The sequence below is a fragment of the Frigoribacterium sp. R86507 genome, assembly GCF_044597695.1.
In the GTDB taxonomy this organism is placed as follows: domain Bacteria; phylum Actinomycetota; class Actinomycetes; order Actinomycetales; family Microbacteriaceae; genus Frigoribacterium.
In genome coordinates, this window is the sequence record NZ_CP139002.1 from 786,199 (window position 1) to 843,869 (window position 57,671).

General features: G+C 68.6%; 45 protein-coding genes (2 of these 45 only partly in view). 29 read left to right on the forward strand and 16 right to left on the reverse strand.

Going from position 1 to position 57,671, the window contains the following annotated elements:
- The 3 genes in view from SJY14_RS03915 to SJY14_RS03925 are tightly spaced (each overlapping or abutting the next) and all read right to left on the reverse strand, a layout consistent with a single transcriptional unit that may run on beyond the window.
- Window positions 1-396: the 5' end (the start) of an acyltransferase family protein gene (locus SJY14_RS03915; protein WP_396599833.1), read on the reverse strand. The gene continues 696 nt to the left of window position 1, outside the view; only the first 396 of its 1,092 coding nucleotides appear in the window; it begins with the start codon at window positions 394-396; its stop codon lies beyond the left edge, outside the window.
- Window positions 393-1,424, reverse strand: coding sequence for an acyltransferase family protein (locus tag SJY14_RS03920; RefSeq protein WP_396599834.1), 1,032 nt, complete (start codon window positions 1,422-1,424; stop codon window positions 393-395). Before SJY14_RS03920 ends, SJY14_RS03915 begins: the two co-directional genes overlap by 4 nt.
- Entirely contained in the window at window positions 1,421-2,368 is a 948-nt protein-coding gene (locus tag SJY14_RS03925; protein ID WP_396599835.1) for a glycosyltransferase family 2 protein, read from the reverse strand. The genes SJY14_RS03920 and SJY14_RS03925 overlap by 4 nt, the downstream gene beginning before the upstream one ends.
- Before the next feature lie 76 nt (window positions 2,369-2,444).
- Between SJY14_RS03925 and SJY14_RS03930 the strand changes: the two genes are divergently transcribed.
- Window positions 2,445-3,446: a glycosyltransferase family 2 protein gene (locus SJY14_RS03930; protein WP_396599836.1), complete on the forward strand. Its 1,002-nt coding sequence runs from the start codon at window positions 2,445-2,447 to the stop codon at window positions 3,444-3,446.
- Between the two features lie 2 nt (window positions 3,447-3,448).
- On the opposite strand, the gene SJY14_RS03935 is transcribed toward SJY14_RS03930, so the two are convergent.
- The 3 genes from SJY14_RS03935 to SJY14_RS03945 form a co-directional block, all read right to left on the reverse strand.
- Complete coding sequence (locus tag SJY14_RS03935) at window positions 3,449-4,513, reverse strand: glycosyltransferase (RefSeq protein ID WP_396599837.1); 1,065 nt, start codon at window positions 4,511-4,513, stop codon at window positions 3,449-3,451.
- Entirely contained in the window at window positions 4,510-9,174 is a 4,665-nt protein-coding gene (locus SJY14_RS03940) for a PKD domain-containing protein (protein ID WP_396599838.1), read from the reverse strand. Before SJY14_RS03940 ends, SJY14_RS03935 begins: the two co-directional genes overlap by 4 nt.
- Window positions 9,175-9,345: 171 nt before the next feature.
- A complete protein-coding gene (locus tag SJY14_RS03945; protein WP_071256250.1) occupies window positions 9,346-9,996 on the reverse strand; it encodes a hypothetical protein in 651 nt (216 codons plus the stop codon).
- 165 nt (window positions 9,997-10,161) lie between these two features.
- Between SJY14_RS03945 and SJY14_RS03950 the strand changes: the two genes are divergently transcribed.
- A complete protein-coding gene (locus tag SJY14_RS03950; RefSeq protein ID WP_396599839.1) occupies window positions 10,162-11,724 on the forward strand; it encodes a glycosyltransferase family 39 protein in 1,563 nt (520 codons plus the stop codon).
- On the opposite strand, the gene SJY14_RS03955 is transcribed toward SJY14_RS03950, so the two are convergent.
- The gene (locus SJY14_RS03955) at window positions 11,672-13,021 is read right to left on the reverse strand and encodes a hypothetical protein (protein WP_396599840.1); all 1,350 of its coding nucleotides are present in this window, start codon (window positions 13,019-13,021) and stop codon (window positions 11,672-11,674) included. The genes SJY14_RS03950 and SJY14_RS03955 overlap by 53 nt on opposite strands.
- 252 nt (window positions 13,022-13,273) lie before the next feature.
- Between SJY14_RS03955 and SJY14_RS03960 the strand changes: the two genes are divergently transcribed.
- The 7 genes from SJY14_RS03960 to SJY14_RS03990 all read left to right on the forward strand — a co-directional run bounded on the left by SJY14_RS03960 (window position 13,274) and on the right by SJY14_RS03990 (window position 21,250).
- Complete coding sequence (locus tag SJY14_RS03960; protein ID WP_396599841.1) at window positions 13,274-15,772, forward strand: right-handed parallel beta-helix repeat-containing protein; 2,499 nt, start codon at window positions 13,274-13,276, stop codon at window positions 15,770-15,772.
- 88 nt (window positions 15,773-15,860) lie between these two features.
- Window positions 15,861-16,535 carry a tRNA (adenosine(37)-N6)-threonylcarbamoyltransferase complex dimerization subunit type 1 TsaB gene (gene tsaB, locus SJY14_RS03965; protein WP_071256254.1) on the forward strand — a complete coding sequence of 225 codons (675 nt, stop codon included), beginning with the start codon at window positions 15,861-15,863 and terminating at the stop codon, window positions 16,533-16,535.
- A complete protein-coding gene (gene rimI, locus SJY14_RS03970) occupies window positions 16,532-17,071 on the forward strand; it encodes a ribosomal protein S18-alanine N-acetyltransferase (protein ID WP_396599842.1) in 540 nt (179 codons plus the stop codon). The genes tsaB and rimI overlap by 4 nt, the downstream gene beginning before the upstream one ends.
- Window positions 17,068-18,165: a tRNA (adenosine(37)-N6)-threonylcarbamoyltransferase complex transferase subunit TsaD gene (gene tsaD / locus SJY14_RS03975; protein ID WP_396599843.1), complete on the forward strand. Its 1,098-nt coding sequence runs from the start codon at window positions 17,068-17,070 to the stop codon at window positions 18,163-18,165. The genes rimI and tsaD overlap by 4 nt, the downstream gene beginning before the upstream one ends.
- 119 nt (window positions 18,166-18,284) lie before the next feature.
- Complete coding sequence (locus SJY14_RS03980) at window positions 18,285-18,689, forward strand: DUF4190 domain-containing protein (RefSeq protein ID WP_071256260.1); 405 nt, start codon at window positions 18,285-18,287, stop codon at window positions 18,687-18,689.
- A gap of 176 nt (window positions 18,690-18,865) precedes the next feature.
- Window positions 18,866-19,939: a hypothetical protein gene (locus SJY14_RS03985; RefSeq protein WP_396599844.1), complete on the forward strand. Its 1,074-nt coding sequence runs from the start codon at window positions 18,866-18,868 to the stop codon at window positions 19,937-19,939.
- A 192-nt stretch (window positions 19,940-20,131) separates the two neighbouring features.
- On the forward strand, window positions 20,132-21,250 hold the full coding sequence (locus tag SJY14_RS03990) for an acyltransferase family protein (RefSeq protein WP_396599845.1): 1,119 nt from the start codon (window positions 20,132-20,134) through the stop codon (window positions 21,248-21,250).
- 30 nt (window positions 21,251-21,280) lie between these two features.
- On the opposite strand, the gene SJY14_RS03995 is transcribed toward SJY14_RS03990, so the two are convergent.
- A complete protein-coding gene (locus tag SJY14_RS03995; protein ID WP_071256263.1) occupies window positions 21,281-22,474 on the reverse strand; it encodes a class I SAM-dependent methyltransferase in 1,194 nt (397 codons plus the stop codon).
- A gap of 144 nt (window positions 22,475-22,618) precedes the next feature.
- Between SJY14_RS03995 and groES the strand changes: the two genes are divergently transcribed.
- The 3 genes from groES to SJY14_RS04010 all read left to right on the forward strand — a co-directional run bounded on the left by groES (window position 22,619) and on the right by SJY14_RS04010 (window position 25,577).
- Window positions 22,619-22,915: a co-chaperone GroES gene (gene groES, locus SJY14_RS04000; RefSeq protein ID WP_043595988.1), complete on the forward strand. Its 297-nt coding sequence runs from the start codon at window positions 22,619-22,621 to the stop codon at window positions 22,913-22,915.
- 196 nt (window positions 22,916-23,111) lie between these two features.
- Entirely contained in the window at window positions 23,112-24,092 is a 981-nt protein-coding gene (gene rarD, locus SJY14_RS04005) for an EamA family transporter RarD (protein ID WP_083396360.1), read from the forward strand.
- Between the two features lie 162 nt (window positions 24,093-24,254).
- Window positions 24,255-25,577, forward strand: coding sequence for an ABC transporter substrate-binding protein (locus tag SJY14_RS04010; protein WP_054147415.1), 1,323 nt, complete (start codon window positions 24,255-24,257; stop codon window positions 25,575-25,577).
- Between the two features lie 466 nt (window positions 25,578-26,043).
- On the opposite strand, the gene SJY14_RS04015 is transcribed toward SJY14_RS04010, so the two are convergent.
- The 4 genes from SJY14_RS04015 to SJY14_RS04030 all read right to left on the reverse strand — a co-directional run bounded on the left by SJY14_RS04015 (window position 26,044) and on the right by SJY14_RS04030 (window position 30,357).
- Window positions 26,044-26,766 (reverse strand): ABC transporter ATP-binding protein, encoded by a 723-nt coding sequence (locus SJY14_RS04015; RefSeq protein WP_043595993.1) that lies wholly within the window; start codon window positions 26,764-26,766, stop codon window positions 26,044-26,046.
- An 80-nt stretch (window positions 26,767-26,846) separates the two neighbouring features.
- A complete protein-coding gene (locus SJY14_RS04020; RefSeq protein WP_152970409.1) occupies window positions 26,847-27,962 on the reverse strand; it encodes an ABC transporter ATP-binding protein in 1,116 nt (371 codons plus the stop codon).
- Between the two features lie 43 nt (window positions 27,963-28,005).
- Window positions 28,006-28,989, reverse strand: coding sequence for a branched-chain amino acid ABC transporter permease (locus SJY14_RS04025; protein ID WP_043595990.1), 984 nt, complete (start codon window positions 28,987-28,989; stop codon window positions 28,006-28,008).
- Window positions 28,990-29,001: 12 nt separating this feature from the next.
- Entirely contained in the window at window positions 29,002-30,357 is a 1,356-nt protein-coding gene (locus SJY14_RS04030; protein WP_396599846.1) for a branched-chain amino acid ABC transporter permease, read from the reverse strand.
- A 359-nt stretch (window positions 30,358-30,716) separates the two neighbouring features.
- Between SJY14_RS04030 and guaB the strand changes: the two genes are divergently transcribed.
- From guaB to guaA, 8 genes are all read left to right on the forward strand, one after another.
- Entirely contained in the window at window positions 30,717-32,219 is a 1,503-nt protein-coding gene (gene guaB / locus SJY14_RS04035) for an IMP dehydrogenase (protein ID WP_396599847.1), read from the forward strand.
- A gap of 47 nt (window positions 32,220-32,266) precedes the next feature.
- Complete coding sequence (locus SJY14_RS04040) at window positions 32,267-33,388, forward strand: GuaB3 family IMP dehydrogenase-related protein (RefSeq protein ID WP_054147418.1); 1,122 nt, start codon at window positions 32,267-32,269, stop codon at window positions 33,386-33,388.
- A 61-nt stretch (window positions 33,389-33,449) separates the two neighbouring features.
- Window positions 33,450-35,309: a glycerol-3-phosphate dehydrogenase/oxidase gene (locus tag SJY14_RS04045; RefSeq protein WP_083396420.1), complete on the forward strand. Its 1,860-nt coding sequence runs from the start codon at window positions 33,450-33,452 to the stop codon at window positions 35,307-35,309.
- Between the two features lie 269 nt (window positions 35,310-35,578).
- Entirely contained in the window at window positions 35,579-36,109 is a 531-nt protein-coding gene (locus SJY14_RS04050; protein WP_043595745.1) for a cation:proton antiporter regulatory subunit, read from the forward strand.
- A gap of 4 nt (window positions 36,110-36,113) precedes the next feature.
- Window positions 36,114-37,634 (forward strand): cation:proton antiporter, encoded by a 1,521-nt coding sequence (locus tag SJY14_RS04055; protein ID WP_071256272.1) that lies wholly within the window; start codon window positions 36,114-36,116, stop codon window positions 37,632-37,634.
- 55 nt (window positions 37,635-37,689) lie between these two features.
- Window positions 37,690-38,541 (forward strand): SURF1 family protein, encoded by an 852-nt coding sequence (locus SJY14_RS04060; protein WP_396599848.1) that lies wholly within the window; start codon window positions 37,690-37,692, stop codon window positions 38,539-38,541.
- 99 nt (window positions 38,542-38,640) lie between these two features.
- A complete protein-coding gene (locus tag SJY14_RS04065) occupies window positions 38,641-39,081 on the forward strand; it encodes a DUF3817 domain-containing protein (protein WP_055974930.1) in 441 nt (146 codons plus the stop codon).
- A 92-nt stretch (window positions 39,082-39,173) separates the two neighbouring features.
- The gene (gene guaA / locus SJY14_RS04070) at window positions 39,174-40,727 is read left to right on the forward strand and encodes a glutamine-hydrolyzing GMP synthase (protein ID WP_396600246.1); all 1,554 of its coding nucleotides are present in this window, start codon (window positions 39,174-39,176) and stop codon (window positions 40,725-40,727) included.
- Between the two features lie 457 nt (window positions 40,728-41,184).
- On the opposite strand, the gene SJY14_RS04075 is transcribed toward guaA, so the two are convergent.
- Complete coding sequence (locus SJY14_RS04075) at window positions 41,185-42,021, reverse strand: Bax inhibitor-1/YccA family protein (protein ID WP_396599849.1); 837 nt, start codon at window positions 42,019-42,021, stop codon at window positions 41,185-41,187.
- A gap of 274 nt (window positions 42,022-42,295) precedes the next feature.
- Here SJY14_RS04075 and SJY14_RS04080 point away from each other — a divergent pair, with 274 nt between their 5' ends.
- On the forward strand, window positions 42,296-43,288 hold the full coding sequence (locus tag SJY14_RS04080; RefSeq protein WP_396599850.1) for a glycerophosphodiester phosphodiesterase family protein: 993 nt from the start codon (window positions 42,296-42,298) through the stop codon (window positions 43,286-43,288).
- An 80-nt stretch (window positions 43,289-43,368) separates the two neighbouring features.
- Window positions 43,369-45,789: an ATP-dependent helicase gene (locus tag SJY14_RS04085; protein ID WP_396599851.1), complete on the forward strand. Its 2,421-nt coding sequence runs from the start codon at window positions 43,369-43,371 to the stop codon at window positions 45,787-45,789.
- Here the strand turns inward: SJY14_RS04085 and SJY14_RS04090 are convergent.
- Entirely contained in the window at window positions 45,786-46,613 is an 828-nt protein-coding gene (locus tag SJY14_RS04090; protein ID WP_177174808.1) for an FHA domain-containing protein, read from the reverse strand. The genes SJY14_RS04085 and SJY14_RS04090 overlap by 4 nt on opposite strands.
- A 102-nt stretch (window positions 46,614-46,715) precedes the next feature.
- Here SJY14_RS04090 and SJY14_RS04095 point away from each other — a divergent pair, with 102 nt between their 5' ends.
- The 5 genes from SJY14_RS04095 to SJY14_RS04115 all read left to right on the forward strand — a co-directional run bounded on the left by SJY14_RS04095 (window position 46,716) and on the right by SJY14_RS04115 (window position 50,843).
- On the forward strand, window positions 46,716-47,042 hold the full coding sequence (locus tag SJY14_RS04095) for a hypothetical protein (RefSeq protein ID WP_396599852.1): 327 nt from the start codon (window positions 46,716-46,718) through the stop codon (window positions 47,040-47,042).
- A gap of 451 nt (window positions 47,043-47,493) precedes the next feature.
- A complete protein-coding gene (locus SJY14_RS04100; protein WP_396599853.1) occupies window positions 47,494-47,907 on the forward strand; it encodes a hypothetical protein in 414 nt (137 codons plus the stop codon).
- Between the two features lie 64 nt (window positions 47,908-47,971).
- Complete coding sequence (locus SJY14_RS04105; protein ID WP_396599854.1) at window positions 47,972-48,889, forward strand: hypothetical protein; 918 nt, start codon at window positions 47,972-47,974, stop codon at window positions 48,887-48,889.
- Window positions 48,886-50,169 carry a hypothetical protein gene (locus SJY14_RS04110; RefSeq protein ID WP_396599855.1) on the forward strand — a complete coding sequence of 428 codons (1,284 nt, stop codon included), beginning with the start codon at window positions 48,886-48,888 and terminating at the stop codon, window positions 50,167-50,169. Before SJY14_RS04105 ends, SJY14_RS04110 begins: the two co-directional genes overlap by 4 nt.
- A complete protein-coding gene (locus tag SJY14_RS04115; protein ID WP_396599856.1) occupies window positions 50,166-50,843 on the forward strand; it encodes an ABC transporter ATP-binding protein in 678 nt (225 codons plus the stop codon). The genes SJY14_RS04110 and SJY14_RS04115 overlap by 4 nt, the downstream gene beginning before the upstream one ends.
- A 415-nt stretch (window positions 50,844-51,258) precedes the next feature.
- On the opposite strand, the gene SJY14_RS04120 is transcribed toward SJY14_RS04115, so the two are convergent.
- Window positions 51,259-52,179 carry an HNH endonuclease gene (locus SJY14_RS04120; RefSeq protein ID WP_396599857.1) on the reverse strand — a complete coding sequence of 307 codons (921 nt, stop codon included), beginning with the start codon at window positions 52,177-52,179 and terminating at the stop codon, window positions 51,259-51,261.
- Complete coding sequence (locus SJY14_RS04125; RefSeq protein ID WP_396599858.1) at window positions 52,095-53,630, reverse strand: AAA family ATPase; 1,536 nt, start codon at window positions 53,628-53,630, stop codon at window positions 52,095-52,097. Before SJY14_RS04125 ends, SJY14_RS04120 begins: the two co-directional genes overlap by 85 nt.
- Window positions 53,631-53,900: 270 nt before the next feature.
- Between SJY14_RS04125 and SJY14_RS04130 the strand changes: the two genes are divergently transcribed.
- Window positions 53,901-56,552 (forward strand): restriction endonuclease, encoded by a 2,652-nt coding sequence (locus SJY14_RS04130; protein ID WP_396599859.1) that lies wholly within the window; start codon window positions 53,901-53,903, stop codon window positions 56,550-56,552.
- Window positions 56,553-57,062: 510 nt separating this feature from the next.
- Window positions 57,063-57,671, forward strand: the 5' portion of a protein-coding gene (locus tag SJY14_RS04135) for an SIR2 family protein (RefSeq protein WP_396599860.1). It continues 564 nt past the right edge of the window; only the first 609 of its 1,173 coding nucleotides appear in the window; the start codon lies at window positions 57,063-57,065; its stop codon lies beyond the right edge, outside the window.

Genomic DNA, 57,671 nt, shown 5'->3' on the forward strand with positions numbered 1-57,671 from the left:
GCCGTGGTTGAACAGCGGGATGTTCATCGTGTAGGTCAGGGCGACGCCGATCGTGCGGGGCACGAAGCGACGGGTGTCCGAGACGTCGAGCAGCCCCTCCATCACCACGAGACCGACGAGGACGAACAGAAGGGCCGGGATCAACCGGAAGAACCGGTTGCGGTAGAACCGCCCGTAGCGGATGCGACCGAACCGCCGCACGTCGTCGGCGAGCAGGCCGGTGATGAGGTAACCGCTGAGCGTGAAGAACACGACGACGCCGACGATGCCCGCCCCGCCGAACAGGTCGGGCCACGAGTGCCTCAGCAGCACGAGCAGGATGGCCGCGCCGCGGAGCAGATCGAGTCCCTGGATGCGACGGTGCACCGGGACGGCGGGGAGGGGGGTGGCGGTCATGGCCGTGCTTTCGAGGAGGGGGTCTGTCGTCGTGCCGGCCAGGCGTACAGTCCGGCGACGAGTCGCGACCGGCGCGAGAGTCGCACCATCACCCACGGGGCGGCCAGGCCGGCGACCAGCAAGAGGACGATCATGAGGGTGCCCTGGTGCAGTCCGAGCGCACCGAGGACGTGCACGCCGAGGGTGACGACGATCCAGTGGGTCGTGTAGTACACGATCGAGTCGCGGCCCATGGCGCTCAACCCCCTGCCCACCGGGGTCGACGCGAGACGGCTGCCGAGGGGGACGGCCACGAGGACGAGTCCCACCACGCCGATCGCGGCGACGAGGTCGTAGCGGAGTCCCGGCAGCTGCGTCGACGCGACGGCCGTGCCGAGCGCCGCGACGGCCCCGAGCGCGACGACGACGCGACGCCGGGCGAGGGCTTCGAAGGCGTCCCGGTGGCGCGCCGCCGCGTCGCCCAGGAAGAAGAACGCCAGCAGGAAGGTCACCCGGGTCCAGCCGTCGCCGTCGTGGACGAGCACGCTCACGACGAGCAGCACGGGCACCGCAGCCGAGCGCACCGCCGCCGGGACGACGAGGGCGACGACGTAGAACGCCAACAGGTACGCGAGGTACCAGGTGTAGGTCGTGGGGGAGAGCACCAGCTCGACGAGCCGACCGGGGCCGTAGTTGCCGTCACCGGCCACCGAACTGCCCGCCCACAGGAACACCACGATCACGGTCGTCCACACCAGCCAGGGCCAGCCGATGTGCCTCAGCTTGCCGACCAGGTACGGCCTCGGCGGCTTCTCGAGCGAGCGGGCCAACAACAGGCCCGAGCAGAACATGAGCGTCGGGATGCGGAAGGGTGCCAGGGCGTCGTTCAGCACGACGGCCCACGCGGGCGCGGCCACGGAGTCCACCTTCAGCGCGATCACGACGTGGTAGAAGACGACGAGCAGGACGGCGAGCCCCCTCGTCACGTCGACCCAGTGCAGTCGACCGGGCCTCGGCGGCGCCTGCGTGGTGCCCGCGGCCGCCGTCACGACGGGGCTCCCGGCGCCGCGGCACGGCGCCGCAGCTCGGCCGCCACGATGCGACGCCCCTCGAGCACGGCCCGCAGCCCCACGAGCAGCGTGCCCGGCGACCGCACGAACTGCCGCCGCCCGCCCTGCAGCAGCACCTCCCACGCGATGCGCGGGGTCAGGCGTCGCCACCGGCGCAGGTCGTCGTCCCCGAGGTGCTTCGCTGCGAACAGCAGACGGTTGCGGATGTTGTGGCGGTAGTACCCGGCCGACTTCGCCTGCCCCGACCGGTCCGCCCCGCCGGCGGTCTGCGTGCCGCCCTCGGCGTGGACGACGGTGACGTCGTCGAGCAGCCGCAGCGCGCCTCCTGAACCGACGACGCGGCGCGACAGGTCGACGTCCTCCCAGTACAGGAAGTAGTCGTCGTCGAAGCCGCCGCAACGCTGCCACAGCTCGTCGCTCAGCACGAGGCAGGCGCCGCTCAGCCACTCCTCGACGCGGGCGCCGGGCAGCCGTCGCCGTCGCGACCGGATGCGCCCGTCGTCCAGGTACAGGTCGCTGCCGGCCGACCAGACGCTGCCGTCGGGGCGCAACACGGTCGGCGCGCTCATCGTCAGTGGTTCGGACGAGGAGGCGCGGTGCAGGGCGGCGAGGGCCCGCGCGTCCGCGACGGCGTCCGGGTTGAGCAGCACGTGGTGGCGCGCCCCGGCCTCGCGGGCCCGGGCGACGCCGAGGTTGACCCCGGTGCCGAAGCCCTCGTTGCCGGCGGGTGCCACGAGGTGCCAGCCCTCGGCCGCGGCCAGTTCGGTGACCCGGGCACGCTCCGCCGCACCGGACCAGTTGTCGACGACGACCACGACGAGGCCCTCGGTCACCCGCGAGACGGGTGCGAGGTTCTGCCGCAGCAGGTCGGTCGAGCCGTAGTTGACGACGACCACCGAGAGGCCGGCGAGCGACTCACCCACGGTTCGTCCCCCGTCCACCCGCAGGAGGCGCGGTGGGCGACCCGACGCCGGTCACCGACCTGACATGCTGGGGGCCGTGACGACCGACCCGACCGCCCCGCGCCTCCTGACGATCGCCGTGCTGACCTTCCGCCGGCCGCGTGATCTCGACGCGGTGCTGCCGCTGCTCGTCGAGCAGGCCCGCGGCGTGCGCGGACTCGGCGTCGAGGCGCGCGTGCTCGTGGTCGACAACGACGCGAGCGGGTCGGGGCGCGAGCGTGTCGAGGCGGTCGCGCTCGCCGCGGCCGGCCCGGGTGACGATGCCGAGCCCGTGACGGTGGACTACGTCGTGGAGGCGACCCCGGGCATCGCCTCGGCCCGCAACCGGGCGCTCTCCGAGAGCGGCGACTGCGACCTGCTGGTCTTCATCGACGACGACGAGCGGCCGTCCGAGCAGTGGCTGCACGCGCTGGTCGCCCTGCAGGCCGAGACCGGCGCCGCGGCCGTCGTCGGCCCCGTGCGCAGCGAGTACGAGGTCGAGCCCGAGCCGTTCATCGTCGAGGGACGCTTCTTCGTGCGCCGCCGACTCGCGACCGGCACGTCCGTCGACGTCGCCGCGACCAACAACCTGTTGCTCGACCTCGCCGAGGTGCGCCGCCAGGGGTTGACGTTCGACGTCGCGCTCGGTCAGCTCGGCGGCGAGGACACCCTCTTCACGCGGAGCCTGGTCGCGGGTGGCGGCGCGATCCTGTGGTGCGCCGAGGCGGTCGTCACGGACGTCGTCCCCGCTCACCGGGTCACGCGGCGCTGGGTCGTGCAACGCGCCTACAGCAGCGGCAACGGCTGGAGCCTCACCTCGGTGATGCTGTCCGCGCGAGGGGCCTCGCGACTCGGCACGCGCCTCCGGCTGTCGGCCAAGGGCGGCGTGCGCGTCGTCGGCGGGCTGGGCCGGTACGCGCTCGGCACGGTGTCCCGCCCTCTCGGGCGACGGTCGCTGGGGCAACGCGCTCGCGGCATCCGCACGATGGCCCGGGGCGCCGGCATGGTGGCGGGCGCGTGGGGCGCGGGGTACCGGGAGTACGGCCGCGTCGACGGCTGACCTCACGGGCGGACCCGACGTCCGTCGACGACGCCTCGACCGCGGACGGCCGCGATCGCACGACGGTACGCCGCGACGTGCGCCTCGCCGGCACGGTCCCAGTCGCGGGCCGACAGGTCGGGGCGGGCGTCGTCGTCGAGCTGCGAGGCCGCGTCGAGCGCGTGCTCGACGTCGTCGGGACCGAGGTCGTCGGCGTACTGCCGGACCCAGTCGGCACCGACCTCGTCGGCCAGGCGGGCGTTGACCTCGTTGGCGGGCACGAGCACGGGCCGGCCGAGCGACAGGGCCGTCAGCACACCGCCCGAGTTGTGCATCTCGCGGTAGGGGAGCACGACGAGCTCGGCCCGGCGCACCACGTCGATGAGGGCTTCGTCGTCGAGGAACCGCAGGTCGAGGCTGACCCGGGGATCGTCGGCCGCGAGCTGCTCGAGGCCGTGGGCCAGCTCGGGCGTCGAGGGCTTGCCGGCGGCGTGCAGTCGACGGTCGTCGCCACGCACGCCACGGAAGGCCCGGACGAGGCCGTCGACCCCTTTGTAGCGACGGATGAAGCCGAAGTACGACACCCGGCCGGCCTCGCGGGACGGCCACGGCCAGCGGGCGAACCAGTCGACGTAGTGGCCGTGGGGGATGAGCGCGCCCAGGGCGTCGGGGTGCTCGGGCGTCTCGTCGTTCAGCCGCACCCAGAGCGTGGTGCGTCGCTCGATCCAGCGCAGCAGGACGCGCTCGCGGCGGGAGATGCCGCTCGGCAGCTCGAGGTTGTGCTCGGTGCGGACGATCGGGGTGCGCGTCAGTCGCAGCTTCGTCACCAGGGCGACGGTCAACGCCTGACGCACGAGCGCCTTGAGCGGGCTCTGCCCCGAGACGAGGATCTCGGGCCAGTGCACGTGGAACACGTCGTAACGGCCGAGCAGCGCGCCCTTCCAGTCGAAGGTGCGCACCTCGACCCCGGGCACCGCGCCGACGGCGTCCCGGAGCATCACGAGGTAGGGGTTCGTCGTCGGTCGCGGTCGGGGGAACGACTGCTGGACGACGAGCCTGCTCGGGTGCCCCGGGACGACGCCGGTCACGGCTTGAAGACGCTCAGGTCGTCGAACGAGACCGTCTGCGGGGCGTTGGTGGTGCTGCCCGAGGCGTAGGCGCCGAGGGCGACCCAGCCGGGAGCCTGCAGCCCTGCGTACGTGTCGGTGGCCGACACGGTCCACGCCGTCGGCTCGGTGGCGCCGTCCGCCCAGACCTTGGCGCGGATCGTCGTCGTGCCCGAACCGCTGACCTCGAGGCGCACGTTGATCTTCGCCCCGGGGGCGACCTTCCCTGGCACGAGGGTCTCCGACACGAGGGCGGTGCCCGAGGTCGACCCCTTGAAGGCCGTGAGCGCGACCACGACCGAGCCGTCCGGTCGGTACCGCAGCGCCGCCCGGTACTCGGTGTTCGCGGCGACCTTGCGACCGGTGACGTACACGTAGGTGCCGCCGCCCGTCGCCGCCTTGTCGAGGCTGACGCTCGTCCGCAGATCGTTGTCGATCGAGCTGACACCGGTCAGGGCCATCGAGGTGTTCCAGCCGGCGGCGCCCAGGAACTGGGTGCCGACGCCGTTCGCGACCGAGTACTGCGAGGCCTGGCCCGTGCGCGTCCAGGCGCCGCCGACGTCGGCCGAGCCCCAACCGTTCGTCGCCGAGCGGCCGAAGCCGTCCTGCGCGACCGCCGTGACCACCGGAGGCGCGGTGACCGTCACCGTGGAGGTGCGGGTGCCCGTGGCCCCCTTGTCGTCGGTCACGACGAGGGTCACGGTGTACGTGCCGCCGGTGGCGAAGTCGTGCTTCGCCGTGCTGCCGGTCGCCGTGCCGCCGTCGCCGAAGTCCCAGGCGTAGGCGGAGACGGTGCCGTCCGAGTCGCTCGAGGCGCGTCCGTCGGCGGAGACCGAAAGCTTGTCGGTCGCCGTCGTGAACGATGCCGTGGGGGCCGCGTTGGGGATCGGCGCGACCGTCACGGTGCCCGAGGAGGTGCCGGTGGCTCCCTTGTCGTCGGTCACCGTCAAGGTCACGGTGAACGTGCCGGCAGCGGCATACGTGTGCGAGGCGGTCCTCCCGGTGGCCGTGCCGCCGTCTCCGAAGGTCCAGGCGTAGCCGGCCACGGTCCCGTCGGGGTCGGTCGAGGCCGACGCGTCGGTCGACACCGCCAGACCCGTCGCGGTGCTCGTGAACGACGCCGTGGGGGCGACGTTCGCCGGCGGGGCCGGGGCGACGGTGACCGTGCCGGTGGAGGTGCCGGTGGCACCCTCGCCGTCGGTCACCGTGAGGGTCACGGTGTAGGTGCCGGCCGCGGCGTAGGTGTGGCCGGTGGTCGAGCCGGTGGCTGCGGCCGTGCCGTCACCGAAGTCCCAGCGGTACGACGCGATGCCACCGTCGGCGTCGGCGTCGGACGAGGCCGTTCCGTCGACGGCGACGACGAGGTGGTCCACTGTCGAGGTGAAGGAGGCGGTGGGCGCCGCGTTCACGCGGGGCGCCGTCACCGTCACGGTCGCGGTCGAGGTGCCGACGGCTCCTCGGTCGTCGGTCACGGTCAGCGTGACCGTGTACGTGCCGCCCGCCGCGTAGGTGTGCGAGGGCTTGACCCCCGACGCCGCGGCGCTTCCGTCGCCGAAGTCCCAGGCGTACGAGGCGACCGAGCCGTCGCCGTCGGCCGAGGTGCTGCCGTCGAAGGCGACTCCGAGGCCGGTGGGTGCCGACGAGAAGGTGGCCACGGGAGCCGCGTTCGGCTTGTTCGCGCCGAGCGCGTAGTGCTGCGCGACCGTCGTGGCGTCGAGGGGGCGTGCGTAGACCGCGGCCTCGTCGAGGCTGCCGGCCCAGTATCCCGAGCCCGAGTTCCACGAGCTGTCGCCGCCGAGGCGCCAGTACCCGCGGTAGCCGTCCGACGCGGTGGTCGGGTTCGACCCGACCTGGGCGCCGTCCACGTAGAGCTTCATGCCCTCGGACCCCTGCGTGGCGACCACGTGGTGCCAGCGACCGTCGTTGTAGCTCGCCGTGCTGCTCGCGAGGTTCATCCGGCCGGTCCAGTTGCCGAACTGCAGGCGCCCGTCCTGCTCCATGTAGACGTGACGGTCGTAGTTGCCGCTGTAGCCGGTCTGCTGGTTTCCGAACCCGATCAGCTTGCCACCCGAGGTCGTCGTCGTGTTGAACCAGGTCTCGAGCGTGTAGTTGTTCGGGGTGTCGTACGAGGTGGTGGTGGCCACCCCGGCGTCCTGCCCGTTGAACGTCGCCGACCGGCCGGTGCCGCCGACGGCCGACGGACCACCGGTCGTCAGCCCGCCGGTGGAGACGCCGTTCGTGCCGACCGGAGAGGAGTCGGTTGCGATGCCGGACGAGTCGCCGTCGAGACGGAAGTACGCCTCGGGGTCGTCCTGGAACACCCGGGCGCCGTAGGCATCCGTGGGCGACGTCGGCAGCTTGCTCGTGCGTCCCGAGGCGACCCACTGGCCGTCGACCTGCTGGGGGCTCAGGGCCTTCGGGTACACCGACACGTCGTCGATGTCGCCCTGGAAGTACGGAGCACCGTCCCAGTTGTTGTCGCCACCGATGCGCCAGTAGCCCGTGTAGTCCTGGGCGCTGGTCGTCCCGGCGTCGGTCGCGATCTTCTTGCCGTCGACGTAGAACGACTGACCGGTCGAGCTCAACGTGCCGACCACCTGGTGCCACTGGCCGTCGTTCAGGGCGGTCGGGCTCGTGATGATGCGGCTGGCGTTCGGGTACACGCCGAACGAGACACGGCCCCGGGGGTCCATGTAGAGGTGCCGGTCGTACGAGTTCGAGTTGCCGGTGCGGTTGCTGCCGAAGCCGACGATCTTGCCGCCGGTGGTCGACGTCGTGCGGAACCAGGCCTCGACCGTGAAGGTCTGCGGGCCGGTGATCGCCGACGCCGTCGACGAGAGACCGGTGTCCGTGCCCGAGAAGGTGCTCGCGCCGTCCTGGTCGGACGTGGTCTGACCGGTGGCGCCACGGGTCACGCCGCCCTGCGCCTGCTGGTCGTCGTAGCCGACCCAGTCGTAGACGGTCGAGCCGCTCTTCTCGCCGAGGCGCCAGAGCGACGTGGCGCCGTCCGCGGCGACCTGCTTGGCGTAGGGAGAGACCTTGTCGGCGGTCACCGTGACGTTCACGCCGTCGCCGAGGACGGTGTTGCCCAGGGGATCGGTGGCGCGGATGCGGTAGCCGTGGGTGCTGCCGGGGGCGAGGTCCTTGTCGACGAAGCCGAGGGCGGGGCGCTTCCAGAAGGTCGAGGCCGAGGTGGTCGTGTAGACCGGGTTCGTGAGGTCGCCGTCGCGGTACACCGCGTACGTCAGGTTCGCGTTGTCCTTGTCCCAGTTGGACTGCCAGCTGACGCGGACGGTTCCGGACGACAGCGAGACGAGGTTCGGGGTGAAGAGCGCACCCGACGCCTCGGGGCCCATCTTGTTCGGTGCGATGCTCGACACCGCGAAGCGCACGAGGCCGTTCTGCGCCTTGCCGTTGACGGAGGGGAACTCACCGCCGTACACGACGTACTTGTCGTTCGCGGCGACGCTCCACGGGCCCTGGCTCAGGCCGGTGTAGGTGCCCGTGGCGAAGTCGGGGAACCAGTTGAGGATGCTCGGGGCCGGGGTGCCGGCGAAGTTGTAGTAGCCGTAGGGGTCGTTGCCGACCGTGCCGGTCGCGGAGTCGCTGAAGGCCATCGCGCGCTGGAAGGTCCAGGGATCGGTCTGCGGCTGGCCGCCGATGTTGCCGCAGTAGTGCGGGTGGCCGGCGACGAAGACGGCGGTGCTGTTGGCGGCCACCGAGTAGGTGTCGCCGTGGCAGTCCTCGACCCAGGACAGGTCGCCGTTCCAGTTGGCCTTGAAGGCGCCCTCGAGTCGACCGCCGCCGCCGAAGGTGTAGCCCGAACCGTAGAACCCGTTGGCGGTCGCGCTCAGGCTGTAGATCGCGGCCTGGCCACCACCGTTGCGGATGACGTCGTTGGCCTGCAGGGGCAGGTTGGCTCCGGTCGACGAGTCGACCATGGCGAGGCCGTAGCCCGGCTGGGCCGACCCGTTGACCGATCCGAACGAACCGCCCAGGACGATCTTCGACCCGTCGGGGCTGGTCACGAGGCCGAGCACGTCGCCGTTCGCGATCTGGGGAGCCCAGGGCAGGTTGGTGCCGTTCGAGGCGGTGACCGCCGCGGCCTTCACTCGGGTGTCCTTGCCCACGCTCGAGAACGCTCCGGCGAAGTAGACGTTCGGACCCACGGCGGCGATGGCGTTGACCGACGCGTTCGTGCCCGGGTTCCAGCCGCTGATGACGGCACCCGTGGTCGGGTCGAGGGCGGCCAGTCGGTACTTGTTGGCACCGTTGACCTTGGTGAACGCGCCGCCGATGTAGATGCGCTTGCCGTCCGGAGAGGCCGCGATCGCCTTCACCTGCTGGTCGATGACGGGCGCGAAGGTCGTCGAGAGCGCACCGGTCGTGATGTCGTAGGCGAGGAGGTAGCTGCGCGGCACCTCGTTGACGCCCGCGGGGGAACCCGCCGGGCGCGCCTTCGTGAACTTGCCGGCGGCGTAGACGGTGTTGCCCACGATGACCTGAGAGAAGACCGAGCCGTCGATCTGGGGTGCCGGCAGCGCGTCGGCCGTGACGGTCGCCGGGGTCGACGGCGACGTCGGGTCGGCGGGGGCGGAGTCGGCCGCAGCGGGCTGCACTCCGACCAGGACGGACAGGAGCACAGCAGACGCAGCGACTATCGCGGGCAGGCGAAGGCGCGACGAGACAGATCTTCCCATGGGGAGGCCTCATTCGGGTCGGGTAGGCGACATCGGCATTCGGGTACCGATGGCTTGACGACTATAAGGTCCCCCCAAGGGGGGACAATGGCCCCCGTTGTGGGTACAGGGGTTCTACGAGGTCGATCCCTCGAAGACGACGACGGGCACGTCGACGGCGTAGTCGAAGGTCAGCCGCAGGTCGTCCTGCGCGTCGGCGGGCACGGCGAACACGAAGACGCCCGTGGCGGTGGCGCCGGCCGCGACCGAGGCCGGGAACGAAGAAGTCCCGGTCGAGAACGTGTTGGCCGGTGTCCGTCCGGTGCCGTAGGCCAGGTTGACGACGACGGTCGACAGGTCGACGGGGGCCGTCGACGCGTTGTACACCTCCAGCTCGGCGCGGACCGCGGGGCCCGACACCTCTCCGGGCAACGTGGCCTCTCCGTCGACGCCGTCGAGGCTTTTCACCCGGACCGTCACCCCGTCCACGACGGAGGGCGACTCGTCGAGGCCGACGGGTGGTGACTCGGGTGTGTCGGGGCCCGCCGCAGGAGGCGCGGTGTCGGTCGGAGCCGTCGTGCCGCCTTCCGAGGGCGCGGCGGCCGAGGGCGACCCCGACGTCGTCCCGGCGGCGCCCGGCTCGTCGCCTCCGCCCGAGACGGCGGGCACGATGACGAAGGCGACGAGCAGCGCGAGCAGGACCACGACGGCGCCGGCGACGACGACGAGGCGTCGGCGGGATCGGGGGGTGGTCGGCTCGGTGGGCGTCTGGTCGTCCGACGACATGGCGGCTCCTCGTTCGGGTGGGCCCGTCCCGCCGGACGCCGGCGGGGTCCAGGGCCGCTGCTAGCATGCCAGCACTCCGGGCCACCCGCACCCGACCCGTCGGTCCGGTCGCCCTCTCCCTCGCCCGAGGCGACGGCTCGCGGTCGGCCACGCGTGAGGACGGCCATGACGACCACCACCCCGACGACGACCCGCCCGACCGGGTCGCCGGCGTCCTCGCGACGCCCCCGCGCCTCCTCGATCGGCGTCCCGCTCGCGCTCGGTCTGGTCGGCACGGCCGTGGCCCTGGTCGGCTCGTCGACCGTGTCGCTCTGGACCGACGAGGCCGCCACGGTCTCGGCCGCCACCCGGTCGCTGCCCGAGCTCTGGGCCCTGGTGCAGCGCATCGACGCGGTGCACGCCGCCTACTACCTCGTGATGCACCTCTGGACGAGCGTCGCGGGCATCTCGCCGTTCGCCCTCCGGCTGCCGAGCGCGATCGCCGTCGGCGTCTCGGTCGTGGGCGTGCACCGTCTGCTCGTGGTCCTCGGCCGCCCGGACGCGGCCGTGGTGGGGGCGGTCGTGGCGATCGTCCTGCCGCGCATCACCTGGATGGGCATCGAGGCACGGTCGTTCGGGCCGAGCGCGGCCTTCGCCGTGTGGGCGACCGTCCTCCTCGTCGTCGCCCTCCGCCGAGGAGGCGCGGGTCGTTGGGTCGGGTACGCCGCTCTCCTCGGGATCGGGACGGCCCTCAACATCTACGTCGCCCTGCTCGCGGTCGCGCACGCCGTCACGGTCGTCGTCGCCCGGGACGTCACGATCCGTCGTCGTCTCGCCTGGCTCGTCGCGGCGGCGGGAGGGGGCCTCGCGGCGTCGCCGGTGGTGCTGCTCGCGGCGGGGCAACAGGGGCAGCTGGGCGACAACCGGCTGGGCCTGGTCCAGATCGCACGGGGGGTGGTCGTGAACCAGTGGTTCCTCGGGGGGACGCCGACGCGGGTGACGTCGACCGCGTCGCCGACCGAACCCTGGGCGCTCGCCTCGCTGGGGCTCGCCCTGGTCGGGTGGGCCCTGATCGTGCTCGCGGTGGTGGCCGGTCGCCGACGTGACGGGCGCCGGGCCCTGTTCGCGCTCGTGCCCGTCCTCGTCGTTCCGACGGTCGTCGTCGTGGCCTACAGCCTCACCGTCAGCCCGCTCTACAACCCGCGCTACTTCACCTTCGCCGCCCCCGTCTGCGCCGCGCTCGTCGGGCTGGGCGTTCTCGCGCTGCGTCGCCGGGCGGCGCGGGTGGTCGCGGTCGTCGCGGTCGTGCTGCTCTGCGTCCCCGTCTACGCCTCGCAGCGACAGGTGACGGGCAAGAGCGGGACGGACTGGGCCGAGGCCTCGGCGGTGGTCGACCGCGGATCGGCACCGGGAGACGGGGTCTACTTCGCTCCCCTCGACGACGGGACGGCGACGGTCGTCCGGCGGACGACCGACAACGTCGAGGTCACCTACCCCGAGGCCTTCGAGGGGCTCGTCGACGTGACGAGGCGGTCCGACGCACTCGACGAGGACAGCCTGAGGGGCACCTCGTGGCCGCTCGGCTCCGACCGGTCCCGCCTGACCGAGGTCGACCGGCTCTGGGTCGTCGAGCCCGACGACCCGCCGACGGGGCTCGAGGACGACGAGGTCCTGGCCAGGGAGGGGTTCGTCCGGGTCAGCCGGTGGTCGGGCGGGATGACTGCGGTCGAGGAGTGGGCGCGGCCCTGACGTCGTCGGGGACCTCGGACGGCATCCCCGGATCGTCGTCCGTCCGTCGGCGGGCCAGCGGCAGGAACGCGAGGCCGACGGCGAGGATCAGGGTGGTCAGGGCACCGTAGAACGGCGAGAAGAACACGTTCCAGATGCTCTGGACCGAGGCGTAGAGCATGATGCCGCTGGCCGTCCCCTCGGCGATGCGCCGGGCCATGCCGACGGCCAGCACGACGAGCATGAACGCGACGAGGACGAGGCCCGCGACGCCGGACTGCGACCACAGGTTGCCCACGATCGAGTGCAGCTCGAAGTTGCCGCCGAACATGAACCGCTCGACGTAGCCGTTGTTCGGCTGGTAGCCGATGCTGCTCATCCCCTCTTTCGCGACGCGGATGTCCTCGGGCGTCGGGACGGCGCCGGCGCCGAAGCCCCAGGTGTGGTCGCGCATCAGCGCGAGGGTCGCGGCGAGTTCGGGCCGTCCGCCCAGGATCAGCGACCCCGACACGCGCAGCTGCTCGACGCTGCGGGACTGGGCGGCCTGGCCGAGGTAGCCGTCCAGGATGAGTGCTTGGCCGAGCTGGAAGACGGCGAACCCCAGGGCGGCGAGACCGACCAGCACCGCGGGCGCCGACGGCCGACGGTGCGGACGGACGATCGCCATCTGGGCGAAGACGAGGATCGCCGCGAGCAGCAGCAGCCCGAAGGCCGAGCGGAAGTCGTTGAGCGCCGCGACGACGGTGAGCACGAGCAGCGCGGTGAGCTCCCACCGACGGCCCAGTCGGGCGGCCAGCGCCAGGATGATGACCGTCGCGGGCAGGGCGAAGCCGAACTTCCAGGGGTTGCTGGCGAAGAGTGCCGTGGTCGGCGTGAGTTGGAGCGCCAGGCCCACGCCGAAGAAGAGGGTGGCCCACTGCGGCCCCAGGACGTCGCTGGCCCAGAGGAACAACCCGATGCCCAGCAGGGCGCCGACTAGCAGGACCGTCATGGGGACGGCCGACGCGCGGTCGACCTCGTGGTCGACGGCGTTGGCGATGCCGAGCCACACGCCGGCGACGGCGGCGAGCGCGCCGACCGCCATGAACGAGACCCCCCACCGGCGGCGGCGCACGGCACCCCACCAGACGGGCAGCAGCGCCACCGCGACGACGAAGCCGAGCTGGACGCCCTGGGGAAGGGGATAGCGCATCCCGAGGACCACGAGAGCCGCCGCGGCCAGGACGCGCACCCAGGTGCGGGACTCGGACGCCACGAGGGACGGGGTCCAGGACGGGGTGGTCGTCCGGACGCTCGGGTCGAGTCGCGGCTGCGTCATGCGTGAACTCTAGGCGACCCCGCATCCGTCGACGGCACCAGTCCGGGTGCCCCTCGGACGGTTGCCACCCGAGGGGGAGCCACCACGACGGGGGCTGACGGAGGGTTGCGGACTGCGCCTGAATGTAACAAGATCTCGTCTTGTCCTCGGAGCGGGTCCGATCCGCCTCCTCCGATCCGACTTCCGCAAGCCCCCGTCCTGGGGGTGTCGCGACGCGATCATCAGTACTCCACCACGACGAAAGGAGCGCCGATGTCCAGCGCCACCACGCCCCGGCTCGACCCGCCCACCCGCTCACGCGCCGTCGCCGGCGCCCTGGTGACCGCGGTCGCCTGTCTCGCGGCCGTCCTCGTGCCCGCGACCAGCGCCTCCTCGGCTCCGACGACCGTCGCCTCCGACGCCGCCGGCCGCACCATCAGCGGGGGTTGGGGTCCGGCCGACGCCGGTGGGACGTGGACGACATGGTCGAGCCCGACCGCGGCCTTCTCCGTGGCCCGGGGCGTCTCCACCATCTCCGGCCTCGCGCCGGGCGCCTCGGCCACCGCGACCCTCAAGTCGGTGTCCGTGCAGGACGTCGAGGTCCGCGAGCACATCGCCCTGCCCAAGACGGCGGCCTCCCTCTACCAGGGCTGGGAGCTGCGGCGGCAGGCCGACGGGTCCGCCTATCGCGGCCGCCTCGAGCTGGCGGCCTCGGGCAAGGCCGTGCTCGTGGTGACCAAGGTCTGGAAGGGGAAGGAGACCGCGCTCGGTCGCGCGGACCTGCCCTCGACCGTGACGACCGGGTCCACCGTGGCCGTCGCCTTCCGGGCGGTGGGCACGACCACCGTGTCCGTCCAGGGCAAGGCCTGGGTCCGCGGATCGGCCGAGCCCGCGTGGCAGGTGTCGGTGAGCGACTCGGCCGCCGACCGGGTGGCGGCTCCCGGCGCCGTCGGCATCTGGCAGTACGCGAGCACCGGCAACAAGGCCCCCGTCGAGACCAGCTTCGACGACCTCGTCGTCACGAGCTCGCCCCAGACGGCCGTCCCGGCCCCCGAGCCCGTCCCGGTGCCCGCACCGGTCCCGGCGCCCACGACGCCGGCCCCGGTCCCGGCCCCCACCACTCCGGCGCCCACGACGCCGGCCCCGGTCCCCGCGGTCTCGCAGGGCTCGCTCCCGGTCGGTGGCGCGTCCTACGCGGTCCCGGCGGGCGCGGTCGTCGTCTCGCCGAGTGGCAACGACTCGGCGGCGGGCACGCAGGCGGCCCCGCTCCGCACCCTCGCGGCCGCGATCGCGAAGGCTCCCTCGGGGGGGACGGTCGTGCTGCGAGCCGGCTCCTACAACGAGGGCGTCGTCGTCCCGTTCCAGAAGAAGCTGACGATCCAGTCCTTCCCCCGGGAGGCCGTGTGGCTCGACGGTTCCGTGCCGGTCTCGACGTGGCAGCGGTCGGGCTCGGGCTGGAGCACGCCGTGGTCGTTCTTCCCGTCCGCCGACATCGGTGGCTCGGTCGACAACCCCCGCTTCGTCTCGCCCTCGTTCCCCTACGCGGCCCGACCCGACCAGGTCTTCCTCGACGGCGTCCAGCTGACCCAGGTGGCTCCCTCGCAGCTCGCTCCCGGAACCTTCGCGCCCGACCCCGCCGGCGGGCGGGTGCTGATCGGCAGCGACCCCGCCGGTCACGAACTCCGGATCAGCAACAAGCAGCAGGCGATCTGGGTGCAGTCGCCCGACTCGACGGTGCGTGGTCTCGGCATCCGCCGGTACGCGACCCCCAACGCGGACAAGGGCGCGATCCGCTTCGGCAACACCGGTGGCACCGCCGAGAACCTGGTCGTCCAGGACAACGCGATGATCGGCATCAACCTCGAGAACAACGGTGGGCGTCTGCGTCACCTGACGGTCGAGCGCAGCGGCCTGCTCGGCGTCGGCACCAACGCCTCCTACGACCTCGAACTGACCGATTCGGTCGTGCGCCAGAACAACTGGCAGCGCTTCAAGGAGGCGCCCGTGTCGGGCGGCGTCAAGATCACCCGGTCCCGTGGCGTGACGGTCACCAACAACGACATCAGCCGCAACTACAGCTCGGGCCTGTGGCTCGACGAATCGGTGTACGACAGCAAGGTCACCGGCAACACGGTCGACGGCAACGAGTGGACGGGCATCCAGCTCGAGCTCTCGAGCAAGGCCGTCGTGGCGGACAACGTCATCACCGGTGGCAAGGCCGGGCTGCAGATCATGGACACCGACGACGTCCGGGTCTACAACAACTCGATCGGCGGCTTCAGCGAGTTCGGCATCAAGGTCACGCAGGACGAGCGCCGTCAGGCGACCGCCCCGACCGGCCAGGACCGCCGCCGCCCGATCCCCGACCCCACCATGACGTGGGTGACCGGCAAGATCACCATCGCCAACAACGCCTTCGGCAGCGGTGGTCGGTACCAGGTGTTCGTGCTCGACAGCAAGACGAACCGGTCGGCCGACTCGATGGGCATCACCGTCTCGGGAAACGCCTTCAACCAGCGCCGGACCGCGGCCCAGGCCACGCTGGTCGGCTGGGGCGGCGGCGACAACAAGACCGTCACCCGGTTCGACACCGCGGTCGCCCTGTCGGCCAAGAACTCGTCCTGGCGCAACGTCGAGACCCAGCAGGTGCTCGACCTCGGCGGCATGACGAGCCTGCTGACCTCGTCGCTCGGCATCGTGTCGGCCCTGCCGTCCGACATCGCCGCGCTCCTCGGCCAGCCCGGGACGGCGCGACGCATCGGCGCCTTCTGACCGACCCGACGGAGCCCGGCCCCGGCCGGGCTCCGTCACCCGTCAGGAGGCGCGGGTCGGCTTCCCGACACCGCCTACGATTGACCCCGTGATCCTGGCCATCGACACCTCAGCCGGTTCGTCCGTCGCCGTCGTCGACCGTGACGGCGGCGTCCTCGCCGAGCACACGGTCGCCGACACCCGGCGTCACGCCGAGGTGATCGGCCGCCTGATCGACGACGCCCTGCGCGAGGCCGGCGTCGCCCCGGCCGAGCTCTCGGCCGTGGTCGCCGGTCGCGGCCCCGGCCCCTTCACGGGCCTGCGCGTCGGCATCGCCGCCGCCCGCGCCTTCGCCTTCGGCGCCGGCGTGCCGTGCCTGTCGGTCGGCAGCCACGACGCCGTCGCGTTCGAGCGGCTCTCGGCGGTGGCCGGCCGCTCCGTCGGCACCGCCGGCGGGCCCGTCGACGCGCCGCTCGTCGTCGTCACCGACGCCCGCCGCCGCGAGGTGGCGTACAGCTCGTGGTCGGGGCTCGACGACGACGGCCTGCCCGTGCTCGTGGCCGGCCCCGCCCTCGTGAGGCCGGCCGACCTCGACGAGGCGACCGGCGCCTCCTCGTCCTGGCCGCGCACCGACCCCGACGCGACGACGGTCTCGGCGGCCGCCCTGGGCATGCTGGCCGAGCGGCTCTTCGAGCACGGTCGCGCGTTCGCCGACGCCGAGCCGTTGTACTTGCGCGAGCCCGACGTCACCCCGTCGGCCGGTCCCAAGCCGGTCACACGATGAGCGTCCTGCTGCGGACGGCCACCCTCGACGACCTCGACGGCATCATGGCCATCGAGACCTCGACCTTCGCGACCGACGCCTGGTCGCGGGCGAGCATGACGCACGAGCTCACCGCCCCCGGCGGTCGGTACCTGGTCGCCACGGCTGAGGAGGACGACACCACCGTCATCGGTTACGCGGGCATGCTGGCACTGAAGGGGGCCCCCGAGGCCGACATCCAGACCATCGCCGTGCTCGCCGAGCACCAGGGTCAGGGGCTCGGTCGGGCGATGCTGACCCAGCTGCTCACCGAGGCCCGTCAGGGCGGGGTGCGCGAGGTGTTCCTCGAGGTGCGAGCCGACAACCCCGGGGCGCAGCACCTCTACGAGACGCTCGGCTTCGAGCAGATCGCCGTCCGCACGCGCTACTACATGCCCGACGGGGTCGACGCGGTCGTCATGCGACTGAGCGTCCCGCCGGCCGCCACCGAGACCACACCGGGCCCCGTCGAGCCTTTCGGCGACGCGCCCCTCGACGAACAGGACGTCCGCCCGTGACCGTCACCCGCGCCTCCTCGTCCGCCGTCGCCGAGCCGGTCGTCCGCGAGCCCCTCGTGCTCGGCATCGAGACCAGCTGCGACGAGACCGGCATCGGCATCGTGCGCGGCCGCACCCTGCTCGCGAACGTCATCTCGTCCTCGATGGACGAACACGCCCGCTACGGCGGCGTCGTGCCCGAGGTCGCCGCGCGCGCCCACCTCGAGGCACTCGAACCCGCCCTCGCCGCGGCGCTCGCCGAGGCCGGCGTCACGACGGCCGAACTTGACGCGATCGCCGTGACGAGCGGGCCCGGGCTCGCCGGGGCGCTCATGGTCGGCGTCGGCGCGGCCAAGGCCCTCGCCCTGGCGACGGGCAAGCCCCTCTACGCCGTGAACCACCTCGTCGGCCACGTCGGAGCCGATGTGCTGCGCGAGGACGGCAGCGAACTCGAGCTGCCGACCATCGCGCTGCTCGTCTCGGGCGGCCACACCTCGCTGCTGCACGTGCGCGACCTCGTCGACGACGTCGAACTGCTCGGCGAGACCATCGACGACGCCGCGGGCGAGGCCTTCGACAAGGTCGCCCGCCTGCTCGGCCTGCCCTACCCCGGCGGGCCGCAGATCGACCGCGTCGCCGAACGCGGCGACCCCAGGGCCGTCCGCTTCCCGCGGGGGCTGACCCTGCCGAAAGACCTGGCGAAGCACCGGTACGACTTCTCGTTCTCGGGCCTCAAGACGGCCGTCGCCCGGTGGGTCGAACAGCGTCGCAGCGAAGGAGGCGCGGTGCCGGTCGCGGACGTCGCCGCCAGCTTCCGCGAGGCCGTCGCCGACGTCCTGCTCACCAAGGCGCTCGCGGCCTGCGCCGACCGGGGCGTGCCCCGCCTGCTGCTCGGCGGGGGAGTCGTCGCCAACGCCCGCGTGCGCGAGCTCGCGGCCGAACGGTGCGCGGCGGCCGGGGTCGAGCTGCGCGTGCCGCCCCTCTCGCTGTGCACCGACAACGGCGCCATGATCGCGGCGCTCGGCGCCGAACTCGTGTCGCGGGGCCGGGCACCGTCGCCGCTCGACTTCGGGGCCGACTCGACGTTGCCCGTGACGACGGTCCAGGCGGTCTGAACCCCGAGGCGATGCCTAGGAGGCCCGTCCTCGGCCGCAGGCCGACCGTCGCCGATAGCATGGGCGCTCGACCGACCGCGGCCGTCACCGGCCGAACCTCACCAGAAGGACGTCTCCCGATGACCGACCAGAACCCCTCCCCCCACGGCCAGCCCTCGTCGCAGAACCCGTACCAGGGCCAACAGCCGGCTTACCCGGGGCAGCCCTCCGGTGGTCAGCCGGCCTACCAGGGGCAGAACGGCGCTCGCCCCGGTCAGCGCAACACCCTCGCCCTCGTCTCGATGATCCTCGGCATCGCCGGCTTCCTGACCTCGATCACGGCCCTCGGTGCCATCGTCACCGGCCACATGGCGTTGAGCCAGATCAAGAAGCGGGGCGAAGAGGGCCGCGGGATGGCCCTGACGGGTCTCATCCTCGGCTACGTCGTCGTCGCTCTGACGATCATCGGCATCATCCTGCTCGTGGTCGTGTTCGGCGCCATCGCCAGCAACCCCGACCTCTACGACGGCAGCTACAACTCGTAGGTCGTCCTCGCGTCGTCGGGCGTCGCCTCCCAGGGGCCGCTCATCACGACCCTCGCTAGCATGACGGGGTCCGCACCGCGTGGTGCGGGCCCTTTCGTGTCCCGGGACGCGACCGTCACAGGCGTGACCGGCCGTTCCGGCGGCACGACCGACGCACCGCTCGCGAAAGGCAGCTGATGGCCACCGACGACACCACCCCCGAGAAGCCGTCCTCGGCGCCGACCGCGCCCTCGGCGCCGACGCCGCCCGCGGCACCCACCGCGCCTCCCACGCGCCCGTCCGAGGGGGGCGGTGCGGCCACCGCCTCGCCGCCGCTGCCGCCGACCGTCTTCCCGGGGGCCGCGTCCCAGCCGCCCGCCACGCAGCCGCCCGCGTCGTCCCCGTACGCCTCGCAGCCGCCCGCGTCGTCGCCGTACGGCGGGGCCGGGGTGCCTCCGACGGGGTCGGCGCCCTACGGCGCACCCCAGGGGGCTCCGGCGCCGCAGTCCCGCCCGGGGCAGGTCCCGCCGGGTGCGCCCCAGCCGCCCCGGCCGCCCTACGGCCAGCCGGGTGCGCAGCCGCCGGCAGGGTACGGGCAGCAGGGCTACGGTCAGCAGTCCGGGTACGGCCAGCAGTCGGCCTACGGCCAGCCGCCGCAGGGCCCGCAGTCGGGCTACGGCCAGCCGCAGGGCCAGCAGCCTGGCTACGGGCAGCAGTCGGGCTACGGCCAGCAGTCCCAGGGTCAGCAGCCCTCCGGTCAGTCCGGTGCGCCGTACGGTCAGCAGGCGTTCGCCCAGCAGGGCCAGCCGGGTGCGCAGTACGGCCAACAGGGCCAGCCGGGCGCGCAGTACGGCCAACAGGGCCAGCCGGGCGCGCAGTACGGCCAACAGGGCCAGCCGGGCGCGCAGTACGGCCAACAGGGCCAGCCGGGCGCACAGTACGGTCAGCAGCCCTACGGCTCGCCCTACCCGCCGTACGCCTCGGCGGGTGCCGCTCAGCCCCCTCGACTGCTCAGCCTGCTCTCGATGATCGGCTCGATCGCCGGTCTCGTGCTGGCACCCTTCACCTTCGGGCTCTCGATCGTGGCGTCCATCGCGGGCGTCGTGCTCGGTCACCTGGGCATGTCGCGTGAGCGTCACGCCCGCGGGTTCTGGCTCACCGGACTGATCGTGGGCTACGCCGGCGTCGTCCTGATCGTGATCGGCTGGGTGGCCTTCGGTCTCTTCATCGCCGGCTTCTCGTCGAGTTCCGACTACTACGGCGGGTACTGACCCCTCTCGACCGGACGAGGGGCGGCTGCCTCGCCCTGAGGCAGCCGCCCCTCGCCCTGTCGCCCCTCCTCTGCGGGTGAACCCGGGGGCGGAAAGCCGGCACGGGCGAGGTGCCCCGGGGTCGGGACGAGCTATCGTGGCCTGCCACCACCCGAACCGTTCCCCGGCACCCGAATGCGACACGGAGGACCGATGTCCGCGCCTGCCCGCGACCACGCCGCCGTCGACCCTGCCCAGGCCCGGAACCGGGCCGACGTCCTCGGGAACGTCCTCGATCCGCGGCGCAACGCGTACAACCTGATCCGCCTCGTCATGGCATCCGCGGTCGTCATCTGGCACTCCGTCCCCCTCACCGGCCACGACATCGGTTTCGAGCCCGCTCGGCAGCTCGCGTCGCGCCTGCCGGTCGACGTGTTCTTCGCGATCTCGGGCTACCTCATCGTCATGTCGTGGTCGAGGACTCCGCAGGTCGTCGCATTCCTGCGTGCGCGTGTGCTCCGGATCTTCCCGGCGTTCTGGGTGTGTCTCGTGCTCACCGCCGCCGTCTTCGCCCCGGTGTCGCTGCTCATCCGCGGTGTCCCCGCGCCGGACGGTTTCGTGGGCGACGCCGTCTCGTACGTCGTCCGCAACGGCCTCCTGCGCGTGTGGCAGTACGACATCGCGGGCACGCCCCTCGGCACGCCGGTCGAAGGGGCCTGGAACGGTTCCCTCTGGACCCTCGGCTGGGAGTTCGCCTGCTACCTCGGCGTCCTCCTGCTCGGTGTCGTCGGCCTCCTGCGCTCGCGCTGGGCCCTTCCCGCCGCCTACGTCCTCTGCACCGTGGGCGTGGCGGCGAGCACGTACGGCGGCATCCACAACTGGTACCTGACCAACGGGTCGCGCTTCGGCATCGTCTTCGTCGCGGGGGCCCTGGTCTACCGCTGGCGGAACAGCATCCCGGTCCGGCCCTGGCTGCTCGTCCTGGCCGCCGTGATCGTGCTGGCCTCGTCGGCCCTGCCCGACTACGGCCTGGTGGCCGCGCTCCCGCTCGCATACCTCGCGCTCGGCGTCGGCGCGCTCGTCACACACCCGAGGGCGTCGATCCGCACAGACATCTCGTACGGCACCTACATCTACGGTTTCCCGCTCCAGCAGCTGCTCGCGACGGCGGGGGCGGCGGCATGGGGCGTTCCGCTCTTCGCCCTGGTGTCGCTGGCGGCCACCTTCGCCGTGGCCACCCTCAGCTGGCACCTCGTCGAACGGCCGACGATGAAGTTCAAGAGACGCCGACCGGCCGTCGGCCCCACCGATCCCGTCGCGACGGTCGCCTGACCGCAGTCAGCCTCACCGACCCGCCCGGCGTCAGACCAGGCGCTCGCAGAGCAGGGCCGTGTGCCGCCCCGCGACCCGGGTCAGCACGAGGGTCGCCGATCCGGTGCCCTGCAACGAGAGTCGTTTGCGGAACGTCGCGGGATCGACGTCGACCCCGCGCTTCTTGATCTCGAGGCGGCCGATGCCCCGCGCCCGCAGCTCGCGCTTCAGCGTCCGCTCGTCGAGCGGGAAGGTCTCGAGCACGCGGAAACCCTGCGCGAAGGGGGTGTCGACCCGCGCCTCCGTCGTCAGCCAGGCGATGTCGCGACTGATCATGCGGGCGTCGATCGACCGGGCCAGGTCGCCGATCAGGCGCGCCCGGATGACGGCACCGTCGGGCTCGTAGAGGTACTCGCCGAGGTCGCCCGGGTCCACGTCGTCCGAGTCGGCGGCGGCCGTCAGCTCGGACGCCCCGGAGGCGCTGACCACCAGTGCGGACCGGCCCACTCCCGGCCGCGCGAGCGGACCGAACCACACGCCCACCTCGACCACGTCGCGGTCGACCGAGATCCACTGGCACTCGGCGTCGGCCGGCAGCAGCTCGCGGTCGACGCCCGGGCCGAGCTTCACGCCGGTGGGCAGGCGGTCGGCGAAGCCGAAGGCGACGTCGAGGCCGGGGGACCAGTCGGCCGGGTCGGCGAGGCGCTTGGTGGCGGCGTGGCCGGCCGTCCGTCGCGCCGGGTCGAGGAAGACGCCCTCGACGCCCCCGAGGTCGGTGGTCGCGGCGTCCCCCTGCTCGACCCGCGACGACGGCCACGGCGCGAGGTTGTACGAGGCGACGGCCGCGGTGACCTCGTCGCGGTCGACGGCGAGCACGTCGAGGTCGAGCGCGGCGAACGCCAGGGCGTCGCCACCGATGCCGCAGCCGAGGTCGGCCACGCTGCCGATGCCCGCCGCGGCGTAGCGTCCGGCATGGCGCGCGGCGACCGGGAGGCGCGTGGCCTGTTCGAGGCCCGCCTCGGTGAACAGCATGCGGCTCGCGAACTCGCCGAACTTGGCCACCGCGCGGCCACGGAGCCGGGCCTGGGTGAGCACCGCCGACACGAGGGCGGGGGAGTGGCCCTGCTTGCGCAACGCGGCCACCGTGCCGACGACGTCGTCGCCGGAGGCGCCGCCCGTCGGCAGCGAGTCGAGCAGCCGCAGCCCCTCGGGCGAGAGGACTTCGAGCAGCTCGGAGGAATCCATGTCGTCCAGTGTGACGCACGCGGGCCGACGCGTTGGCACTCGGATTGACCGAGTGCCAGTCTCGTCCTACAGTTGTTCTGGCACTCGCCCCCGGCAAGTGCCAGCCCCCATGTTTTCGTAGCACCGAGAAAGAAGAGGTCACCCGTGTCGGTCAGCATCAAGCCGCTCGAAGATCGCATCGTCATTCGTCAGGTCGAAGCCGAGCAGACCACTGCTTCGGGTCTCGTGATCCCCGACACCGCCAAAGAGAAGCCCCAAGAGGGTGAAGTGGTGGCGGTCGGCCCGGGCCGCATCGACGACAACGGCAACCGCGTGCCGCTCGACGTCGCCACCGGCGACAAGGTCATCTACAGCAAGTACGGCGGAACCGAGGTGAAGTACGGCGGAGAAGACCTGCTCGTGCTCTCGGCTCGCGACGTCCTGGCGGTCATCGTCCGCTAGCACCTCGGCACGGCTCCGGCCGTGCTCCGCGACCCCGGTCGCCGTCCCGAAGGCCCCTGCTCCGGCAGGGGCCTTCGTCGTGTCGGCGACGTGGCCGCGAGCGTCCGCTCGTCCCCAGGCGTGATCGTCCGTCGATCGATCCACGGTGGCAGGAGTGGCCGTTCCGGTGGTGGGCGCAGCCACCTAGAGTCTCCTGGTGACCTCGACCCGCGCCTCCTCGTCCCCCTCCGCCCCGACCTCGGGGCTCGGCGTCGCCGGGGCCGGCGGGGCGGGTCTGGCCTACGCCCTGGGGGCCTACGGGCTCTGGGGCGTGCTGCCGGTCTACTTCCTGCTGCTGGCCCCGGCCGGCCCGTTCGAGATCGTCGCCTGGCGGGTGCTGTTCTCGCTCGTCTTCTGTGCGGTGCTGCTCGTCGTGACGGGGGCGCTGCGGTCGTTCCTGGCCCTGCTGCGTCAGCCCCGCGTGGTGGGCACCATGGGGCTGGCGGGGGCGTTCATCGTCGTCAACTGGACGGTCTTCATCTCGGCGACGCTCAGCGGGCACGTGGTCGAGGCGGCGCTCGGCTACTTCATCAACCCGATCGTCACGGTCCTGCTCGGCGTGGTGGTGCTGCGCGAGCGTCTGCGCACGACCCAGTGGGTGGCCGTCGGGCTGAGCGCCGTCGCCGTCCTCGTGATCGCGATCGGGGCGGGCAGGCCGCCGTTCATCTCGCTCGTCCTCGCGTTCTCGTTCGGGCTCTACGGCCTGGTGAAGAAGCAGGTCGGTGGTCGGGTCGACGCGGTCGGCGGGCTCACGCTCGAGACGCTGTGGATCGCACCCTTCGCGGCCGTCACCCTGATCGTGCTGCACGTGACGGGCCTCGGGGGCGGCGTCGTGCTGGGCACCGTGAGCGTCGGGCACACCCTCGCCACGGTCGGCACGGGCGTCATCACGGCCGTGCCGCTGCTGCTCTTCGCCTCGGCGACGCGTCGGCTGCCCCTGACGACCGTGGGGCTGACGCAGTACGTCGCCCCCGTGCTGCAGTTCGTGGTCGGGGTCGTCGTGCTCGGCGAGCACATGTCGACGGCGCGATGGGTCGGCTTCGCCATCGTCTGGGTCGCCTCGATCGTGCTCACCGTCGACATGGTGCGTGCGGGGCGGCGGTCACGTCGTCCGCTCGCGGTGGCGCCGACCGCCTAGAAGCGACCATCCCTCGCAAAGTCACGAATGGCTAACGAAACGTCACTTTGACGTCGAGAACACACGCCAGAAACATTCGACCCCTAGTTTCGGACCAATCGCGGCAGGTTCGACCGCCACCGGTCGGGCTGCACTGCCGCTGTCCACGAAAGGGTTCCACGGATGATCCGATCCAGCACCGCCCTCCGAGCACTGGCTCTCGCCGGCGCAGCCTCCGTGCTGCTCGCTGCCTGTTCGACGGCATCTCCCTCTGACGACGCGTCGTCGTCGTCGTCGGCCAAGGCCGATCCCGCCGCCAAGTGCGAGGTCGGTACGCCCAGCACCGATCCCTTCGCGATCGGCACCATGCTGCCGCTGACCGGAACCCTGGCCTACCTCGGCCCGCCCGCCATCGCGGGGGCGAACCTGGCCATCAGCGACATCAACGCCGCGGGCGGCGTTCTCGACCAGCCCGCCGAGATCTCGACCAGCACCGACTCGGGCGACAGCAACGACATGACCGTGTCGAGCAACGCCGCGACGGAGCTGATCGACGCCAAGGTGCCCGTCGTGCTCGGTGCCGAATCGTCGAGCGTCACGCTCAACGTGGTCGACCAGCTCACCAGCAACTGCATCATCGAGATCTCGCCGGCCAACACGGCGAGCTCGCTCAGCGGCTACTCGTCGTACTACTACCGGACCGCTCCGCCGGACTCGGTCCAGGGTTCGGCACTCGGCCAGCAGATCACGGCCGACGGCAACGCCAACGTCGCGTTCCTCGTCTTCAACGACACCTACGGCACGGGTCTCCGCGACTCGACGCAGAAGTCGATCGAGAGCTCGGGCGGCACCGTCGTCTACGGCGGCACCGGCAAGGGCGAGGAGTTCCCCCCCGGTCAGACCACGTTCTCGTCCGAGGTGTCCGCGGCCATCGCCGCCGAGCCCGACGCGATCGTCATCCTCGCCTTCGACGAGACCAAGTCGATCGTCCCCGAGCTGAAGAGCCAGGGCTGGGACATGAGCAAGGTCTACATGTCCGACGGCAACACGGCCGACTACAGCGCCGACTTCGAGCCCGGCACCCTCGAGGGCGCCAAGGGTACGATCCCCGGTGCCGACGCCAGCGCCGACTTCAAGTCGAAGCTCGTGGCCGGCTACCAGGCGAGCGAGGGCGGCGAACTGGCCGACTTCTCGTACGCGGCCGAGTCGTACGACGCCGTCATCCTGACCGCTCTCGCGGCGCAGGCCGGTGGCGGCACCGACGCCGGGACGATCCAGGCCAACATGGCCGCGGTCTCCGGCGCGAACGGCGGCACCGAGTGCACCACGTACGCGGACTGCAAGACCGCGCTGGACGCCGGTGACGACATCCACTACACCGGCCCCTCGGGCATCGGACCGTTCAACGACAACAACGACCCGTCGTCCGCCTCGATCGGCGTCTACACCTTCGACGCCGACAACAAGCCCGTCTACCAGACCGGCATCGAGGGCAAGGTCGAATAACAGCACCTCGCACCACCCGGGGCCCGGCACGAGTCATCGTGCCGGGCCCTTCGGCGTGCCCAGGAGGCGCGGAGCCGGACCACGGGCAGGTCGCGACGTCCGCGTCCTCCGACACCGCGCCTCCTCGTCCCGGGCCCGCCGGCCTTGGGGCCGCGCTCCCCTCTGCGCCGCGTTCCGTGCACCGCACCGCGTCGAGACCCGGTGTGCTGCACGAAACGCGGTGTGCAAGACGGCATGCCCCGGCACCGCGCCTCCTCGTCCCGGGCCCGCCGGCCTTGGGGCCGCGCTCCCCTCTGCACCGCGTTCCGTGCACCGCACCGCGTCGAGACCGGGTGCGCTGCACGACACGCGGTGCGCAGCCCCGGCGCCCCGCCCTGACGCCCAGCCCCGACGCCCCGCCGGGCGCACGCACGAGGCCCCGACCACGCCAGGGCGTGATCGGGGCCTCAGGGTGCCACCGGGGGCGTCAGGACGCGTCGACGTCCTTCGCGAGGGTGCCGAGGTAGAGCTCGATGACCTTGGGGTCGTCGGCCAGCTCGCGGCCGGTGCCCGAGTAGGCGTTGCGGCCCTGGTCGAGGACGTAGCCGCGGTCGCAGATCTGCAGGCAGCGGCGGGCGTTCTGTTCGACCATGATCACCGAGACGCCGGCCTTGTTGATGCGGCGGGTGCGGATGAACGTCTCGTCCTGGCGCACGGGCGACAGGCCGGCGGACGGCTCGTCGAGCAGCAGCACCTTCGGGTCCATCATCAGGGCCCGGGCCATGGCGACCGACTGGCGCTCGCCGCCCGACAGCGATCCGGCACGCTGGCCGCGACGATCGGCGAGCACCGGGAAGAGGTCGTAGATGACCTCGAGGCGCTCGGCGAACTTCTTGGGCCGCAGGAACATGCCCATCTGCAGGTTCTCCTCGATGGTGAGCGAGGGGAACACGTTGTTGGTCTGCGGGACGAAGCCGACGCCCGCCTCGACCAGCTTGTTGGCCTTGAGGTTCGTGATGTCGGTGCCGCCGAGGGTGACCGATCCCGAGTGGATCTTGACCTGGCCGAAGAGCGCCTTGAGCAGCGTCGACTTGCCGGCGCCGTTCGGGCCGATGATGCCGATCAGCTCGCCGGGGTAGCAGACGAGGTCGCACCCGTTGAGGATGTTGACGCCCGGCAGGTAGCCGGCGACGAGGTCCGTCGCGTTCATGACCGGTTCGACGCCGGCGAACTTCTCGGTGCCCGGGTGCTTGGGGGCGGTGGTGGCACCCGCGCCGTCCTGTGCCGTGCTCATCGCTTGTCTCCGCTCTGCCGTCCGTCGGACAGCTGGTCGTCGGCCGCGTTCGTGGCCTGCGGGGTCGAGGGGTCGGGGTGGCCGGGCAGGTCGCGTCCCGCGACGCCGCCGGTGGACGAGGAGGCGCTGGTCGCCTCGGCCGCGCGGGCCGCGTCCTCGCGCGCCACCTCTTCTTCGAGTTGTTCGAGCGTGGCGTCGTCGAGCAGCGAGTCGTCGCCCAGGTCGGTGTCGTGGTGCGCACCCAGGTAGGCGTCGATGACGGCCTGGTCGTCCATGACCGTGTCGGCCGGGCCCTCGGCCACGATGCGACCCTCGGCCATGACGATCACCCAGTCCGAGATGTGACGGACCATGTGCATGTCGTGCTCGACGAAGAGCACCGTGGTGCCGTCGTCACGCAGGCTCTGGATGTGCCCCAGCAGCGACTGCGTCAGCGCCGGGTTCACGCCGGCCATCGGCTCGTCGAGCATGATCATGGCCGGGTCGCTCATCAGGGCGCGGGCCATCTCGAGCAGCTTGCGCTGGCCGCCCGAGAGGCTGCCGGCGAAGTCGTCCTTCTTCTCGAGCAGCTTGAACCGGGCGAGGAGGTCCTCGGCCTTCGCCTCGATCTCTCGCTCGCGCTTGCGCCAGAGCGGCGCGACGATCGCGACGAAGAAGTTCTCGCCGGGCTGGTCCTTCGCACCGAGCAGCATGTTCTGCATCACCGTGAGCCGCGAGAGCGCCTTGGTCAGCTGGAACGTGCGTACCATGCCCGAGCGGGCGACCTTGGCGGCGCCGACGTTGCCCATGGCCTTGCCCTCGAACACCCACTTCGCGATGCCCGGGCCGCTGCGCTTGAACGCCGTGGGGGCCGACGAGGCCTTGTCGAAGCCGGTCAGCAGGTTGAAGAAGGTCGTCTTGCCGGCGCCGTTGGGGCCGATCAGTGCCGTGATGGCACCGCGCTGCACCTCGACGTGGCCGACGTCGACGGCGGTCATCCCGCCGAAGCGTCGGACGACGTTGTCGACCGTCAGGATCGGGTCCGGCTTGGCCGACCCCGGGGTCCTCTCGACCGTGGTGAGCTTCGAGCGCAGGACGCTGCGGTCGTAGTCGTAGCCCTCGCGGCGGGGCAGCGTGCTGCCGCTCGGGGCCGGTCCGTTGGTGGTGCTCGAGGTGTCAGACACTGAACGCCAACTCCTTCTTCTTTCCGAGGATGCCCTGTGGCCTGAAGATGATCAGCAGCATCAGGGCGATGCCGACGAGGATGTACGAGAACTGCTCGGCCTGCTGGCCGTTCATGATGTTCGACGGGATGAAGTCGCCGGCGAGGGTCCGCACCAGCAGGCGGGTGACGAAGAACAGGATCGCTCCGAGCACCGGGCCGAACACGGTGGCCGCGCCACCGAGCAGCAGGGCCGTCCAGATGAAGAAGGTCATCGACCGTCCCATGCTGTCCGGCTGCACCGAGCTCGGCAGGACGTAGATGATGCCGGCGAGCGACCCCATCAGCGCACCGAGCACGAGGGCCTGCATCTTGTACGAGTAGACGTTCTTGCCGAGGCTGCGCACGGCGTCCTCGTCCTCGCGGATGCCCTTCAGCACGCGGCCCCACGGGCTGCGGCTGAGCAGGAAGACCAGCAGGCTGAGCAGGGCGACGATGCTCCAGCCGGCGATGCGGATCCACCAGCCGTTGACGCCGTTGTTCTCGTAGGTGAACCACAGGATCGTCGTCTGTCCGTCGGGCAGGGGCGACAGGGCGGTGAAGGCCTCGCGGTACGAGGCCCCGGGGATGCCGTTCGAGCCACCCGTCGTGGTCGTCAGGATGCTCGACCGTCCCACGTACCGGATGATCTCGGCCGAACAGATGGTGACGATCGCCAGGTAGTCGCCCCGCAGCTTCAGCGTCGGCACGCCGAGGATGAGCGCGAAGACCAACGAGCAGAGCAGCGCGATGATGACGGCGAGCCCGAGGGGCAGACCGTTGCTGATCGAGATGGCGAAGCCGTAGGCGCCGAGCAGCAGGAACGCCGCCTGGCCCATGTTGATCAGGCCGGTGAAGCCGAAGTGGATGTTCAGGCCGATCGCGGCGATGGCGAAGGCGGCCGTCGTGGGCGCGAGGGCCTCGGCGCTCAGCGCCCGCAGGAGTTCGATGAAGTACATGGTCGTGTCCCCTTAGCCCACTCGTTCTTTTCGCCCGAAGATGCCCTGTGGTCTGAACACGAGGATCAGGATCAGGATCAGCAGCGCCGTCGCGTACTTGAAGTCGCCGGGCAACCAGATGTTGGTCAGCTCGACGATGATGCCGATGATCAGCGAGCCGACCAGGGCGCCGAAGGCCGTGCCCAGGCCGCCCAGGGTGACGGCGGCGAAGATCAGCAGCAGGATCTGTAGACCGGTCATCCAGTTGACGCCGTTGAGCACGAGGCCGAGCATCACGCCCGACAGGCCGGCCAGGCCGGCGGCCAGCGTCCAGACCAGGCGGATGATGCGGTCGACGTCGATGCCCGAGGCCGCGGCGAGGGCCGGGTTGTCCGACACGGCGCGGGTGGCGCGTCCGGTGCGGGTCTTCAGCAGGAACAGTCCCGTGCCGACCAGCACGACCACCGAGATCGCCATCGCGACGTACGACTGGACGGTCAGGGTCACGCCGAGGAAGTCCACGGTGGTCGGGTTGTCGCGGTCGATGCGCACGGTGCCGGCGCCGTAGAAGTACTGGAAGGCGTACTGCAGGGCGATCGAGAGGCCGATGGTCACGATCATCAGCTGCGTGAGGCTGAGTCGGCGTTTCCGCAGCGGTTTCCAGATCGCCAGGTCCTGCAGGTAGCCCGTGGCCGCACAGATCACCGTGCTGAGCACCGCGGCCAGGATCAGCGGCATCCCGATCGAGGTGAACGAGTAGGCCAGCAGACCGCCGAGGGTCACCTGCTCGCCGTGCGAGAAGCTGCTGAGGCCCGTCGTGCCGTAGATCAGCGACAGGCCGATGGCGGCGAGGGCGAGCAGCAGGCCGAGCCGGATGCCCGAGGCGAACTGCTGCGCGAAGCGGTCCCAGTTGAAGCTCGTCGCGGCCGCCTCGCCGCTCGTGGCGCCTTCCTCGGCGGTGAGGGCGAACAGGGCGCTCGCCGTGGCCCCGAGGTTCACGGTCACGGTGCGCTCGGCGTTGTCGGCGTTCACCAGGAACTGGCCGTCGGGCAGGGTGTCCTGGTCGACCGTGACGGTGTAGCTGCCGGCCTCGGTCACCGCGATGCTCCATCGACCGGTGTCGTCGGTGGTCGCGGTCTGCTCGTCGCCGGTCGCGTTCGTCGCGATCACGTCGACGCCCGAGGCGGGCTCCCGCTCGCTGTCGTTGATCGTGCCCTGGATGCAGCCGGTCGTCGCGTCGGTGGTGCAGGCGGCGGCCGCGGCGTGGGCGGCCATCGGGGCGAACGCCCCCATGAAGGTCGCCAGGAGCCCGAGCAGTACGGCTGAGGCCGTCACGATCAGGGACTGCCGCAGCCGTGGCCGCGACGCGATGGTCGTCGAGAGTCTCACAAAACCTCCTGGTGGGAAGCGCCCCGTCGAGATTCGGGCGGTCTCGTTCTGCTCCCGGGGCGTCGTCGTCGCTGACAGTAACTCCGCTGTGTGTCGAGCATGTTTCAGGTGCGAGACGGAGTGGAGTCGGTACAGAATCCCCCATGTCGAGCGAGAATCACGAATCTTCCGTGTGTCGGATCGGTAACGGTGCCGTTCCGTTGCGTCCCCGGGGGCCGCGCCGCGCCTCCTGGTCGTCCGCGAGGGACGCGCCCGACAGGAATGCAGGAGGCGCGGGCTGGGTTAATATCGACTACCGGACTCGACGGCGAACCGGTGCCAACCCACCCACCCTCATCTCGCTCCTTCGAAGGGGACTCATGGACCAGCCGGACCCGTTCGGATTCATCGGACTCACCTACGACGACGTCATGCTGCTTCCGGGCCGCACCGACGTCATCCCGAGCGAGACCGACACCTCGTCGCAGCTCACCAAGCGCATCCGGGTCGCGGTGCCGCTGCTCTCGGCCGCGATGGACACCGTGACCGAGTCGCGCATGGCCATCGCCATGGCGCGCCAGGGCGGCATCGGCATCATCCACCGCAACCTCTCGATCTCCGACCAGGCCGCGCACGTCGACAAGGTCAAGCGCAGCGAGTCGGGCATGATCACCAACCCCGTCACGACGACGCCCGACGCCACGGTGGCCGAGGTCGACGCGCTGTGCGGGCAGTTCCGCGTCTCGGGCCTCCCGGTCGTCGAGGGCGACGGCACGCTGGTCGGCATCATCACCAACCGCGACATGCGCTTCGTCTCGCCGTTCGAGATGTCGACGACGCTCGTCCGCGACGTCATGACGAAGGCCCCGCTGATCACCGCACCCGAGGGCGTCGACCCCGACTCGGCGATCGCCATCTTCGCGCAGCACAAGATCGAGAAGCTGCCCCTGGTCGACGAGGCCGGGCACCTGCGCGGCCTCATCACCGTCAAGGACTTCGACAAGAGCGAGAAGTACCCCGACGCCACGAAGGACGACGAGGGCCGCTTGCGGGTCGGCGCCGCGATCGGCTTCTTCGGCGACGCGTGGGAGCGCGCCGGCGCCCTGCGTGACGCGGGGGTCGACGTGCTCGTGGTCGACACCGCCAACGGCGAGAGCTCGGGCGAACTCGACATGATCCGCCGCATCAAGGCCGACCCGAGCTTCGCGCACATCGACGTGATCGGTGGCAACGTCGCCACGCGCAGCGGTGCCCAGGCGCTGATCGAGGCCGGCGCCGACGCCATCAAGGTCGGCGTGGGGCCGGGGTCCATCTGCACCACCCGCGTCGTCGCGGGCGTGGGCGTGCCCCAGGTCACGGCCGTCTACGAGGCGTCCCTCGCCGCACGCGAGGCCGGCGTCCCGGTCATCGCCGACGGCGGGCTGCAGTACTCGGGCGACATCGCCAAGGCCCTCGTGGCCGGCGCCGACACGGTCATGCTGGGCTCGTTGCTCGCCGGTTGCGACGAGAGCCCGGGCGACCTGGTCTTCGTGGGCGGCAAGCAGTTCAAGAACTACCGCGGCATGGGCTCGCTGGGAGCGATGCAGACCCGCGGCAAGAACACGTCCTACTCGAAGGACCGGTACTTCCAGGCGGACGTGCCGAGCGACGACAAGCTCATCCCCGAGGGCGTCGAGGGCCAGGTGCCCTATCGCGGCGCGCTCAACAACGTCGTGTACCAGCTCAGCGGCGGACTGCGTCAGTCGATGTTCTACGTCGGCGGGCGCACCGTGGCCGAGCTCAAGTCCAAGGGCAAGTTCGTCCGCATCACCGCGGCCGGCCTGAAAGAGAGCCACCCGCACGACCTCCAGATGGTCGTCGAGGCCCCGAACTACCGCCGGTGATGCCGCCGGGCCGGGGGCTCGACCCCCGGCTCCGGTAGGGTGGCACGGTGACTGAGGTAGAGATCGGCGTCTCCAAGCGAGCCCGCCGCGCGTACGCGTTCGACGACATCGCCATCGTTCCGAGCCGGCGTACGCGCGACCCGCGCGACGTCTCGGTCGGCTGGTCCATCGACGCGTTCCAGTTCGAGTCGCCGGTCATCGCCGCGCCCATGGACTCGGTGGTCAGCCCCGCCACGGCCATCCGCATCGGCCAGCTCGGCGGCCTCGGCGTCCTCGACCTCGAGGGCGTCTGGACGCGGTACGACGACCCCGAACAGGTCCTCGCCGAGATCCGTGAGCTCTCCGACGACGACTCGGTCGCCCGCATGCAAGAGATCTACAGCGAGCCGATCAAGCCTGAGCTCGTCCGCGACCGCCTCGCCGAGATCCGGGCAGCCGGGGTCACCGTCGCCGGTGCCCTCAGCCCGCAGCGCACCCAAGACCTGTACCAGACGGTCGTCGACGCCGGCGTCGACCTCTTCGTCATCCGGGGCACGACGGTCAGCGCCGAGCACGTCTCGAAGAGCAGCGAGCCGCTCAACCTCAAGAAGTTCATCTACGAGCTCGACGTCCCCGTCATCGTCGGCGGGGCCTCGACCTACACGGCCGCGCTGCACCTCATGCGCACCGGTGCCGCGGGCGTCCTCGTCGGGTTCGGGGGCGGCGCAGCCAGCACGACCCGCGCCTCCTTGGGCATCCACGCACCCATGGCGAGCGCCGTGGCCGACGTGGCGGGCGCACGCCGCGACTACCTCGACGAGTCGGGCGGACGCTACGTGCACGTCATCGCCGACGGGGGCCTCGGCACCTCGGGCGACCTCGTCAAGGCCATCGCCTGCGGTGCGGACGCCGTCATGCTCGGTGCCGCGCTGGCACGGGCCGACGACGTGCCCGGTGGCGGCTACCACTGGGGCGCCGAGGCGCACCACCCCGAGCTGCCCCGCGGTCGCCGCATGCAGGTCGGCACGATCGGCTCGCTCGAGAAGATCCTCTACGGCCCGGCCACGACGGTCGACGGCACGTCGAACATCATGGGTGCGCTGCGACGCTCGATGGCGACCACGGGTTACAGCGATCTCAAAGAGTTCCAGCGCGTCGAAGTGGTTGTGGCCCCCTACCAGCCTCACTAGCGTTTGATGGGGTGGTCCGGTCGAGAGACCGGGCCGACCGAATCCAACGATGGAGGCTCGCATGGCCAAGTCCGCGTCCGTTTCGCTCTCCACGAAGCTCGGCCCCGACGAACGGGCCGCAGCCGTCGAGGCGTTGAAGACGAAAGAACTCGACATCCTCGTGATCGGGGGTGGCATCGTCGGAGCGGGTTCCGCGCTCGACGCCGTGACCCGCGGGCTGAGCGTCGGCATCGTCGAGGCCCGTGACTGGGGCTCGGGAACGTCGAGTCGCTCGTCGAAGCTCGTTCACGGGGGCATCCGCTACCTCGAGCAACTGAACTTCCGTCTCGTCCGCGAGGCCCTGATCGAGCGAGGCCTGCTGCTGCAGCGTCTCGCGCCGCACCTGGTCAAGCCCGTGCGGTTCCTGTACCCGCTGAGCAAACCGGTCTACGAGCGGTTCTACATCGGCGCCGGCATGGCGCTCTACGACATCTTCAGCTGGACCGGAGGCCGCCCGCCCGGCGTTCCCCACCACCGCCACCTCAGCAAGACGCAGGTGCTGCGCGCCATCCCGAGCCTGTCCAAGGACGCGGTCGTCGGTGGCCTCACCTACTACGACGCCCAGGTCGACGACGCCCGCTACGTCTCGTCGCTGGTACGTACCGCGTCGAGCTACGGCGCCCACGCCGCGAGCCGCATCCGGGTCGAGGGCTTCGTCAAGGTCGGCGAGCGGGTCGTCGGCGTGAAGGCCCACGACTACCAGACCGGCGAGCACTTCGAGATCCGGGCCAAGCAGGTCGTCAACGCGACGGGCGTCTGGACGGACGACACGCAGGCGATGGTCGGCGAGCGGGGTCAGTTCAAGGTGCGCGCGTCGAAGGGCGTGCACCTCGTGGTCCCGCGCGACCGCATCCACTCCGACATGGGCATGATCTTCCGCACCGAGAAGAGCGTCCTCTTCGTGATCCCGTGGGGCCGCCACTGGCTCGTCGGCACGACCGACACCGACTGGGACCTCGACAAGGCCCACCCCGCGGCCACGGCGGCCGACATCGACTACATCCTCGAGCACGTCAACAAGGTCATGGCCGTGCCGCTCACCCGTGCCGACGTCGAGGGCGTCTACGCCGGTCTGCGTCCGCTGCTGGCGGGCGAGTCCGACCAGACGTCGAAGCTGTCGCGTGAGCACATCGTCGCCCACACCGTGCCCGGGCTCGTCGTCGTGGCCGGTGGCAAGTGGACCACCTACCGGGTCATGGCCGAGGACGCCATCGACGAGGCCGTCGCGGCCCTCGACGGTCGCATCCCGTCGAGCACGACCATGGAGATCCCGCTGATCGGCGCCGAGGGGTACCACGCGGCATGGAACAAACGCGGCAAGATCGCCAAGGCCTTCGGCGTGCACAAGGTGCGCATCGAGCACCTGCTCAACCGTTACGGCACGACGACGGACGAGATCCTCGACCTGATCCGCGACGACCCCTCGCTCGCCGAGCCCCTGCCCGGGGCCGACGACTACATCCGGGCCGAGGTCGTCTACGCCGCGAGCCACGAGAGCGCCCTGCACCTCGAAGACGTCCTGGCGCGCCGCACCCGCATCTCGATCGAGGCCTGGGACCGCGGCGAGTCCGCCGCTCCCGTCGCCGCCAAGCTGATGGCCGGCGTGCTCGGCTGGAGCGACGACGAAGCCGAGGCCGAGGTCGCGAACTACCTCAAGCGCGTCGCGGCCGAGCGGGCGAGCCAGCTCGAGCCCGACGACGAGTCGGCCGACCGCGTCCGCCTCGAGGCGCCCGACATCACCTTCGGCTTCGACGAGGACGACATGGTCGTCGCCGGTGCCGACCAGGGAGGCGCGCCCAAGCCGGGCGAGAAGGTCACCGAGCCCGCCGGCACGCCGGGCGACGACACCTCGGCGTCCAGCCCGGGCGGTCGCCAGGGCTGACCCCGCGGTCGCTCGCGCGACCACCTGCAGGAGGCGCGGTGCCGGTTCGTCCGGCACCGCGCCTCCTGCACAGTGGGGCTGAAGGTATCGCGAAGCGATCCGCGACCCCAGCGCCGAGGGAGCCTGCGACCGAGGGTCGGCTTCGGTCGTGCGAGTCGGGAACAACATGCTGCCGGGCGACGTTCTCCCCACCACGAGCAGCCCGGCTGCCGCGGCCGAACCCGCCGCTAGGCTGAGACGACTGCCCCCGAGTCCACTGGAGACGAACCATGGTTGACGTGCGTCGAGTCAAGCTCCCCGGCGTGGGTGTGCTGCACACCTTCATCACCGACGACGGCGGCAAGTGCGGTGTGATCACGCACCGTTCGGGTCACAGCGACCTCATCACGTTCAGCGACGACGTCGACGGCGACCACGTCAAGAAGGTCTCGCTGCGTCTCAGCGAGGACGAGGCCCACACGCTCGCCGAACTCCTCGGCGGCACGCGCATCACCGAGTCGCTGTCGGCCCTCGACCAGATCCCCGGCCTCAGCATCGACTGGTTCACGGTCGACTACGACGACCACATCGCGGGGCAGCCGCTCGGCGACCTCGGCGCCAAGGGCGTCGTCGGCCTCACCGTCGTGGCGGTCGTCCGTGGCGATGCGGCCAACCCGGCGCCGTCGGGCGACTTCAAGGTGTTCCCCGGCGACACGCTCGTCGTGGCCGGGTCGCCCGAGAAGGTCGCCAAGGCGTTCTCGTTCTACCGCACGGGCGAGCTCAAGCACCGCTCGCCGGTCGACGCGCCGCCCGGGGGCTAGGCCGATGCACCTGGGTGAAGAGCTGATCGTCCTCGGCATCCTGCTGCTGATCGCGTACGTGCTCGGCCGCGCCGGCAAGCTGATCGGCCTGCCGTCGATCCCGATCTACATGATCGTCGGCCTGCTGGCCAGCACGAACACGGGGTGGTTCCCGCTCAGCTTCGAGTCCGACAACATCGAGCTGATCGCCATCTTCGGGTTGATCCTGCTGCTGTTCAACCTCGGCCTCGAGTTCGATCAAGACGAGTTCTTCTCGAACGCCGGGCGGTTGATCGTCTCGGGTGGCAGCTACATCGCCATCAACATGGGCGTCGGCCTGATCTTCGGTTTCATGCTCGGCTGGGGCACCCGCGAGGCGCTGATCATCGCGGGCATGACGGCGACGTCGTCGAGCGCGATCGTCACCAAGCTGCTGATCGAGCTGAACCGCCTGGCCAACCGCGAGACGCCGATGATCCTCGGCGTCACGGTCGTCGAAGACATCTTCATCGCGATCTACCTCGCGATCGTCTCGGTCGTGCTCAGCGGCGAGACCGACCCCGGGCCGGTGATCCTCAAGCTCGGCATCGCCTTCGCGTTCCTCGTCGTGATGTTCAGCGTGGCCCGATGGGGCGGCCGCGTCGTGTCGAGGCTCATGCGCACCCGCGACGACGAACTCTTCACCGTGCTCTTCTTCGGCCTGGCCGTGCTCTTCGCCGGCCTCGGCGAGGTGCTCGGCGTGACCGACGCGATCGGCGCCTTCCTCATCGGGCTGATCATCGGGGCGACGAAGTTCCGCAACCGGGTCGAGCAGTTCGCCCTGCCCATGCGCGACGTCTTTGGGGCGTTCTTCTTCCTGAACTTCGGCCTCGGGCTCAACCCTGCCCTTTTCCCGAGCGTGCTCGGCCCGGTGGCCATCGCGGTGGGCATGACGGTGCTGCTCAACGTCGGCGCGGGGCAGTTCGTCGCCTGGCTGAACAAGCTGGGGCCGCAGGCGGGCATCAACACGACGGTCATCCTCGTCAACCGGGGAGAGTTCGCGCTTATCCTGGCGACGCTGTCCGCCGGCGCGGGTCTCGACGAGCGGTTGCAGCCGTTCGCCGGTCTGTACGTGTTGATCATGGCGGTGCTCGGCCCCGTGCTCGCCTCGAACAGCGAGCGCATCGGCTCGGTGCTGCTGCGGTCGCGCAAGAAGGCCGAGCGCGCCGAAGCCGAGGCTCGTCGCCTCGAACGCGAGGCACGCAGCGGTGACGAGATCGCCCTGATGGAGGCCGCGCTCGCCGGTGACGACCTCGAGCAGACCGAGGTCACCGAAGACGACGACGAGCGCGAGACCGAGCGGGTCCGGGCCGTGGCGGCACGAGCCGCCGCAGGGCGGGACGCCGCGGGCCGTCGCGGTGCCGAGGGCGACGACGTCGACGGCACTGACGACGACGACCTGGACGACCTCGACGCGATGGACGCCGACGAGGCCCGGATCTGGGCCGAGCAGGCCGGCCAGCAGAGCGACCAGCGGGCCACGCGCCGTCGCGACCCCGAGTACTGACCCGCGCCCTACCGTCCCAGCGGGTTCGTGGGCGACGGGAGGTACGATCGCCTCCGTGACCCAGACCGAGCAGCGCCCCGCCCTCCTCGGCGTCGACGGCGAGCCGCTGCCCGCGACCATGTGGCACGTCGCCCGCCGGCCCCGGTGGATCGCGCTGCTGGGCCTCGCCTTGGTCGTGGCGGGCATCTTCGCCTGGCTCGGTCACTGGCAGATCGAGCGCAGCGTCGAGAGCGTGCAGGTCGTCAACCCCGAGACCGAGACCAGCAAGGTGTTGTCGTCCGTCGCCACCCCGCAGACGCCCTTCGCCGACTCGCTCGGCGCCCAGCGCGTGTCCGTCACCGGCGAGTTCGACCCCGACGACTTCGCCGTCATCGGTGACCGCGTCAACGGCGGCGAGACCGGCTACTGGCTGATCGGCCGCTTCGTCGACGCCGCCAACGGCGCCTCGCTGCCCGTGGGGCTCGGCTGGTCCGCGACCCGCGAGGGTGCCGAGGCCGCCGAGCCGTCCGTGGCCGCGACCTCGACCGTCACGGTCGAGGGCCGCTACTTCCCGTCCGAGTCGCCGACCGAGAGCGACTTCGAGAGCGGAGCGCAGACCGTCGTCTCGGTGGCCGCCCTGATCAACGAGTGGCCCGGCTTCGACGGCCAGGTCTACGGCGGCTACGTCGTCTCCGACGTCGCGCCCGCCTCGCTGAGCGAGATCGATTCCGCTCCGCCGGCCTCCGACGTGCAGTTCAACTGGCTCAACGTCTTCTACGCGATCGAGTGGGTCGTCTTCGCCGGCTTCGCCGTGTTCCTCTGGTTCCGGCTCGTCCGCGACGCGTTCGAGCGCGAGCACGAAGAAGCCGAGGAGGCGCGGGCCGAGGCGGACGCGCGCGGCGCGACCCAGCCGACCCGCGCCTCCTGACCCCTCGCGTCTCGGCCCCGGCCGGGCGGAGGGTCGGCCTCGTTCGACGTCGACAGGTGCCGTCCTGGCGCATCGACGGGCGCGGCTAGAATCGTGCCCATGCCTCTGAAGCCCCGGCAACGCGACATCCCGAAGATCCCGGGTGCCGTCAGGTTCTACAAGATCTCGGCGTACGTCACCGGCGTGATGCTGCTGCTGCTCATCTTCGAGATGGTGTTCAAGTACACGCCGCTTCAGCTCGAGATGCAGCTCGGCGGTCAGGGCGGGTTCCTCGTTCCGGTCGACTCGACCACCGGCTTCAACCTCTCGACGGCCATCCTCATCGCCCACGGCTGGCTCTACGTCGTCTACCTCTTCGCCGACTTCCGCCTCTGGAGCCTCATGAGGTGGCCGTTCTCGCGGTTCTTCCTCATCGCCCTCGGCGGTGTCGTGCCCCTGCTCTCGTTCTTCGTCGAGAGCCACATGACCAAGCTCGCGACGCGGCAGTACGAAGCCCTGACCGCCGAGACCACCCCCACGACCGAGGGAGCCCCCGCGTGACCGACGCACCCGAGACCGCCGAGGCGTCGGCGACGACCGCCGCCACGGCCCCCGCACCGGCCGAGCGTGCGCCCGAGACCGCCCAGAGCCCTGTGCTCGTGGTCGACTTCGGCGCCCAGTACGCGCAGTTGATCGCCCGCCGCGTGCGCGAGGCCAACGTCTACAGCGAGATCGTGCCGCACACGATCACCGCGGCCGAGATCGCCGAGAAGAACCCCGTGGGCATCGTGCTCAGCGGCGGGCCGTCGAGCGTCTACGAAGAGGGTGCGCCGAGCATCGACGCGGGCATCTTCGACCTCGACATCCCCGTGTTGGGCATCTGCTACGGCTTCCAGGCGATGGCCAAGGCGCTGGGCGGCGAGGTCTCGCAGACCGGCCAGCGCGAGTACGGCGCCACCGACGTCACGCTCGCCGAGGGTGACAGCACGCTGTTGTCGGGCCAGCCGACCTCGCAGACGACGTGGATGAGCCACGGCGACTCGGTGTCGAAGGCCCCCGCGGGCTTCGACGTCCTGGCCTCGAGCGCCTCGACCCCCGTCGCCGCCTTCTCGAGCGACGCCCGCAAGCTCTACGGCGTGCAGTGGCACCCCGAGGTCAAGCACTCGTCGTACGGCCAGGCCGTGCTCGAGAACTTTCTGCACCGTGCCGCCGGCATCCCCGCCGACTGGAACAGCGGCAACGTCATCGCCGAGCAGGTCGCCCGCATCCGCGAGCAGGTCGGTGACGCGCGCGTCATCTGCGGCTTGTCGGGTGGCGTCGACTCGGCCGTCGCCGCCGCGATCGTGCACGAGGCCGTCGGCGACCAGCTGATCTGCGTCTTCGTCGACCACGGTCTGCTGCGGGCCGACGAGCGTCGCCAGGTCGAAGAGGACTACGTCGCCTCCACCGGTGTGCGGCTCGTCACGATCGACGCCGAGCAGCAGTTCCTCGACGCCCTCGCCGGGGTGACCGACCCCGAGCAGAAGCGCAAGATCATCGGCCGCGAGTTCATCCGCAGCTTCGAGGCCGCCGCCGAGGCACTCGTGCTCGAGGCCGCGGCCGAGGGCGACTCGGCCGTGAAGTTCCTCGTGCAGGGCACGCTCTACCCCGACGTCGTCGAGAGCGGTGGCGGCACGGGCACGGCGAACATCAAGAGCCACCACAACGTGGGCGGGCTGCCCGAAGACCTGCAGTTCGAGCTCGTCGAGCCGCTGCGCACCCTGTTCAAGGACGAGGTCCGTGCCATCGGCCGCGAGCTCGGTCTGCCCGAGGTCATCGTCGGTCGCCAGCCGTTCCCCGGCCCCGGGCTCGGCATCCGCATCGTCGGCGAGGTCACGCACGAGCGTCTCGAGCTGCTCCGTGCGGCCGACGCGATCGCGCGTGCCGAGCTGACCGCGGCCGGCCTGGACGACGAGATCTGGCAGTGCCCCGTGGTGCTGCTCGCCGACGTCCGATCGGTGGGTGTGCAGGGCGACGGCCGCACGTACGGACACCCGATCGTGCTGCGTCCGGTGTCGTCGGAGGACGCCATGACGGCCGACTGGACGCGTTTGCCTTACGACGTGCTGGCCCGTATCTCGAACCGCATCACGAACGAGGTCGACGGCGTCAACCGAGTCGTGCTCGACGTCACCTCGAAGCCCCCGGGAACGATCGAATGGGAGTGACGCGAAGCGTCACTCTGGCGGCGCTCTGCGCCGTCAGTGCCCACCAGTAGCCGCCGAGGTGGAGTGAGGCTGACGTCTCGCGAAGCGCAGTGACCGGGCCGTTTTCGGCGCGGAGCGCCGAGGCCTGATCCTTCCGGGGGAGCCTGCGACCCCGGTGCCCACCAGTAGCCGCGAACGTGGAGTGAGGGAGACCTCTCGCGAAGCGCAGTGACGCGAAGCCCCCTCCGGCAGACATCTGCCCGAGGGGGCTTTTGCTATGTCCGAGGGGGGAACGGTGTTCCTGGATCTCTCCGTCGTCCCGGGCCAGGACACTAACGAGTGGGCAGAACATGCTCCTCATCCGCCCGTGAATAGCAACTTCTACCCACTCGACCATCGCCCCCCGGCACACAGAAGCGGGGCCCGTCCCTCTCGGAACGAGCCCCGCTTCGGGGTGGTGCTGGTGACGCCCTGGTGTTTAGTCGCTGCCCCGCAGGATGGCGAGCATGCGCAGGATCTCGACGTAGAGCCAGATGACGGTCATGACGATGCCGAAGGCGGCCGACCAGGCGTAGATGCGGGGTGCGCCGCGCTCGACGCCGGTCTTGACCTGGTCGAAGTCGAGGACGAGCGAGTACGCCGCCATGAGGACGACCAGGATGCCCAGGAAGAATCCGAGCGGGATGCCGGCGATCTCGAACGACCCGCGCAGACCCCACGGGTTGCTGTTGGCGCCGAAGGCCATCAGGCCGAGGTTGAGCAGCGAGAAGACGGCGTAGCCGACCATGCCGATCAGGAAGATCTTGGTGGCCTTGGCCGAGGCGCGCACCTTGCCGCTCTTGAAGAGCAGCAGGGTGACGACGAAGACGGCCGCGGTGCCGAGCAGCGCCTGGGTGACGATGCCGTCGAACTGGGCCTCGAAGATGGCCGAGATGCCACCGACGAACAGACCCTGTGCCGCCGAGTAGGCGAGCACGAGGCCGGGGGACGGCTTCTTCTTGAAGATGTTCACGAGCGCCAGCACGAAGCCGGCGATGGCGCCCACGAAGGCGAGAGCCGGGACGAACCAACCCACGGCGGCGAAGACGAGGACGACACCGAATGCCAGCAGCGTCTTCGAGATCGTGTCTTCGTAGGTCATGCGGTCGGTCTGCGTGGGACCGGCGGCCGGCTGCGAGTAGAGCTGCTGCAGCTGTTCGGCGGTCATGCCGTTGTACTCGACCGGCTGGGCTGCGCCCTGCTGCTGACGGATGACGGGCCCGCCGTTCTTCGAGAAGGCCGGCGACTGACTGAAGCCGGGATTCGAGAATGCCAAGGGGTTCCTCTTCTGATCGCTAGGGATGTGTGGACCGCCCACGTAGGTTCACGAAGGCGTTTCCGTACAGATGAGGCTAACGCCTGTCGTGCAACGAATGGCTGAAGATCTGCCTGATGAGAGCCGCATTCTCGCAGGGCGAACGTGCGTGCCGTGCATCTTTTGCGTCTGCGGTGGGTGAGACGCCTCGTCCCCAGGGGCCGCGCCTCCTCGTCTCTCCACAGGCGGTCGGGCGGCTCGGGCCGTGCACGGGGACGCCGGTTAGCGTGGCCGGGTGTCCACCTCGCCTCTCGTCATCGCCCACCGCGGCGCCAGCGGTCACCGACCCGAGCACGGCGAAGACGCCTACCGTCTCGCGATCGAGCTCGGGGCCGATGCCATCGAGCCCGACCTGGTCGCGTCGCGCGACGGTGTGCTCGTCCTGCGGCACGAGAACGAGATCTCGGGCACGACCGACGTCGCAGAGCACGACGAGTTCCGGCACCGACGCACGACCAAGACCATCGACGGCACGAAAGTCACGGGCTGGTTCACCGAGGACTTCACCTGGGACGAGCTCAGCACGCTGCGCATCCGCGAACGGCTGCCCGAGCTGCGGCCCGAGAGCGCCGCGCACGACGGCGAGGGGCGCATCCAGCGGCTGGGCGACCTGCTCGACCTGCTCGACGCCGCCGATCGCCCGGTCGGCCTCGTCGCCGAGGTCAAGCATGCGACCTACTTCGACTCCATCGGCCTGCCGCTCGGCGAGCTGCTCGCCGACGAGCTGCGGCAGCGGCGATGGGTCGACGACCCGCGGCTGACCATCGAGTCGTTCGAGCAGACCGTGCTCGGTCGGCTCGCCGACCAGCGACTCGGGGCCCGGCTCGTCTACCTGCTCGAGAAGGCCGGCGTCGCGGCCGACCTGGTCGCGTCGGGGCGGACGTCGGTGGGCTACCGCGACCAGCTGCACGCCGAGTCGCTCGAGTCGTTCGTCGACGCGGGGCTGCACGGCGTCAGCCTCGACAAGCAGACGCTCGTCGACGCCCGGGGGGTGACCGACGGCCGGGTCGTCGACCGGGCGCACGCGGCCGGCCTCGACGTCTTCACCTGGACGCTCCGCGCCGAGAACGCGTTCCTGGCCAAGGCCAACCGCGGCCCCGGCGGCAAGGCGGCCTTCGGCGACTGGCGCGCCGAGTACACCTCGCTTATGGCGCTCGGCGTCGACGGAGTCTTCGCCGACCAACCCGAGCTCGCCGAGGAGGCGCGGGTCGCCTTCGTGTCCCGCTGACCTCGCTCGACGTCGCTCGCGACCGTGGTCGCCCCGCACCCTCTCGCCATGTCGGTGGTCGCGCTTAGACTCGACGGGCCATGACGATCGTGCTCGAGCCCTCTGACGCTGCCGGCGGTTCCGGCGACCCTCTGACCGCCGGTCTGAACCCCCAGCAGAAAGAGGCGGTCGAGTACCGCGGGCAGTCGCTGCTGATCGTGGCCGGTGCCGGCTCGGGCAAGACCAGCGTCCTCACCCGCCGCATCGCCGGGCTCTTGGCGACGCGCGAGGCATGGCCCAGCCAGATACTCGCCATCACGTTCACCAACAAGGCCGCGGCCGAGATGCGCGAGCGGGTGGCGCACCTCGTCGGCCAGGCCGGCGAGGGCATGTGGATCAGCACGTTCCACTCGGCGTGCGTGCGCATCCTGCGGCGCGAGGCCGAGCAGTTCGGCTTCACCAAGAGCTTCACGATCTACGACTCGGCCGACTCGCGTGCGCTGCTCAAGCGCATCCTGAAAGAGCTCGACGCCGACCAGCTCGGCCTCACCGTCAGCATGGCGTCGGGCAAGATCTCCAAGCTCAAGAACGAGCTCAGCGACGTCGAGTCGTACTCGCGCCAGATCAACATGAACGACCCGCAGGAGGTCATGTTCCTCGAGATCTTCCGGCAGTACACCCGCGAGCTGCAGCGGGCGAACGCCTTCGACTTCGACGACCTCATCGCGCAGACCGTCTACCTGTTCCGCGCCTTCCCGCACGTGGCGGCGCAGTACCAGCGGCGGTTCCGGCACATCCTGGTCGACGAGTACCAAGACACCAACCACGCGCAGTACTCGCTCATCCGCGAGCTGACCCGCCCGGTGCAGGCCGACCTCGTCGACGAGCTCGAGCGCGGCGGCCAGTTCGTCCAGTCGATGCGCGACGGCAGCGGCGGCATCCCCGGGGCGTCGCTCACCGTGGTGGGTGACTCCGACCAGTCGATCTACGCGTTCCGCGGCGCCGACATCCGCAACATCGTCGAGTTCGAGCGCGACTTCCCGAATTCGAAGGTCATCCTGCTCGAGCAGAACTACCGCTCGACGCAGAACATCCTCGACGCCGCCAACGCGGTCATCTCGAACAACTTCGATCGTCAGGCCAAGAACCTCTTCACCACGGTCGGCGCCGGCAGCAAGATCGTCGGGTTCACCGGCTACACCGGTCACGACGAGGCCCAGTTCGTCGCGGACGAGATCGCGGCCCTGCACGAGTCCGGCACCGACTACAAAGACATGGCCGTCTTCTACCGCACCAACTCGCAGACGCGTGCGCTCGAAGAGATCTTCATCCGCTCGGCGATCCCGTACCGCGTGCTCGGCGGCACGAAGTTCTACGAGCGTGCCGAGATCAAGGACGCCATGGCGTACCTGATCACCGTCGCCAACCCGGCCGACCCGCTCGCCCTACGGCGCATCATGAACGTCCCCAAACGCGGCATCGGTCCGGCGACCGAGACCGCGATGCAGCGCTGGGCCGACACCAACGAGGCACCGCTGCGTGACGCGATGCGCAACGCCGACCAGCTCGGTCTCGGGCCGAAGGTCACCGGCGCGATCACCGGTCTGGCGAAACTGCTCGACGACGTGCAGGCCACGGCGGCGACCGCGCCCGTCCACGAGATCCTGTCCGCCCTGATCGCGGGCAGCGGCCTGGTCGAGGTGTTGCGGGCGTCGCGTGACCCGCAAGACGAGGCCCGCGCCGAGAACATCGACGAGCTCGTCGCCGTGACCAAAGAGTTCCAGAAGAACAACCCCGACGGCACACTGCTCGACTTCCTCACCGAGGTCACGTTGGTCGCTGCTGCCGACGATCTCGACGACACGAGCGGCACCGTCTCGCTGATGACGCTGCACACCGCCAAGGGGCTCGAGTACGAGGCGGTGTTCCTCACCGGTGTCGAAGAAGACCTGTTGCCGCACCGCATGTCGGCGAACGAGCCCGGCGGTCCGTCCGAAGAGCGACGACTGTTCTACGTCGGCATCACGCGTGCGCGACAGCGGCTGTTCCTGTCCCTCGCGATGACGCGGGCGCAGTTCGGCGAGGTCAACGTGGCGATGCCGTCGCGGTACCTGCAAGAGATCCCCGTCGAGCTCATCGACTGGAAGCAGTCGCCGGGCATGGCCACCAGCCGCGGGGGCACGCAGCCGCGGGCGCTCAACGCCCGTCGCGAGGGTGGCGACGGCAACCGCGGTGCGACGCCCCGGGCGTCGGGCGGCTACGGCTCGGGCAGCTACGACCGGGCCACGGCGGCGGCGAAGACGAAGCCGAAGACCGAGTGGGCCAACCGGGTCACGGGCACCGTGCGCGACAACGGCGACATGGAGCTCGAGGCAGGCGACCGCATCTCGCACGTCGACTTCGGCGAGGGTCGCGTCATGGCCGTCACCGGCATCGGCGCCCGCCGCATCGCCGAGGTGCTCTTCGACGGCGCCGGTCGCAAGAAGCTACTGATCAAGGTCGCGCCGATCGAGAACATCTAGCGCCCTTCCGCGTTCTCGCAAGAGTTCCCGTCTCGTGGCCTGGAAGGCAGCAGGGCGTGGGTCGTGTCGCTCTCGGGTCGGTGCCGGACAACCGTCACGCTGTGGTCGCCGATCGACAGCAGCGATCCGACCCGTGCGCGGGTCGGGGTGTGTGCGTCGAGTTCGGTGGCCTCGCCGGTGGTCGACACGAGGGTGGTGCCGTTGCCCGAACCGAGGTCGGTGACCCAGACGGCCGCGTCGACGCCGATCGCGATCGAGACGTGGTGGCGGGACAGCGATCGGCCGACGTCGTCGAGCGCCACGACATCGGCGTCGGTCGGTGGCGGCAGGGGGCGGTCGGTTCGGCGCCCGACCACGATCGCGCGTCGTGTGACGGGAACGACGCTCTCGTCCGGGAGGCGAAGGCCGTAGTGCCGAGGGCGCAGCGTCGTCGCCTCGAGATCGGGAACGGTTGCTACCGCGTCACCGCCGACCGGCTGATCGGGGGCTGACTGCCTCGGGGTGCTGACTGGCAATGGCGGCGCCTGAGGGATCGGGGCAGCGAGGGGCGCGAAGGCTGCGTCCGCGGACGGTGCCGTGCTCTCGGGGCTGACGGGGGCGAGCTGCGCCGGCCCGCTTCGGTGGTCCTCGACGACGAACCCCGAGGAGGCGCGGGCCGGCGGGGGAGGGGACGTCACGATCGGCGCGGGCGGCCGGAGGGGCAGCGTGGTGATGCGCGAGAGCAGCCCTGCGGCGCGTTGCTCACGAATCGTCTCGGCGGTGATCACCGGAGGCGGCGTCGGGTGTTGCTCGCGCCTCCTGGGCTTGTCCTTCTTGCGACGCATGTCGACTCCGATCTGTGGAGAACCGTTACGCAAACTATCAGGCATGACATATTGGTCAGGTCCGACCGTCCGGTCGGCATCTCAGAAGAAGGGGATCACCTCATGGCCACTGTCACCGTCACCTACGACGACCTGCGTACGCAGGCCACCCAGCTGCGGAACGGGCAGCGCGCGATCGAAGACCAGCTGGGCCAGATGAAGTCGCAGATCGACAACCTCGTCGGCTCGGGGAGCGTTACCCCAGAGTCTGTTCAAGCAATTCCGGCGTTCCAGGGGCTCGACTGCGAGGGGCGGGCTGAAGTCACTTCGGGGACAGCGGGGCCAAGTTCGAGGCCAGCCGCGACGGCTCATTTCTTAGACGATGCGGCGAAGGAAGGCGACCATGAATTTCTGAACTTTCTCGAGTGTTTCCATGCCGGCGGTCTCTGATGAGTCGGAGTGTGTCCTGTGGCCAAGTGGCCTATCCGTTCTCGGCAAAGCGATGACCAGGGGCTCGCGTACGCCGGTAAGTCTCTCCTGTTAGTAGGGAGTACATCGATCCCTTCGTCAGGTGTTCTCTGGTGGGCAAATTTCAAGGTTGCAGTTCCTGCATAAAGGGGAGTGATGCCAAAGCGCCTCGGCAAGGCGGCTCTCTGAGCGCTTATGGGAACCCCTGCGGAGTGGGCAAGGTCGCCTCCTTTCGTCGCTTCAGCGGGGGCACGGGGGAGAGGTTTTCCCGTCACGGCCCTCTTGCCCAATGGGCAATCTATCTAGTATGAATGTATCGGCGCAGCTGAGTGCGCTGCTGGGGAATCTTCAGTCGTCCGACCATGCTCCACGTCGGGCCGAATTCGAGGCCTATCTCCTTGCCCGAGGTAACCAAAATGATTGGAAAGTCCAGATGAAGAAATTCAATATTTCGCTCGCAGTTGCTGCGATCACGTTCGGGGCCCTTGCCCTTCCGGCTGGCGCAGCGAGCGCCGCCGACCTGGGGGGATGGCAGGAGGGCTCTGGCGCCTACTCGACGGCCCCGAGTGAACTGAGCGTCAGCGAAGTGGCTCCCTTCGCTTCAGTACGACACACGGGTCAAGCCGAGGAGAAAGTCGTCAGCGGCACCACGAATAAACGTGCCAAGGGATGGACGACGTGGGTAGGCGTGTATCACTACACAACGGCTCAGATGGAGAGAAGTGGATCGGTTGCCACAAGCTCGGGACGTCAGTGGGGCACGAATGGCACCCAGGCGATTTCACCTTGGTTGAAGGCCACCCCGAACCTCGGTAAAGGCTCAGCTCGCACTTACTACGGCAGGTAGGCCCTCAGGGCGGGAGGGCGCCCGCCCTTCCGCCCTGATCACCATCCACTCCCGGAGGAATCTCATGGCCCAGCGAAACCTTTTCTTAAGCGTGATGCTCTTGTCACTGTTCAGCGCGCTCGGTGCCGGCCTAAGTGTGTACGCCGCAGTTCGCGGCGCGGTTGCGCTCGAGGGGGGCAACCTTCGCAGTGCGACGGCAGTAAAGCTCGATTCGTTCGAAAATCTTGATGGGCTCGAGAACGCTGGGGTTGAAGTCTCTGGGCGCTTGTTGACGGATCTGGACGACAGCGGAAGATTTCGAGCAGTTCGCACGCTCGGCCATCCGGCGCCGTTGCCTATTCATGAAGGCAGGCAAATTCGCGAAGGCGAGGAGGGCGTTGCTCTCATCGGTGACCAAGTGGGGGCCCGTTCGGATCACGGGCGGCAGTACATAGATTACGACGGTCGGGCATTCGTGGTGGTCGGTCGGCTCGGTGTTCGTGCTGACAGTGGGCTCGCCCACGACGTTCTGCTTCAGGACCGAGGCCTTGTCGATATCGACGGGCCTGTCCTCGTCGATATTGAGGGGGGAATCGAAAGCCTGGATGGCTTTGGGACGACTGGGGCTACATCGATTGACGGAAGGACAGATCAACGCACCAATATTGACTATGTTTCGCCGATCTTGATCGTTTGTGGGTGGGGACTCACTCTCGTCGGTGCAAGTGCGTCCGGGCTGATCATCGCAAACTTCTCTAGGCCTGTCGCGACACTGCATTACCAGCTAGGTCTTCGGCGCATGCGTGTGCTGCTGCTAGCCATCCTCCCAATTGCTCTGTGGGCGGCCGCACTCTTTGTCGCGGTCTGGTCGATAGCCCTCGCGATGGCGGGTGCGCTGCGCTCACCCGTGGCGTTCGGCGCCTCCGCGGCAGTCCCTCTGGCCCTATGCGTCCTTGTCTTGGCGGGGGTTCTCGGCGGTTCCTTGTGGAGAAGCGAACCATGAAGGCCTCGTCGCTGTTGCGCAGCACCTATGGACGTTCTGTGGCAAAAACTTTCGTGCTCGCCTTCCTCATGACTAGCATATATAATGTAATGAGCTTCTCGACGTCAACTCAGGCTGCAATATCTCGCAGTTTTGATGAGTCGGCGAAGGTGGACATGTACAGCCTGACCGATCGACTGACCGATCCAGCACTGTTCGAAGGGTACCGGCGAAATTTAGCGAACATCGAGAAGGTCACCCGTTTCTACGACTACCTCGAACAGAACGCTCCCGACGGTGTCCAGCTGCTCTCTGCATTCGACCAAGCTATGCCGGTCGCCGACTTTGCCGGCGGTGAGACCTTCGAGCACGGATACGGAACTGGGGCAAGAACCCAGGGGCCTTATGAGGATCCCATCCTCGGCAAGAGCGTTGTGAACGTTAAGTCCATGCAGCTGAGTCGCAGCACATTTGACTTTTACAATCTCGCCGAGCAAGACGGCACCGAGCTTGACTGGGACGGAGTTAATTACGACGGGGCATCAATTCCAGTGCTCCTAGGGGATAACTACAAAAGTGTATATGCTGTCGGCGATCAACTCACTGTCGACTACTACTCTAAGCCCACCCAAATGAGGGTCTCAGGCTTCCTGCCTCCGAGCGCCTCGATGTTCTATCAGGAGAACCTCAATTTTTTTCTGGACGACTATCTAGTCGTTCCATACCCCAAAAGCATCACAGGTATGGCGACTGCGCATCAAGACTTCTACGGCATTCTCGCTTTCGCGATGCTGAATGCCAACATCGCCGTTGATCAAGCGCAACCTAGTGGAGCCGTTTTCAGGGCACTTGAATCAGCGGCGACATCCTCACAATTCGACCATTACGCCTTGCTAAGCGTGCCGGGTTACTTGACACAATTCGCTTCGGTCCGCGCGCTGGTTCAAGAGAACTTCGCTTTAGTGGTCACAATTGAGATATTAGTGGCGGCCGCAGCAGTAGTCGTGAGCGCCGTCCTCACGAGCAGTGCCATCCGACGCCGCGAACGGCGAATTCGCGTTGCCTGGCAGCTCGGAGAGAGTCGTAGTGACCTGCTGCGAGCAATGCTCGCCATCGTTGCGGTTGAGTACGCCGCGCTCACAGTCGCATTCCTGACAATCACGCAGCTGCTGCCGAATCACGATTCCAGTGCACTAAGGCTTTGCCTCGGGTTCATCGCCCTGTTTTCGGCAGCGGAAATGTTGCACCGCCGCTCGTGGCTGCAACACGACATCCAATACCACCCAAGGAGCGAACTATGACCGAACTCCTCGCGTTGCAGTCCATCAAGAAAAGTGTTCGCGAGCCCGACGGTTCTGTGCGCCGTCTCTTCGAAGGCCTGGACTTCACCATGTCATCTGACGAACGTGCGGTCGCACTTCTTGGGCGAAGTGGCAGCGGCAAGACGACGCTGCTCCGAGTGGTCGCCGGCTTAGACGCTCGTTATGACGGTTCGTATGTCTTCCAGTGTGTCCTTCAGCCTAAGCGCCTCGATCCGCTGGCCGATCATCGACGCATGCACATTGGGTTGATCTCACAGTCCTACGACTTGCTTGATGACTTTAGTGTTGAGCAGAATGTGCGCCTCGGCGCGCGCGGGCTTCGGGACTCAAAAGCCCGAACGGTTGAAGCTCTGGGTTTAGTCGGTCTCGACAGGATGAGCAAGAAGCGAGTCACCAGGCTTTCCGGTGGGGAGGCACAGCGCGTCGCGATTGCGAGGGCGATCGTGAAGCGTCCCGCTCTAATACTTGCAGACGAACCTACCGGTGCACTCGACGAGGACACAGAGGGCGAAATCCTAGATCTCTTCACATCCCTGCAAGCAAATGGCATGAGCTTCATCATCGCGACCCACAGCTCTCGCGTGGCAGCTGCCTGTGACCGACGTGTAACACTAGTTGACCGCCGCCTGGCCGGGTGTGCGAGGGAATTTTAGCGGGCGATCAAGACGCCCTTCGTTAGCGGTGGGACCACAACGCACCGCTAAGTTGTCAATTAGGGCAGGGGGGTTAGGGGGACGTGCTCGTCGGATAGAAGCCCTGCCGGCCCACCTCGCTACTACCAAAGAGGAAAATGGTCGCGCTGACCCCGTCATCGACCTTAGGCGGGGTCCGATTCCTGAGTTCCACGGTCCGTAGGTCGCTCGTTGTGAGGTAGGCGTAGAAGGCGCGAGAGACCGTCGAAAGCGTCCTTGCCTATTGTGGCGAGGTCAGACGAGGCGCCGCCTGTCGCTGCTTCGGCGGCATCGTGTTGCGGCGCGTTGTCTGCGCCGATCTCGGGGTCTCTGTACGTCAGCATGGGTGTGTCCAGAACGAGGAATCCGGGGTGGGGTAGAGGCTTGACTCGTGGCTCTAGCGGAACCCGCCCGACCTAAACCACGAACTGGATGCCCACGAGTCGTATGCCACGGCATTCCACGAGTTGTAGCGGTGCGCCCTGTGGCTCCCTGATCTCCGGCGTAGCGCCTCTCGCACTGCATCTGGACCGCCACTATTCAGCAGCCACGTCAATTCGTCCCTGATCCCACTCCGTTCGTCTGCGGCCTGGGCCGCAAATAGTTCAGCCAGACCCAGCTCGTCGAACTGGAATCGGACTCGGTTGTACAAAGTCGTCGACCACGTCGGGCAATGTCGGACAGAGAATACGATCGATCGTTGCATCTCGTCCGGCACGCTTCCGACGAGCCAGGGATCTCGGCGAATGTCCTCGAAATATGGATGGAGGAACAATTCGTCAGGAACTGCGGCTTGCCGATCCTTCTTTCGTTTATTGCAGACGGAACAAGCAGGAACCAGATTGGCGGGGGCCGTAACCAGTGCGAGGTAGTGGGCCTTTGGAAGGTAGTGGTCAACGGAGGCCACATCCCGGTGGCCGCACATGGGGCACCAATCGGCGGAATCGTAGATCGCCTGATAGATCGGGCGCCCAGGAGCGTCCTCGTCCACCATGCGATCGTCATACATGGCCACCATTTCTCGTTTTGTGAGCCCGCCGGGGCCAATGCTTGTCGGGGTGGGGACAAGGTGTGTTTGGCCGGCTTGAACGGACAAGATGAAGTCAGAAGCAGCGGCGTCTATCTCGTCAACCGCATCTGCAGCTCTTCGAGCAAGTTCCGCGTTGCGAATGCGAGAGATGCACAATTCATAGGCCTCTCGTGCGGAGGTCGTGGGTGGTGCCAAGTAGTCCATCACGGTGCTTCGCCGACCCCACTCGAAGTGCTGCGCGCATCCCGTGTATCGACGAGAGCATCTATTAGGGCGCGCGCTTCCCATCCGACCTCGCCCTTGAACTTCTCAACGATTTCCAGAGCGGACCGGCCGTCTTCAACTTCCTCTCGGATGAGTCGGTGGAACCCCGAAGCCGTGACTTCCAGTCCAAATACGTCTCGAGTCAGCTTTCCGACGTTCTCACCGAACGTTTCCTCACGCGGAGGCTTGGCCTTAACGACGGTTCCCTTTCGGCGGATGATGTAGACGCACCGGCGGGGAACCTCCTGCAGGATGACTGGCGAGTGGGTGGCAACGATGCCAACGCCATTCCTGTCGATGAGCAAATCCGACAGGGCGCGGGTGAATGCCGAGAGCAGCGGCGGATGCAAATGGGCCTCGGGTTCGTCAAGCAAGACCAAGGTCTTTTCCTCAACAGTCTCCACCAGCCGTGTGATTGTCAGAAGCACGATTTTGTGACCGGAACTCAGTCTTCCGAACAACTTGTGGGCGGCGGAACGAAGATCTTCTGGACTATCCGCAAATGCGGTCAGGTCGGAGACATTCGCTTCAGCGAAAAGGGGGTCCGCCTCGAGAACATCTAGGGCTCTGGACCAACGATCCAGCTTGGGGCCGCTTGAACAATTGAGAGCGCTTTGTGCGAAGTCTGCCGATAACTGCTCTGGAGTTTTTGGCGCCTGCCTGTCGTCGACGGGCCCGGAACGCCTCTTGAGGCCGATGTATGAGTACCGCATTCCCTCCGATCGATCCCGCCGGTCTTGCAGGGGCGTGAACGGGTCGAAGGCGCTAAAGGTGACGGACACCAAGTTTGCGAAGAGGCCCTCCCCGTCGCTCGTGCCCTCGAAGCTGCCGTGCTCATCGGGATCACCGAGAATAAGAGAGCGGCACATGGCGTTGAGAAGCGTTGTCTTCCCCGCACCGTTGCGCCCGATGAGGACATGGAGGTTGGTCGGTGGGAAAGATTCCGGTTGGACCTCGAAGGCGAGTTCCAAATTGCTGCCGGAGGTCGACTTTGGGCGTCGTCTTCCGCCCTGAAGACGGCTGGAATCGGGCGCCCTATACAGGAACGAATACGCAGTGAGGGGCACTCCGCCGTGGCTTAGCCGGGCGAACTGGCCCACTACTACCGACGGTGGCACGTTCCGCAGCAGCGAGTTGCCCATGACCGGCTCTGAGCGATGGGCATCGAAGAGAGAAGTATCAAAGGCAACATCCTTGAGCGCCTGGAGTACCTGGTCCCTTATCGATCCTCCCAGACTGCTCAGATTCTCGTAGTAATCCCGGTCTTGGCCGAGGCTAAAGAACTCGTCGTCGAGCTGCTCGAAGCTGTCGGGGAGCGGGGGAGTACCGCTTTCCAAGGCTGCAGAACCGAACTTGACGTATCCGACGCTCGTTACTTTCCCATCATCCGAGACATGAGATAAGTGGAAGAGCGTCTCCCATTTCCACCAGTCATTCCAGGAGTCAATCAGCAGATAAAGTCCCGGCGCCGGCACCGGCTCTTGCTTTGGTGTACCTAAGAAGAATCGCAACTGTCCCCCTTCAGCTACAGAGCACGTGACACTAGAAGGCGCGCACTAGACGCTTCGAGACTAGAGGGTCGCCGTGTAACGCGGGAATTGACTCTCGCGCCTGCGCCTCGCGTGATGTTATGCGTGCTGTCAGTCGACTAAGCCTCGAGTGTGCTGTTTACTGTCCACGTGACTGGGCTTGCTCTCCGACCAACTACCGTTCTCGTTCTGGCGACAGGCGAAAGCCCGGCAGCCGTGTCGAACGCGCGTGGGCACCTTTTCGAGAAGTTCGTTGGCAGCTTGCTTCATGCTTACGGGTACGAGAAGCCGACGACGAGCACTTTTAACGTGATCTCGAACGGCATCGAACTCGACGTTGTGACGGCCACTCGGTTTGACGGGCGGGTGGTCATGGCTGAATGCAAGGCTTATACCAGCGCGGTCGCGGCGAAGGAACTGACAAATTTCTACGGAAAGCTGAACGTCGAGAGGCTCTCCAAACCCGGAGTTTTTGGCTTGATGATGGTCCTACCGGGCCTGACTCAAGACGGTCGAGCTTCCGCACGGGCCATCCGAGACAAGGACGAGCACTTCCGCTACATGGACGCGGAAGCGATCGTGGAGGCGCTGAGGATGGAGGGCCTCATTTCCACGGCTCCGGAAGGGGTCGACAACCTAAGCGACCTTGCGATCGTGGTTACGGAGCAAGCCACGGTCTGCGCTGCGATTGAGATCGATGAACACACGAGGACCCCGCGGCGAGTTCTAACGTGGGCGTCTAGCGGACGCGTCCCCGCCCCGACAATCGACTTGATTGCAGCAGATAGTTATGCCCAGGGGTTACCAGTTGTTGATGCTCGGGCGCATTCAGGCCCACCCCCAGTCGAATCGATGCCGGAATCCGTTGTGCTCGTTCCTGTGGCTTCTTCCGTTGAGGACTTTCAGTACCAATTACCCGCCGGCCCCAAATTTTTCGTCGGTCGCAAGACCGCGCTGGGAGAGCTAGGGGGAGAAGTCGGCACCAAACAAACAACGCTGATTCTTAATGCTCAATCTGGCTGGGGGAAAAGCAGTCTGGCTCTCAAGTTCGCAGAGCAGATAGACCGAATGGGCGGTTCCGCCACAGTCATGGATGCCCGCACGGCTTCAAGCCCTCGCTACATAGTCGAGGTCCTCCGGAAGGCAGTAGAAAAGGCGGCCTCCAAGGGTGTCCTTGTCATGCCCGATGAGGCCAACTGGGCGAGCCTGGTCAGCGGAATCGAAACCGTAAGTAGGGCTCAGTGGGCCGATCCAAAAAAGCCGGTTTTGGTCTTCTTTGACCAGTTTGAGAACGTCTTTCAGTCCGAATCTCTTACGAGGGCGTTCCGCGATCTAGCGCTGAGTGCACGATTAGTCGAAGGTCCGCTCATTCTGGGGTTTGCCTGGAAGACCGATCTCGTGGGTTGGGTAGAGGGCTACCCGTATCAGCTCCGCGACGAAATTCGAAGCGTAGCTCGGACGATAATCGTGGAACCGTTCGGTTCCGCAGAAGTCGGAACGATTCTCAGCCGACTCCAGGTTCAGGCCGGCGTCAGTCTTGGGCTCGACCTTAGAACTCGCCTGCGTGAGTACAGCCAGGGACTGCCTTGGCTACTCAAGAAACTCGCAGATCATGTTCTCCGTGAGCTGCGCAGTGGTTCAAGTCCAGAACAGCTTCTGGCCGAGGCTCTAAACATTCAGACTTTGTTTGATGCTGATCTCGCTGAACTTGGCCCTCAATCCGTAGAGATCCTTCGGCACATCGCCCGCTATGCACCGATACCCGCCGGCGAAGTGACGGAGCGATACGCGCCAGACGCTGTCCAATCTCTTGTCGACCGACGACTCATCGTTCAGGTAGGTGACCGGCTCGACACCTACTGGGACACGTTCCGTGACTATCTAAACACCGGCCGTGTGCTCCTTGAAGACTCGTACATCTTGCGGCTCGCACCTAACCAGGTTGCACGCATGCTGCCCCTGGTCATGGGGAATGGCGGAAGCTCGTCTGTCAGCGTCCTCGCCGCAGGGCTTAACACGAGCGACAACGTCATCTTCAACCTTTCGAGAGAACTGCGCCTTCTCGGAATTGCTGTCTACGAGCCACTGATGGTCAAGCTTGTGTCCGAGGTGGTGAGCGCGTCCGATCCCGAGGCCGCCGTACTTAGCCGCGTTGCAAGCTCCCTGAGGCGCCACAAGGCCTACAGTGCGCTCGTGGAACTGGCGACGAAGCATGATGGCTACGTCAATGCGGAACTCTTCGGTGCGATGCTCCCCAGTTTGTTCCCCGCCGTTTCGGGTAGGCCAAGCACGTGGGCTACCTACGCGCGGGTGTTCCTTTCGTGGTTCGACTACGCAGGTTTGACCTCCCGGCAGGGGAACAGGTTCCTGGTCCAACCAGGGGCCGCCCGAACGAGTGCGCAGCGTCTTCTTTCGACACGGTCAGCCATGCGCTCACGTCCGGGCATACCTCAATCTGCTCCTCGCGCGAGCCTCGAACTGCTTGCGAAGCTCGGGCGTGGGGAAGACGTCATCATCTCTCCGGAGAAGAAGTGCGAGCGAGGCGCCATTCGCACTCTCGCCGCACTTGGTGCGGTCGTGGTGGATGGCACAGGTCGAGTGGCGCTGCACGTGCCATCTCTTGTGGATGCAGGCGGATCGGTCGAACCAGCCGAGCTTCGAAAACTTCTTATGGCCCGACCTGGTGGGGCTGCGGGGTTAGCCCACCTAGAAGCTGATCCGGGTGTCAAACCCGCTGAAATTGGCGCCACGCTTCGGCGCGAGATAGATGCAAATTGGACCCCAAGCGTGACGCACAGCATTGGTGGCTATTTCCGGGCTTGGGCTCGAGCAGCCGGCGTGGCCGTCGTTAGGCCCGCTCGGGCTTAGCAAGGCCAAGCGTCGCAGTGAGACTTCTCGTTTCGTCAACACGCTCCGGGCCGCAAAGGCCTAAATTTGTGGTGAGCTGCGCGGCCAGGTTCAGGCGTGAAGTGTCCTCGGTTTCCGCTCCACGGAGGGCATTGCGTCGCCTAGATCGCTGCTCCTCGAACAACGGTCTAACAGGGTAGAGCCCCGTCCAAGTGAAGGTGTCGAGGTCCAGGATGCCGACGTTGCCCGGCATCGTGTCTCGGCCAAGGGAGTACACCGCCGCCCGTCAGGCAGGCGTGCCTCGGCGCGTTCGTGCAAGTGCCCGTGGAACAAGAGGGGCGGCTGAACTTAGTTCCAGAGCGCGGTGACGATTCTTCGCGTGCTGTGTGACGCGTCAAAGCAGCGTTGACTGTATTGCTGGTACTCGGGTCGGGCGATGGTGGCGTCAACCTCCTGAGTGCCTCCAATGACCGCTGGCGACTGCGCCTTGCACCTCTGGCAGACAGCAGACAGCAGAGCAAGAATAAGACCGTGAAGAAAGTCGTTGTCTTAGGAGCGGGATTTTCGCGAGCCATTAGCGAGCGCATGCCGCTCATGGTTGACCTGCGGGACCAATTTGAAAGCAGGCTGCACCTACGTGACACGGTCTTTGAACCGTTCGGTGATGACGTCGAGGCGTGGCTCGCTTACCTCGCGAGTGACCAGCCGTGGCTCAGCGACAGCGAGAATCAAGGTAATCGGGCGCTATTCTCCAAAGCAATAGATGTGCTCTATGACGTCATCATCAAGGCGCAAGAGCACGCGGACCAAACCCAGCCAAGCTGGCTCGATCGCATGTCCTGGCAGTGGTCTCACGAGAATGTAACCGTCCTGACTTTTAACTACGACACGTTGCTTGAATCGGCCTTTACGAGGGTTGGGTGGGCCCACACAGCATCTGCGTTCTACGCCGCACCCCTGACTGAAAGGCACCCCATCGGCTCGTCAGGGTTCCTCTCTGAGGCCCCACCCCGGCGTAGGGTCCCGACCGTACTCAAGCTTCACGGGTCGGTCAATTGGTGGCACGGAGGTAGTAATGCGCCCCTTACTGAGCAGATGGTGTACAACCCACGACCCCATGCGCGAACACGGTCTGAATTT

Excerpts from the sequence above, each read along its gene's own strand:
- SJY14_RS03990 (WP_396599845.1), top strand. The coding sequence starts at position 20,132 with ATGTCCGCGCCTGCCCGCGACCACGCCGCCGTCGACCCTGCCCAGGCC.
- guaB (WP_396599847.1), top strand. The coding sequence starts at position 30,717 with ATGGACCAGCCGGACCCGTTCGGATTCATCGGACTCACCTACGACGAC.
- SJY14_RS03960 (WP_396599841.1), top strand. The coding sequence starts at position 13,274 with ATGTCCAGCGCCACCACGCCCCGGCTCGACCCGCCCACCCGCTCACGC.
- SJY14_RS03945 (WP_071256250.1), bottom strand. The coding sequence starts at position 9,996 with ATGTCGTCGGACGACCAGACGCCCACCGAGCCGACCACCCCCCGATCC.
- SJY14_RS04110 (WP_396599855.1), top strand. The coding sequence starts at position 48,886 with ATGAAGGCCTCGTCGCTGTTGCGCAGCACCTATGGACGTTCTGTGGCA.
- SJY14_RS04105 (WP_396599854.1), top strand. The coding sequence starts at position 47,972 with ATGGCCCAGCGAAACCTTTTCTTAAGCGTGATGCTCTTGTCACTGTTC.
- SJY14_RS04115 (WP_396599856.1), top strand. The coding sequence starts at position 50,166 with ATGACCGAACTCCTCGCGTTGCAGTCCATCAAGAAAAGTGTTCGCGAG.
- SJY14_RS03950 (WP_396599839.1), top strand. The coding sequence starts at position 10,162 with ATGACGACCACCACCCCGACGACGACCCGCCCGACCGGGTCGCCGGCG.
- SJY14_RS04025 (WP_043595990.1), bottom strand. The coding sequence starts at position 28,989 with ATGTACTTCATCGAACTCCTGCGGGCGCTGAGCGCCGAGGCCCTCGCG.
- SJY14_RS03995 (WP_071256263.1), bottom strand. The coding sequence starts at position 22,474 with ATGGATTCCTCCGAGCTGCTCGAAGTCCTCTCGCCCGAGGGGCTGCGG.
- SJY14_RS04095 (WP_396599852.1), top strand. The coding sequence starts at position 46,716 with ATGGCCACTGTCACCGTCACCTACGACGACCTGCGTACGCAGGCCACC.
- SJY14_RS04100 (WP_396599853.1), top strand. The coding sequence starts at position 47,494 with ATGAAGAAATTCAATATTTCGCTCGCAGTTGCTGCGATCACGTTCGGG.
- SJY14_RS03955 (WP_396599840.1), bottom strand. The coding sequence starts at position 13,021 with ATGACGCAGCCGCGACTCGACCCGAGCGTCCGGACGACCACCCCGTCC.
- SJY14_RS04015 (WP_043595993.1), bottom strand. The coding sequence starts at position 26,766 with ATGAACGCGACGGACCTCGTCGCCGGCTACCTGCCGGGCGTCAACATC.
- SJY14_RS04090 (WP_177174808.1), bottom strand. The coding sequence starts at position 46,613 with ATGCGTCGCAAGAAGGACAAGCCCAGGAGGCGCGAGCAACACCCGACG.
- SJY14_RS04055 (WP_071256272.1), top strand. The coding sequence starts at position 36,114 with ATGCACCTGGGTGAAGAGCTGATCGTCCTCGGCATCCTGCTGCTGATC.
- SJY14_RS04120 (WP_396599857.1), bottom strand. The coding sequence starts at position 52,179 with ATGGGAAGCGCGCGCCCTAATAGATGCTCTCGTCGATACACGGGATGC.
- SJY14_RS04050 (WP_043595745.1), top strand. The coding sequence starts at position 35,579 with ATGGTTGACGTGCGTCGAGTCAAGCTCCCCGGCGTGGGTGTGCTGCAC.
- SJY14_RS04065 (WP_055974930.1), top strand. The coding sequence starts at position 38,641 with ATGCCTCTGAAGCCCCGGCAACGCGACATCCCGAAGATCCCGGGTGCC.
- SJY14_RS04010 (WP_054147415.1), top strand. The coding sequence starts at position 24,255 with ATGATCCGATCCAGCACCGCCCTCCGAGCACTGGCTCTCGCCGGCGCA.
- rimI (WP_396599842.1), top strand. The coding sequence starts at position 16,532 with ATGAGCGTCCTGCTGCGGACGGCCACCCTCGACGACCTCGACGGCATC.
- SJY14_RS04085 (WP_396599851.1), top strand. The coding sequence starts at position 43,369 with ATGACGATCGTGCTCGAGCCCTCTGACGCTGCCGGCGGTTCCGGCGAC.
- SJY14_RS03985 (WP_396599844.1), top strand. The coding sequence starts at position 18,866 with ATGGCCACCGACGACACCACCCCCGAGAAGCCGTCCTCGGCGCCGACC.
- SJY14_RS03980 (WP_071256260.1), top strand. The coding sequence starts at position 18,285 with ATGACCGACCAGAACCCCTCCCCCCACGGCCAGCCCTCGTCGCAGAAC.
- SJY14_RS04045 (WP_083396420.1), top strand. The coding sequence starts at position 33,450 with ATGGCCAAGTCCGCGTCCGTTTCGCTCTCCACGAAGCTCGGCCCCGAC.